The 57,075-nt window shown below is 67.1% G+C and carries 49 protein-coding genes and 2 pseudogenes (2 of these 51 running past the window's edge); 31 read left to right on the top strand and 20 right to left on the bottom strand.

All coding sequences use genetic code 11. The annotated features are described in order from the left end of the window. The 7 genes from C1926_RS15835 to C1926_RS15805 all read left to right on the top strand — a co-directional run. On the top strand, positions 1 to 576 hold the 3' portion of the coding sequence (locus tag C1926_RS15835) for a hypothetical protein (protein WP_159095127.1). 426 nt of this gene lie to the left of the window's left edge; the window shows 576 of its 1,002 coding nt (coding positions 427–1,002); its start codon lies beyond the left edge, outside the window; the stop codon is at positions 574 to 576. A 192-nt stretch (positions 577 to 768) separates the two neighbouring features. Further along, on the top strand, positions 769 to 3,531 hold the full coding sequence (locus C1926_RS15830; RefSeq protein WP_108760732.1) for a PAS domain-containing sensor histidine kinase: 2,763 nt from the start codon (positions 769 to 771) through the stop codon (positions 3,529 to 3,531). Between the two features lie 94 nt (positions 3,532 to 3,625). Beyond that, complete coding sequence (paoA, locus tag C1926_RS15825; protein WP_108759854.1) at positions 3,626 to 4,273, top strand: aldehyde dehydrogenase iron-sulfur subunit PaoA; 648 nt, start codon at positions 3,626 to 3,628, stop codon at positions 4,271 to 4,273. Next, positions 4,270 to 5,226 (top strand): xanthine dehydrogenase family protein subunit M, encoded by a 957-nt coding sequence (locus C1926_RS15820; protein WP_108759853.1) that lies wholly within the window; start codon positions 4,270 to 4,272, stop codon positions 5,224 to 5,226. Before paoA ends, C1926_RS15820 begins: the two co-directional genes overlap by 4 nt. Then, on the top strand, positions 5,223 to 7,424 hold the full coding sequence (paoC, locus tag C1926_RS15815) for an aldehyde oxidoreductase molybdenum-binding subunit PaoC (RefSeq protein ID WP_108759852.1): 2,202 nt from the start codon (positions 5,223 to 5,225) through the stop codon (positions 7,422 to 7,424). The genes C1926_RS15820 and paoC overlap by 4 nt, the downstream gene beginning before the upstream one ends. Next, positions 7,421 to 8,410, top strand: a complete 990-nt coding sequence (locus C1926_RS15810; RefSeq protein ID WP_108759851.1) for an XdhC/CoxI family protein — start codon at positions 7,421 to 7,423, stop codon at positions 8,408 to 8,410. The genes paoC and C1926_RS15810 overlap by 4 nt, the downstream gene beginning before the upstream one ends. Then, complete coding sequence (locus C1926_RS15805; protein ID WP_108759850.1) at positions 8,407 to 9,003, top strand: NTP transferase domain-containing protein; 597 nt, start codon at positions 8,407 to 8,409, stop codon at positions 9,001 to 9,003. The genes C1926_RS15810 and C1926_RS15805 overlap by 4 nt, the downstream gene beginning before the upstream one ends. A 444-nt stretch (positions 9,004 to 9,447) precedes the next feature. Here the strand turns inward: C1926_RS15805 and C1926_RS15800 are convergent, their stop codons facing one another. Then, entirely contained in the window at positions 9,448 to 10,221 is a 774-nt protein-coding gene (locus C1926_RS15800; RefSeq protein ID WP_108759849.1) for a CHAD domain-containing protein, read from the bottom strand. Between the two features lie 211 nt (positions 10,222 to 10,432). Between C1926_RS15800 and C1926_RS15795 the strand changes: the two genes are divergently transcribed. The 4 genes from C1926_RS15795 to C1926_RS21565 all read left to right on the top strand — a co-directional run bounded on the left by C1926_RS15795 (position 10,433) and on the right by C1926_RS21565 (position 14,338). Beyond that, positions 10,433 to 11,092, top strand: a complete 660-nt coding sequence (locus tag C1926_RS15795) for an AprI/Inh family metalloprotease inhibitor (protein WP_108759848.1) — start codon at positions 10,433 to 10,435, stop codon at positions 11,090 to 11,092. A gap of 69 nt (positions 11,093 to 11,161) precedes the next feature. Further along, the gene (locus C1926_RS15790) at positions 11,162 to 12,112 is read left to right on the top strand and encodes a cation diffusion facilitator family transporter (protein ID WP_108759847.1); all 951 of its coding nucleotides are present in this window, start codon (positions 11,162 to 11,164) and stop codon (positions 12,110 to 12,112) included. Between the two features lie 113 nt (positions 12,113 to 12,225). Next, positions 12,226 to 13,971, top strand: a complete 1,746-nt coding sequence (locus C1926_RS15785) for a PAS domain S-box protein (RefSeq protein WP_108759846.1) — start codon at positions 12,226 to 12,228, stop codon at positions 13,969 to 13,971. Between the two features lie 67 nt (positions 13,972 to 14,038). Further along, positions 14,039 to 14,338, top strand: coding sequence for a hypothetical protein (locus C1926_RS21565; RefSeq protein ID WP_159095126.1), 300 nt, complete (start codon positions 14,039 to 14,041; stop codon positions 14,336 to 14,338). 15 nt (positions 14,339 to 14,353) lie between these two features. On the opposite strand, the gene C1926_RS15780 is transcribed toward C1926_RS21565, so the two are convergent. Next, positions 14,354 to 15,463 carry a crosslink repair DNA glycosylase YcaQ family protein gene (locus C1926_RS15780; RefSeq protein ID WP_108759845.1) on the bottom strand — a complete coding sequence of 370 codons (1,110 nt, stop codon included), beginning with the start codon at positions 15,461 to 15,463 and terminating at the stop codon, positions 14,354 to 14,356. 81 nt (positions 15,464 to 15,544) lie between these two features. Between C1926_RS15780 and pip the strand changes: the two genes are divergently transcribed. The 7 genes from pip to bla all read left to right on the top strand — a co-directional run bounded on the left by pip (position 15,545) and on the right by bla (position 23,474). Continuing rightward, positions 15,545 to 16,495, top strand: coding sequence for a prolyl aminopeptidase (gene pip / locus C1926_RS15775; protein WP_108759844.1), 951 nt, complete (start codon positions 15,545 to 15,547; stop codon positions 16,493 to 16,495). Between the two features lie 289 nt (positions 16,496 to 16,784). Beyond that, the gene (locus C1926_RS15770) at positions 16,785 to 17,084 is read left to right on the top strand and encodes a hypothetical protein (protein ID WP_108759843.1); all 300 of its coding nucleotides are present in this window, start codon (positions 16,785 to 16,787) and stop codon (positions 17,082 to 17,084) included. A 55-nt stretch (positions 17,085 to 17,139) separates the two neighbouring features. Further along, entirely contained in the window at positions 17,140 to 19,899 is a 2,760-nt protein-coding gene (gene mgtA, locus C1926_RS15765) for a magnesium-translocating P-type ATPase (protein ID WP_108759842.1), read from the top strand. 2 nt (positions 19,900 to 19,901) lie between these two features. Next, positions 19,902 to 20,639, top strand: a complete 738-nt coding sequence (locus tag C1926_RS15760; protein WP_174214130.1) for an MgtC/SapB family protein — start codon at positions 19,902 to 19,904, stop codon at positions 20,637 to 20,639. Positions 20,640 to 20,770: 131 nt separating this feature from the next. Further along, positions 20,771 to 21,829, top strand: a complete 1,059-nt coding sequence (locus tag C1926_RS15755) for an ATP-binding protein (RefSeq protein ID WP_108759840.1) — start codon at positions 20,771 to 20,773, stop codon at positions 21,827 to 21,829. Continuing rightward, entirely contained in the window at positions 21,822 to 22,463 is a 642-nt protein-coding gene (locus C1926_RS15750; protein ID WP_108759839.1) for a response regulator transcription factor, read from the top strand. The genes C1926_RS15755 and C1926_RS15750 overlap by 8 nt, the downstream gene beginning before the upstream one ends. A gap of 159 nt (positions 22,464 to 22,622) precedes the next feature. After that, positions 22,623 to 23,474: a subclass B3 metallo-beta-lactamase gene (gene bla / locus C1926_RS15745; protein WP_108759838.1), complete on the top strand. Its 852-nt coding sequence runs from the start codon at positions 22,623 to 22,625 to the stop codon at positions 23,472 to 23,474. Between the two features lie 66 nt (positions 23,475 to 23,540). Here the strand turns inward: bla and C1926_RS15740 are convergent, their stop codons facing one another. After that, positions 23,541 to 25,823 (bottom strand): FdhF/YdeP family oxidoreductase, encoded by a 2,283-nt coding sequence (locus C1926_RS15740; RefSeq protein ID WP_108759837.1) that lies wholly within the window; start codon positions 25,821 to 25,823, stop codon positions 23,541 to 23,543. Positions 25,824 to 26,006: 183 nt separating this feature from the next. Here C1926_RS15740 and fdhD point away from each other — a divergent pair, with 183 nt between their 5' ends. Next, on the top strand, positions 26,007 to 26,840 hold the full coding sequence (fdhD, locus tag C1926_RS15735) for a formate dehydrogenase accessory sulfurtransferase FdhD (protein ID WP_108759836.1): 834 nt from the start codon (positions 26,007 to 26,009) through the stop codon (positions 26,838 to 26,840). A 116-nt stretch (positions 26,841 to 26,956) separates the two neighbouring features. On the opposite strand, the pseudogene C1926_RS15730 reads toward fdhD, so the two are convergent. Then, positions 26,957 to 27,439: pseudogene (locus C1926_RS15730) on the bottom strand (carboxymuconolactone decarboxylase family protein). Positions 27,440 to 27,443: 4 nt separating this feature from the next. Between C1926_RS15730 and C1926_RS15725 the strand changes: the two are divergent. Further along, a pseudogene (locus C1926_RS15725) lies at positions 27,444 to 27,605 on the top strand (helix-turn-helix domain-containing protein); the annotation flags it as partial. Between the two features lie 125 nt (positions 27,606 to 27,730). On the opposite strand, the gene C1926_RS15720 reads toward C1926_RS15725, so the two are convergent. The 8 genes from C1926_RS15720 to C1926_RS15685 form a co-directional block, all read right to left on the bottom strand. Next, positions 27,731 to 28,279: a TetR/AcrR family transcriptional regulator gene (locus C1926_RS15720; RefSeq protein WP_108759835.1), complete on the bottom strand. Its 549-nt coding sequence runs from the start codon at positions 28,277 to 28,279 to the stop codon at positions 27,731 to 27,733. Between the two features lie 5 nt (positions 28,280 to 28,284). After that, entirely contained in the window at positions 28,285 to 29,817 is a 1,533-nt protein-coding gene (locus C1926_RS15715) for an MFS transporter (protein ID WP_108759834.1), read from the bottom strand. A 195-nt stretch (positions 29,818 to 30,012) separates the two neighbouring features. Further along, positions 30,013 to 30,759 (bottom strand): hypothetical protein, encoded by a 747-nt coding sequence (locus C1926_RS15710; protein WP_254057291.1) that lies wholly within the window; start codon positions 30,757 to 30,759, stop codon positions 30,013 to 30,015. Beyond that, positions 30,759 to 31,418 carry a DUF3299 domain-containing protein gene (locus C1926_RS15705; protein WP_108759833.1) on the bottom strand — a complete coding sequence of 220 codons (660 nt, stop codon included), beginning with the start codon at positions 31,416 to 31,418 and terminating at the stop codon, positions 30,759 to 30,761. Before C1926_RS15705 ends, C1926_RS15710 begins: the two co-directional genes overlap by 1 nt. Beyond that, complete coding sequence (locus tag C1926_RS15700) at positions 31,408 to 31,959, bottom strand: DUF3299 domain-containing protein (RefSeq protein WP_108759832.1); 552 nt, start codon at positions 31,957 to 31,959, stop codon at positions 31,408 to 31,410. The genes C1926_RS15705 and C1926_RS15700 overlap by 11 nt, the downstream gene beginning before the upstream one ends. A 3-nt stretch (positions 31,960 to 31,962) precedes the next feature. Continuing rightward, complete coding sequence (locus C1926_RS15695) at positions 31,963 to 33,216, bottom strand: ABC transporter permease (RefSeq protein WP_108759831.1); 1,254 nt, start codon at positions 33,214 to 33,216, stop codon at positions 31,963 to 31,965. Continuing rightward, a complete protein-coding gene (locus tag C1926_RS15690; RefSeq protein ID WP_108746778.1) occupies positions 33,209 to 33,904 on the bottom strand; it encodes an ABC transporter ATP-binding protein in 696 nt (231 codons plus the stop codon). The genes C1926_RS15695 and C1926_RS15690 overlap by 8 nt, the downstream gene beginning before the upstream one ends. Next, on the bottom strand, positions 33,901 to 34,440 hold the full coding sequence (locus C1926_RS15685) for a DUF2796 domain-containing protein (protein ID WP_108759830.1): 540 nt from the start codon (positions 34,438 to 34,440) through the stop codon (positions 33,901 to 33,903). The genes C1926_RS15690 and C1926_RS15685 overlap by 4 nt, the downstream gene beginning before the upstream one ends. Before the next feature lie 32 nt (positions 34,441 to 34,472). Between C1926_RS15685 and C1926_RS15680 the strand changes: the two genes are divergently transcribed. Continuing rightward, complete coding sequence (locus tag C1926_RS15680; RefSeq protein WP_108759829.1) at positions 34,473 to 34,949, top strand: MerC domain-containing protein; 477 nt, start codon at positions 34,473 to 34,475, stop codon at positions 34,947 to 34,949. A gap of 187 nt (positions 34,950 to 35,136) precedes the next feature. On the opposite strand, the gene C1926_RS15675 is transcribed toward C1926_RS15680, so the two are convergent. Then, complete coding sequence (locus C1926_RS15675; protein ID WP_108759828.1) at positions 35,137 to 36,051, bottom strand: LysR family transcriptional regulator; 915 nt, start codon at positions 36,049 to 36,051, stop codon at positions 35,137 to 35,139. Between the two features lie 117 nt (positions 36,052 to 36,168). On the opposite strand from C1926_RS15675, the gene C1926_RS15670 reads away from it, so the two are divergent. After that, positions 36,169 to 37,587 (top strand): aldehyde dehydrogenase family protein, encoded by a 1,419-nt coding sequence (locus C1926_RS15670; RefSeq protein ID WP_108759827.1) that lies wholly within the window; start codon positions 36,169 to 36,171, stop codon positions 37,585 to 37,587. A gap of 13 nt (positions 37,588 to 37,600) precedes the next feature. Here C1926_RS15670 and C1926_RS15665 read toward each other — a convergent pair whose 3' ends face one another. Continuing rightward, positions 37,601 to 38,503, bottom strand: a complete 903-nt coding sequence (locus C1926_RS15665) for a LysR family transcriptional regulator (protein WP_108759826.1) — start codon at positions 38,501 to 38,503, stop codon at positions 37,601 to 37,603. 114 nt (positions 38,504 to 38,617) lie between these two features. Between C1926_RS15665 and dkgB the strand changes: the two genes are divergently transcribed. Both dkgB and C1926_RS15655 read left to right on the top strand, forming a co-directional pair. Continuing rightward, the gene (gene dkgB / locus C1926_RS15660) at positions 38,618 to 39,421 is read left to right on the top strand and encodes a 2,5-didehydrogluconate reductase DkgB (RefSeq protein ID WP_108759825.1); all 804 of its coding nucleotides are present in this window, start codon (positions 38,618 to 38,620) and stop codon (positions 39,419 to 39,421) included. Positions 39,422 to 39,432: 11 nt separating this feature from the next. Continuing rightward, positions 39,433 to 40,377: a TIGR03571 family LLM class oxidoreductase gene (locus C1926_RS15655; protein ID WP_108759824.1), complete on the top strand. Its 945-nt coding sequence runs from the start codon at positions 39,433 to 39,435 to the stop codon at positions 40,375 to 40,377. Positions 40,378 to 40,470: 93 nt separating this feature from the next. Here C1926_RS15655 and C1926_RS15650 read toward each other — a convergent pair whose 3' ends face one another. Beyond that, a complete protein-coding gene (locus C1926_RS15650) occupies positions 40,471 to 41,364 on the bottom strand; it encodes a LysR family transcriptional regulator (protein ID WP_108759823.1) in 894 nt (297 codons plus the stop codon). 106 nt (positions 41,365 to 41,470) lie between these two features. On the opposite strand from C1926_RS15650, the gene C1926_RS15645 reads away from it, so the two are divergent. After that, positions 41,471 to 42,214, top strand: coding sequence for an SDR family oxidoreductase (locus C1926_RS15645; RefSeq protein WP_079225234.1), 744 nt, complete (start codon positions 41,471 to 41,473; stop codon positions 42,212 to 42,214). Positions 42,215 to 42,300: 86 nt separating this feature from the next. On the opposite strand, the gene C1926_RS15640 is transcribed toward C1926_RS15645, so the two are convergent. From C1926_RS15640 to C1926_RS15630, 3 genes are read right to left on the bottom strand one after another with little or no spacing between them, the layout of a single operon-like run. After that, positions 42,301 to 45,375: a CusA/CzcA family heavy metal efflux RND transporter gene (locus C1926_RS15640; RefSeq protein WP_108759822.1), complete on the bottom strand. Its 3,075-nt coding sequence runs from the start codon at positions 45,373 to 45,375 to the stop codon at positions 42,301 to 42,303. Then, positions 45,372 to 46,544 carry an efflux RND transporter periplasmic adaptor subunit gene (locus tag C1926_RS15635; protein WP_108759821.1) on the bottom strand — a complete coding sequence of 391 codons (1,173 nt, stop codon included), beginning with the start codon at positions 46,542 to 46,544 and terminating at the stop codon, positions 45,372 to 45,374. Before C1926_RS15635 ends, C1926_RS15640 begins: the two co-directional genes overlap by 4 nt. After that, complete coding sequence (locus C1926_RS15630) at positions 46,541 to 47,788, bottom strand: TolC family protein (RefSeq protein WP_108760730.1); 1,248 nt, start codon at positions 47,786 to 47,788, stop codon at positions 46,541 to 46,543. Before C1926_RS15630 ends, C1926_RS15635 begins: the two co-directional genes overlap by 4 nt. Positions 47,789 to 47,850: 62 nt before the next feature. On the opposite strand from C1926_RS15630, the gene C1926_RS15625 reads away from it, so the two are divergent. From C1926_RS15625 to C1926_RS15610, 5 genes are all read left to right on the top strand, one after another. Then, positions 47,851 to 48,525, top strand: coding sequence for a response regulator (locus C1926_RS15625; RefSeq protein ID WP_108759820.1), 675 nt, complete (start codon positions 47,851 to 47,853; stop codon positions 48,523 to 48,525). Then, complete coding sequence (locus C1926_RS15620) at positions 48,518 to 49,891, top strand: sensor histidine kinase (RefSeq protein WP_108759819.1); 1,374 nt, start codon at positions 48,518 to 48,520, stop codon at positions 49,889 to 49,891. The genes C1926_RS15625 and C1926_RS15620 overlap by 8 nt, the downstream gene beginning before the upstream one ends. Positions 49,892 to 50,122: 231 nt before the next feature. Continuing rightward, a complete protein-coding gene (locus tag C1926_RS15615; protein ID WP_254057290.1) occupies positions 50,123 to 50,764 on the top strand; it encodes an SUMF1/EgtB/PvdO family nonheme iron enzyme in 642 nt (213 codons plus the stop codon). Beyond that, entirely contained in the window at positions 50,752 to 51,054 is a 303-nt protein-coding gene (locus tag C1926_RS21835) for a hypothetical protein (protein ID WP_254057289.1), read from the top strand. Before C1926_RS15615 ends, C1926_RS21835 begins: the two co-directional genes overlap by 13 nt. A gap of 102 nt (positions 51,055 to 51,156) precedes the next feature. Beyond that, on the top strand, positions 51,157 to 52,089 hold the full coding sequence (locus C1926_RS15610; protein ID WP_254057288.1) for an SUMF1/EgtB/PvdO family nonheme iron enzyme: 933 nt from the start codon (positions 51,157 to 51,159) through the stop codon (positions 52,087 to 52,089). Between the two features lie 51 nt (positions 52,090 to 52,140). Here C1926_RS15610 and C1926_RS15605 read toward each other — a convergent pair whose 3' ends face one another. Then, the gene (locus C1926_RS15605; protein ID WP_108759817.1) at positions 52,141 to 54,198 is read right to left on the bottom strand and encodes a hypothetical protein; all 2,058 of its coding nucleotides are present in this window, start codon (positions 54,196 to 54,198) and stop codon (positions 52,141 to 52,143) included. 213 nt (positions 54,199 to 54,411) lie between these two features. Here C1926_RS15605 and C1926_RS15600 point away from each other — a divergent pair, with 213 nt between their 5' ends. After that, positions 54,412 to 55,347 (top strand): SUMF1/EgtB/PvdO family nonheme iron enzyme, encoded by a 936-nt coding sequence (locus C1926_RS15600; RefSeq protein WP_254057287.1) that lies wholly within the window; start codon positions 54,412 to 54,414, stop codon positions 55,345 to 55,347. A 58-nt stretch (positions 55,348 to 55,405) separates the two neighbouring features. Here the strand turns inward: C1926_RS15600 and C1926_RS15595 are convergent, their stop codons facing one another. Next, positions 55,406 to 57,075, bottom strand: partial view of a DNA repair protein gene (locus C1926_RS15595; RefSeq protein WP_108759815.1) — the 3' portion only. It continues 1,420 nt past the right edge of the window; 1,670 of the gene's 3,090 nt are visible here — the last part of the coding sequence; its start codon lies off the right edge, out of view — the gene reads right to left on this strand; the stop codon is at positions 55,406 to 55,408.

The following is a 57,075-nucleotide window of genomic DNA, read 5'->3' as shown; positions in this document are numbered from 1 at the left end:
TACTGCCAGCAGGCGTTTGCATTCACCCTCCAGGAAAGCAAGGATGGCAGCGGCTTCCGCCCACCGCTGGACCATTTTTACGCAAAAGCAATCTACCCCTACCTTGGACTGTCTCTTTACAACCTGGTTCCGAGCTGCCAGACCTGCAACAGTTCACTAAAAGGTAACATTGACTTTCATGAGGACAAACACCTAAACCCATTTGAAGACGCCGAAGAAATCAAGTTCGAAGTTAATGCAAGAACCCATCACGCGCGGAAGAAGGATGGCCGTGGCCTCATTGCAGTGCAGGTCGCGCCAGTAATGAGCCCGGAGGCGAACCGTTCATGCGAGACATTCAGGCTCAAGGAGCGCTACGACTTCAACGATTACGAAATCACTCGATGGGTTGACGCCTTACAGCAACTAAGCTCCAAGGATTTTTCGGAGTTCATTGCAAAGTATGGCGCCTCGAGAGATGCCTGGGAAGCAGCGCTGCTCCAGTTCAATCCAGCTGACTATCACAACGAGATGCTGGGAAGAATCAAGCTTGACATTATGAATTCCTACAAAGGCGCAGGAGGGAAGTGGCCATAGGATATGTAAGCTCATCAACTTCCTGCATCCAAACCGGCACCACGCGGCCATGACGCGCTGTTGATCTAGACTGGCGGCCCTTGATCTGCCTGCCGCTGACTGCGGCAGGCAGTGTCCCGTCGCTCGAGATCGTCCGTGAACCAGCCTCCCGCTTCCTTGCCCCAAGCCGCCCATGCCACCGAGAGCGTGAACATGGCGCTGGCTGCAGGCGCCATCGTCGGCACTTGGTTCTGGGATGTTCCGCGCGACCAGCTGACCGTGGACGAAGCGCTGGCGCGTGCGTTCGGCCTGGACCCGGCGCTGGCCCAGCGCAAGCTGCAGCTGCACGACGTGCTGGGTGCGGTCCATCCCGATGACCTGCCCGGCCTCGTGGCCGCCATCGAGCACGCGGTGCGCCACGGTGGCCGCTTCGCCCACCAGTACCGCACGCAGGGGCCCGATGGCCGATACCACTGGCTGGAAAGCATCGGCCGCGTCGATCTGGACGAGCACGGGCGGGCGAAAAGCTTTCCCGGCGTCCTGATCGATATCGATGAGCGCCTGCGGGTGCAGGCCGAGCGCGACCAGGCCCAGGCCCTGCTGCGTTCCTTCGTGGAGGCCGCGCCAGGCGTGATGTACGCCAAGGACCGCCAGGGCCGCCTGCTGATCGGCAACAGCGGCACCACTGAACTGATCGGGCGTACCCCAGCGGAGTATGTCGGGCGCACCGATGCCGAGCTGCTGGCCGACCCGGCGCAGGCCGCGGCGGTCATGGCGACCGACGAGCGCGTGATGGCCAGTGGCCGCAGCGAGCAGCTGGAGGAAGAAGTCAGCTTTCCAGACGGGCGCCGCGCGTGGTGGCTGTCCACCAAGGCGCCGCTGCGCAACGGCAATGGCGAGGTCATCGGCCTGGTCGGCACCTCGCTGGACATCACCGACCGCAAGTCCGCCGAGGCCGACCGCCTCGACCTCGAGGAACGCTACCGCCTGGCGGCACAGGCCACCAACGATGCGGTGTGGGACTGGCGCATGGTCGACGGCCACGTGGTCTGGAACGAAGCACTGTCCAGCCTGTTCGGGCACCCGGTGATGGCGACCAGCGCGCAGTGGTGGCTGGACCACATCCACCCCGAAGACCGCGATCGCATCGACCGCAACATCCATGCCGTCATCGACGGCGATGGCACGACCTGGAACGGCGAATACCGCTTCCGCCGCGCCGACGGCAGCTATGCCGCCGTGCTCGACCGTGGCGCGGTGCTGCGCGATGCCGATGGGCGGCCGCTGCGGATGATCGGTGCCATGCTCGACCTGTCCGGGCGCAAGGCCGCCGAAGCGGCACTGGCCGAAGGCGAGGAACGCCTGCGCCTTGCCACCGAAGCGGGCGAACTGGGCCTCTGGGATCTCGACCTGGTGCAGAACATCCTGCTCTGGCCCGCGCGCACGAAGGCGATGTTCGGCATTTCCTCCGATGCGGAGGTGACCTTCGATGACTTCCGCACCGGGCTGCACCCCGATGACCGTGCGGCAACGCTGGCGGCGCTCGAGGCCTCCGCTGATCCACAGCGGCGCGCCAGCTACGACGTGGAGTACCGCACGGTCGGCAAGGAAGATGGGATCGTGCGCTGGGTCGCGGCCAAGGGCCGGGGCATCTTCGAGGCCGGGCGCTGCGTGCGCATGCTGGGCGTGGCCATCGACATCACCGCGCGCAAGGCCGCCGACGCGCGCCTGCGCGAGCTCAACGAGCAGCTCGAAGCGCGGGTGCGTGCCGAAGTGGCCGAGCGCATGCGGGTTGAAGACGCGCTGCGGCAGAGCCGCAAGATGGAAGCCGTCGGCCAGCTCAGCGGCGGCATCGCGCATGATTTCAACAACATGCTGGCCACGGTGATCGGCCCGCTGGACCTGCTGGCCCTGCGCATCGGCGACAGCGATGCCCGCGCAGTGCGCTACATCGAAATGGCCCTGGATGGCGCCCAGCGCGCCGCCCAGCTGACCCAGCGGCTGCTCGCCTTCTCCCGGCAGCAGCCGCTGCAGCCGGTTGCCCTGGACGTGAATCACCTGGTGGCCGGCATGACCGACCTGCTGGTCCACTCGCTCGGCAGCAGCGTCATCCTGGAAACCGTGCTGGGCGGCGGCCAGTGGTGGACGCACGCCGATGCCAACCAGCTTGAGAACGTCATCCTCAACCTGGCCGTGAACGCGCGTGATGCCATGCCGGGCGGCGGCCGCCTGCAGCTGCAGACCAGCAACTGCCAGATCGACCTGGCAGCCGTGGCCGAGCACGGTGGCATTCCCACTGGCGACTATGTGCGCATCGCGGTGACCGACACCGGCAGTGGCATGCCGGCGGACGTGATGGCGCGCGCGTTCGATCCGTTCTTCACCACCAAGCCCGTCGGCCAAGGTACCGGCCTGGGGCTGTCGCAGGTCTACGGCTTCGTGCAGCAGTCCAACGGCCACGTCCGCCTGCAGTCCACGCCGGGCGCGGGCACCACCGTGGTCATCTACCTGCCGCGCCTGCTGGCCGAAGTGGACGCACTGCCACCGGCCGCAACCGTTGCAGCCCCGCTGTCGGGCGGTGGCGCGGAGCAGATCCTGGTCGTGGACGACGACGCGGCGGTGCGCGCGTTCTCGGTCGATGCGCTGTCCGAACTGGGCTACCAGGTGCTGTCGGCCGATGGCGCCACCAGTGCCCTGCCCCTGCTGCAGGCGCATCCCAACATCGCCCTGCTGTTCACCGACGTGGTGATGCCCGGGGTCAACGGGCGGCAGCTGGCCGACCAGGCACTGGCGCGGCATCCGCACCTGAAGGTGCTGTTCGCCACCGGCAACAGCCGCAATGCGCTCGTTGACGATGGCGTGCTCGACGCGAACGTGCAGTTGATCGGCAAGCCCTTCACCATCGGTGAACTGGCCACGCGGGTGCGCGCGGTGCTGTCATCATCGGACCATCCGGCATCACAGCAAGCAAGATGAACGGGTAACAGGGCGAAGCTTCACCACCTGCCTACCGCAGCACAGCCATGCTGACACGCAATCCCGTCAGCCGACTGCAGCCAGCGGAGTCACGATGAATCCCCCTTCCAAGCTTCCGCTCACGCGGCGCGACATGCTCAAGCTCAGTGCGGGCTCGGCCACGACCATGGCCATGCCGGCCGCTGTTGCTGCCGCCGCCGAGCCCGATCGTTCCGCGGCACGTGCCCCGGTCACCTCGCAGGTAACGTTCAAGGTGAACGGTGCGAACCGATCACTGCTGCTCGATACCCGCGTCACCCTGCTGGATGCGCTGCGTGAGCACCTGCAGCTGACGGGCACGAAGAAAGGCTGCGACCACGGGCAGTGCGGTGCTTGCACGGTGCTGGTGGACGGCCGCCGCATCAATGCATGCCTGACTCTGGCCGTGATGCATGAGGGCGCCAGCATCACCACCATCGAGGGCATGGGATCACCCGGCAACCTCAGCGACATGCAGGCCGCCTTCGTCAAGCATGATGGGTTCCAGTGCGGGTACTGCACGCCGGGCCAGATCTGCTCGGCCGTTGCGGTGCTGGACGAAATCGAGCGCGGTGTCCCCAGCCACGTCACTGCACGCCTGGACGAGCCTGCGGCACTGACACCTGAAGAGATCCGCGAGCGGATGAGCGGCAATATCTGCCGCTGCGGCGCGTACTCCAACATCATCGACGCGATCCAGGATGCGGCAGGGAAGCGATCATGAGGGCCTTCACCTATGAACGGCCCACCAGCGCTGCCGACGCCATTGCCGCCGCCGCGCGCGCACCGGGCGCACGATTCATCGCAGGGGGCACCAACCTGCTCGACCTGATGAAGCTGGAGGTGGAAACACCGACGCATCTGATCGATGTGAACGGGCTGGGCATGGACGGCATCGAAGCGACGGCGGATGGCGGCCTTAGGATCGGTGCACTCGTGCGCAATACCGACCTGGCCGCAGACGCACGCGTCCGCCGCGATTACGCGTTGCTGACCCGGGCGCTGGTGTCGGGTGCCTCGGGGCAGCTGCGCAACAAGGCAACCACGGCAGGCAATCTGCTGCAGCGCACGCGCTGCCCCTACTTCTATGATACGGCCCAGGCCTGCAACAAGCGCCTGCCGGGCAGCGGCTGTGCCGCAGTGGAAGGCGCAAGCCGGCAGCTGGCGATCATCGGTGGCAGCGCAGACTGCATCGCCACGCATCCCAGCGACATGGCCGTGGCGATGATGGCATTGGGCGCGTCGGTGGAAACACTGCGTGCCGACGGCACCCGTCGGCTCATTGCGCTGGATGCCCTGTACCGCCCACCGGGAGCAACGCCGCACCTGGAGACAACGCTGCTGCGAGGCGAGCTGATCCAGGCGGTGATCCTGCCACCCCCGGCGGGTGGCACCCATGTCTATCGGAAAGTGCGTGACCGCGCCTCCTACGCGTTCGCGCTTGTTTCGGTTGCTGCCATCGTGCAGGCCGATGGCAGCGGACGGGTCGCGCTGGGCGGCGTGGCCTACAAGCCATGGCGCAGCGACGCCGCCGACGCCGCACTGCCGCAGGGAGCCTCGGCCGTCATGTCGTCGCTGTTGCTGGGTGCGGCACCGACCGGCCAGAACCACTTCAAGGCGGTACTGGCAGAACGCACGCTGGCATCCATCCTGCAGGACCTGAGGGCGCGCGCATGAAGTTCAATACGCCTGCTGGCACCAATCCCATCGATGCGAAGAAGATCGTCGGGCAACCGCACCCGCGCATCGACGGTCCATTGAAGGTCTCCGGAAAGGCGACCTACGCTTACGAATGGCATGACGCACTGCCCGAAACGCCGGCCTACGGTGTGGTGGTCGGTGCAGGAATCGCCGCCGGAGCCGTCGCGTCGCTGGACCTCGAGCCCGCCCACCGCTCGCCGGGCGTGCTGGCCATCGTCACCGCCGACAATGCCGGGCCGCTGCAGCGCGTGAAGCGCAACGCCGCGCCGCTGCTTGGCGGCCCAACGATCAGCCACTACCACCAGGCGCTGGCGGTGGTGGTTGCCGAGACCTTCGAGCAGGCACGCGCGGCGGCCGCCAAAGTCCGCGTGCGCTACGCACCGCGGCACGGTTCATTCGACCTGGCTGCGGCCCGCAAGGATGAGTCGTCATTGAAGACTCCCGAGCCCGATGCCCGGGTAGGCGACTTCGAAAAGGCGTTCCAGCAGGCCGACATCACCCTGGATGCGACGTATCACACCCCTGACCAGTCACACGCCATGATGGAGCCGCATGCAACGCTGGCGGCGTGGGACGGTGACCACCTGACCGTGTGGACGTCCAACCAGATGATCGACTGGGGCCGTACGGACCTGGCCAGGACCTTGGGCATCCCCAAGGACAACGTCCGCCTGGTATCGCCGTACATCGGCGGAGGCTTTGGCGGAAAGCTGTTCCTGCGCTCCGATGCCCTGCTCGCGGCGCTCGCGGCACGCGCGGCGAAGCGTCCGGTCAAGGTGGCGCTGCAACGCCCGCTGGTCGCCAACAACACCACCCATCGCCCGGCCACCATCCAGCGCATCCGGCTGGGCGCGTCCCCGAACGGAACGTTGACCGCCATCGGACACGAATCGTGGTCAGGCAACCTGGCGGGGGGCTCGCCCGAGGAAGCCGTGCAGCAGACCCGCTTCCTGTACGCCGGCGCGCACCGGCTGGCCGCCATGCGATTGGCCGCACTGGATCTGCCCGAAGGCAACGCGATGCGCGCGCCCGGCGAGACGCCCGGACTGATGGCCCTGGAAATCGCCATGGATGAGATGGCAGAGAAGGTCGGGCTGGATCCGATCGAGTTCCGCATCCGCAACGACACCCAGGTCGACCCCAGCGATCCGTCACGGCCATTTTCGCAGCGCCAGCTGGTGCAGTGCCTGCAATCCGGTGCCTCACGCTTCGGCTGGGAGCGTCGCAACGCTGCCCCTGCCAGCAGCCGCGATGGACGCTGGCTGGTCGGCATGGGTGTGGCGGCCGGCTTCCGCAACAACCTGGTGATGAAGTCCGGCGCGCGCGTGCGCCTGTCCACTGATGGCCGCGTGACCGTCGAGACCGACATGACCGATATCGGTACAGGCAGTTACACCATCATCGGCCAGACCGCCGCCGAAATGCTGGGCGTGCCCCTGGACCAGGTCACGGTGAAGCTGGGCGACTCGCGCTTTCCGGTTGCCGCCGGCTCTGGCGGCCAATGGGGTGCGAACAGTTCTACTGCCGGTGTCTACGCGGCCTGCATGGCATTGCGGACCAAGGTTGCCAGCGCGCTGGAAATGGATCCGTCCGTGGCACGGTTCGAGGATGGTCACGTCATCGATGGGCGACGACGGGCTGCCTTGACGGAGGCGACCCGCAGCGGCGAACTGGTTGCCGAGGACAGCATCGAATTTGACACCCTGCAGGAGAAATTCCAGCAATCCACCTTCGCTGCGCATTTCGTCGAGGTCGGCGTTGATGTCGCGACGGGCGAAACGCGCATCCGGCGGATGCTGGCCGTCTGCGCTGCAGGACGCATCCTGAATCCCACGACGGCACGCAGCCAGGTCATCGGCGCGATGACGATGGGCATCGGCGCTGCGCTGTCGGAGGAACTGATCGTCGACCCGCGCCTGGGCTTCTTCGTCAACCATGACCTTGCAGGCTACGAGGTTCCCGTGCATGCCGATGTGCCGCACCAGGAGGTCGTGTTCCTGGACGAGGCAGATGCGGTGTCATCCCCGATGAAAGCCAAGGGCGTCGGCGAGCTGGGTCTGTGTGGTGTCAGTGCCGCCATCGCCAACGCCGTCTACAACGCAACCGGTGTAAGGGTCAGGAACTACCCACTGACGCTGGACAAGCTGCTGGCAGGCCTGCCGGACCTCGCATGACAACGGCGCTTTTTCCCGCACCCCTGGACCTTGAAACGGGCAATGCACGGCCCGTGCTGCGTGCTGCTGCCGATGCCGCACGCATACGCTCTCCGGCGGTGCTGGCCATCGTGGTGCAGACCGAGGGCTCGACCTACAGCCGTGCGGGGACCTGCGTGTTGTTTGCCGACGATAAACAGATCGGCTGGCTCAGTGGCGGCTGCCTCGAGCCGGAACTCGCACGTGCGGCCTGCAGGGTTGCAGCGGAAGGACGCGTCACCTGGGTGAAGATTGATACCCGCGATGATGGGGCGCTGTTCTCCGGCAACGCCGTGGGCTGTCGCGGCTGCCAGTGGATCGCACTGCTGCCGTTGCACCGGTTGCCCGGCCTGGCAGGCTGCCTGGATGTCTGGCTGCAGGGCCGTGACAGCCTGCACCTGTCCCTGGCAACCGCGGGTCGTATCGACGGTCGCTGTGCTGGATCTTCGTTCAGCATCCAACTGCCGGTGCTCGAGAGCGACGAGGCCATCGACACCCGCGCATGGCGCCTGCAGTGGCACCGGCCACCGCTGGTACAGCTGCATGGCGCCGGACCTGAGGCCGCGACGCTGGTGCCAATGCTGGAAGACCAGGGCTGGCTGATACAGATCGTGGAGCCCCGCAGTGCGTGGCAGGCGCGCCTGCCATCGCTGCAGCAGAAGAACGAGGCACAAGCAGATCACCCGGTGGATGCAGCGCTGGTCATGCACCACAACTTCGAGCTGGACCTGGATGCGTTGCGATTGCTTTCCCGATCAAGAATCCCTTTCATCGGATTGCTGGGCCCTCACCAGCGCAGGGAGGATCTGTTCAAGGTGCTGGACGCAGATACGCGCGCCGCACTGCACTCCCGTCTGCGCTCACCCATCGGCCTGGCACTGGGCGGACGGGGGCCTGAAGCAATCGCCCTGAGCATCACCGCCCAGCTGCAGGCATGGCGTCATGGCAGCGCACTGGGTAATACGTGAGCGGCCATGCGGCCGTGGTGCTCGCCGCCGGGCTGAGCAGTCGCCTGGGCCGGCCCAAGCAGTGGTTGCAGGTCGATGGCGAATCATTGCTGCGGCGTGCGGCGCGGCTGGCCTCTGAAACCAATCCGGATGTCCTGATCGTCGTGACGCCGCAGGGCTCCGCTTTCGGTTCGGAACTGCGCGGACTGCGCGCCGTCCAGGTGGAGAATCCCTTGCCCGCGCTGGGCATCGGCAGCAGTCTCCGGCTGGCAGCGCCGCACCTCGGCACCGCCCGCCACGTGCTGGTCCTGGTCTGTGACCAGCCCCGCCTCCATGCAGCACATCTTCGCGCCCTGCTCGCGGCTGCGGCCAGCACGCCGTGCCACTGCGCTGCCACGCTGGAAGGCGGCGTGCCGGGCTCGCCGGCTGTTGTCCCGGCCGCATGGTTCAGGGGCCTGCCGGAAAGCGGTGGTGACCGCGGTTTCGGTCGCCGCCTGCGGCAGACCCCGGGCGTCGCCCTCTGCATCAGCGACGCGTCCCTCCGTGACATCGACGACGCGGACGATCTGCGCGCCGCGCTCGCCGCAGGATGGATCGACACGCCGCCGCAATGACGACCGGTAGCGCCGGGCCACGCCCGGCGAGCGCAGCGGCCCCCGGAGGCCTTCGCCAGGCATGGCCTGGCGCTACCACGGCTTCGTCGATCCCTTGGCCACCGCCGCAATGATGATCGGTAGCGCCGGGCCATGCCCGGCGAGCGCAGCGGCACCTGATGGCATCCGCTAGGCATGGCCTGGCGCTACCAAGGCTCAAGGCTGCGTCGATCCCTTCACTACCGGCGCAATGACGACCGGTAGCGCCGGGCCATGCCCGGCGAGCGCAGCGGCCCCTGATGGCATCCGCCAGGCATGGCCTGGCGCTACCAAGGCTGCGTGGATCTCCTTGCTACTGACGCAAGGACGACCCGTAGCGCCAGGCCACGCCCGGCGAACGCAGCGGCCCCTGATGGCATCCGCCAGGCATGGCCTGGCGCTACCTCGGCTGCGTGGATCCCTCCATTACCCTGCCTGCTGCGCGTTGCGCAGCTGCTCGAGCACCCGCGCCTTGCCATGAGCGGCCGGCATCGCCCTGACCAGATTGTGCAGCAGCTGCAGGTCCTGCTGCTGCCCCAGTGCATCACTGAGCCGGTGCAGGGCCTTCGCATCGCCAGCGGACCCTTGCCGTTTCCCCGCGCGCAGATGCAATACGTGGGCAACGTCCAGCTGCATGCGCAGGCGGCGGACCTTACGCCGCCAGCGATGAATCGCATCGGCTCCGCCATCGTCGCTCGCACGCTGCGCGGCCTTTTCGGCCCGCCGTTGGCTGCGCTCCAGGTTGCTGCGCAGCGCCGATCGCCGCAGCTTCGCCCAAGGCTGCGCCGCAAGCTGCTCCTGCACGATCCCCACGCGACGCAACCGCCGCTTGAAGCCGGGATCGCGCTGCAGGCTCTGCTGCAGCAGCCGGTCGCGGCGCTGGGTGAGCCGGGCGATGATGGCCCGCCACGCGTCTGCGGCATGGCTGTCCTGCAGGTAGACCGCAGCCTGCACCACCACCTGGGCATCGCGCAGGTCCGACAGGCTGTCGCCGAGGCGCTGCAGGCGGCGGTCCGCGTCCTCCAGGTCCAGCGCCGGATGCTGCACCAGGCCAAGCAGCGCCCGCAGGCGGCGGATCGCCTTGCGCGCCGCGTGGATCGAGGCGTGCGGATCATCCATGGACGACAGGGCCGCGGTGATCGACCGGCACTCCTGCAGTGCCCGTTGCCGCACGGCCTGGCCTGGTTCTGCTGCGGACATCGGGGCCTGCCCCGCTGGGGTGGGCATGCAGTGTATCCCCCGCCACGGGCAGCCCTGTTCACGATGCGCTGGCCGCCGCCCCGCCAGGACTGCATCTGCACACGGCCCTCACGCCGCCCCAGTCAGGCCGGCGCTATGCTCCGCCGGCGCGGCAGGCTGCCGCCCCACACGCAGATCAGCGGTTCCAGCGTTCTCCAACGAGGATTCGACGATGGCCAAGCTCTTCCCGCACTACGGGCTGCTGGCGCTGTGCAGCCTTGCCCTCCCCGCCTCCGCCATGGCCCAGGACGCATCGTTCGGCTTTGGCCAGGACACGACCAGCACGCAGACCACCAGCAGCTCGCAGACCACGACGACCACCCAGTCGAACAACGGCACGGGCCAGGACGACAGCGGCGACCCGACCCAGTCCAATACGGACTTCGGCAACATGGGCTCGATGACCACCGAGACCACGACGACCGGAAACTCGCACTCGGAGTCGCGCAGCCGCAGTTCCGGCGGCGAGGTGGACATCGGCTACCACGACGACAACCACGACGACTGGGGCAGCGATCGCCACCATGGCGGCTGGTCGGTGCGTGACAGCGATCTGTTTGGTGACTGGACCCTGGGCCAGGAAAACGGCTCCAGCTGCACCATCACGCTGAAGGACAGCCAATGGTTCGGCGGCTATGGCGCGTGGGTGCCGGCCGGCTGCCCCGATGGCTTCTTCTCGGTCAACCGCTGGCTGCTGTCCGGCAACCAGTTGCTGCTGACCGACACCAACAACCAGGTCATCGCGCGCTTCCGTCCCAGCGGTGGCGGACGCTGGTCGGGCCGCCGCGAATCGGATGGAACCCGCATCTACCTCAACCCGAGGCAGCGCTGAGCGAGCCGTATACGCGGCACGGACACCCCGCATCGCACCATGGGGTGTCCGTTCCCTCTGCCCCCTCACATGGCCGCTCCCACGGGCTCACGCCTGGTCGTCTACGCCGCGCTGTTCGGCAACCTCGCCATCGCCATCGCCAAGTTCATCGCTGCCGGCATTTCCGGCAGCTCGGCCATGCTGAGCGAAGGCGTCCATTCCCTGGTCGACACGCTGAACGAAGTCCTGCTGCTGTACGGCCTGCACCGTGCAGAGAAGTCTCCCGACACGCTGCACCCCTTCGGTTACGGGCGTGAGCTGTATTTCTGGAGCTTCATCGTCGCCCTGCTGGTGTTTGCCGCCGGTGCGGGCGTATCGGCGTACGAAGGGATCCAGCACATCCGCCACCCGCAGCCGGCCACGAACCATGGCCTCAGCTACACGGTACTGGGCGTATCGCTGCTGTTCGAGGGCACGTCGTGGTACATCGCCCTGCGCGAGTTCCGCCGCAGCAAGGGGCGCATGGGCTACTTCGAAGCCTTCCGGCGCAGCAAGGATCCCTCCACGTTCACCGTGCTGCTGGAAGACAGCGCCGCGCTGCTGGGCCTGGGTTTCGCCCTGGCCGGCCTGCTGGCCGCGCAGCTGCTGGAGATGCCCGTGCTCGATGGCGTGGCCTCCCTGTGCATCGCGGCCGTGCTCGCCGTGACCGCTTTCCTGCTGGCGCGGGAAACCAAGGGCCTGCTGGTAGGCGAGCCGGCCCACCCGGCGGTGGCGCAGCGGATCATGGCCGTGGCGGTCACCGATCCTGACCTGCTGCGTGCCAACGGCGTGACCACCATGCAGATGGGTCCCGAGCAGGTGGTGGCGATGCTCAGCGCGGAGTTCGAGGACGACCGGCGTACGCCACAGATCGAAGCCTGCATCACCCGTATCGAGACGGCGGTCAAGGACGAATTTCCCGAACTGGTGGCACTGTTCGTCAAGCCGCAGACCCCGGAAGTCTTTGCTGCACGCCAGGCCGCGCTGAAGCAGAACAACTGAGACAGCGGCAGCCGGCATCACGCAGGCATCACCCGGGAACGCACGATGCTAACCCTTGCCCCGGTAGCGCGGGGCCTGCCCCGCCCTTCCCGACAGAAGCCAGCGCGCCAGTTATGGATGAAGCTTTCAGACTCTGTGAGATCGACCGCCTGGGCCTGCTCGACACGCCCTCCGAACCCGTCTTTGATGCCATCGTCGCGGCCGCCCAAGCTGCGACCGGCATGCCGATGGGGCTGATTTCCATCGTTGCCGAGCACCGGCAATGGTTCAAGGCCAACATCGGCCTGCCCGGCACCAGCGAAACCCCGCGCGACATTTCGTTCTGCACGCATGCCATCGAGCGCGACGCGCTGATGGAGATTCCTGATGCGCGCCAGGACCCGCTGTTCGCGGCCAATCCGCTGGTCACCGGCGGCCCACGCATACGTCACTACGCGGGCATCCCGCTGGGCACCGCGCATGGCGCCCGCATCGGCACCCTGTGCCTGCTCGATACGATGCCCGGCGTGCTCTCGCCCTCGCAGCGCGAACTGATGGTGCACCTGGGCCGGGTGACCACCCAGGTGCTGGAACAGCGCGCCGCGCTGCTGCAGAAGGTCGACCAGGCCCAGCACCTGCACAGCGACCTCAAGCGCAGCGAGGATTTCCTCGAACGCACCAACACCGCCGCCAGGGTGGGCGGCTGGGAACTGGACCTGACCAGCAACGAGGTGCGCTGGACCCGCGAGACCAAGCAGATCCACGGCGTGCGCTCCAGCTACCAGCCAACCCTGGACAGCGCCCTGTCCTTCTACCGCGATGACAGCCGCGCCATCATCGAGGCGTCGGTCAAGCGCTGCGTCGAGGCCGGCACGCCCTGGGAAGTGCAGTTGCCGATGACCACCGCCGATGGCCGTGCGATCTGGACCCGCGTGGTCGGCAGCCGCCAGCAGGTGGAGGGACGGCCACGCCTGGTCGGCGCCATCCAGGACATCACCGAGGAACGCGCGGTGCTGGATGCGCTGGAAGCCAGCGAAGTGCGCTACCGGCGCCTGTTCCACTACAGCCTGGGCCTGATCTGCACGCACACGCTGGACGGTACGGTCACCTCGGTAAATCCAGCGGCGGTGCAGTCGCTGGGCTTCCCCGAAAGCCAGATGGTCGGCCGCAGCCTGTGCGATCTGATGCCACCGGAGAAGCGCGATGCCTTCAAGGCCTACCTCGCGCGGATCGAAAGCAACCATACCGATGCCGGTGTCATCGAGCTGATCGCGGCCGATGGCAGCCGCCGCTACTGGGCCTACAACAACGTGCTGGACAGCGAGGCGCATCCACCGTTCGTGCTCGGCCACGCGCAGGACGTCACCGCGCTGCGGCAGCAGGAAGAGCGCCTGCGCGAACTGTCCCAGCGCGACCCGCTGACCCTGTGCCACAACCGCCGCTACCTGCACCGGCTGGAACAGCTGGAAACCGAATCCTGGGCCTGCGTGGTGTTCGACCTGGACCATTTCAAGCAGGTCAACGACACCCAGGGCCATCGCCGCGGCGACGCCATCCTGGTGGAGTTCGCTGCGTTCCTGCGCTCGCCGCTGGGGGCAGGCGAAAGTGAGGTCCGGCTCGGCGGCGACGAGTTCATGGTGGTGTTGATCCAGCCGGGTCGCGAGCGCCTGCAGGCCTTGCTTGACTGGTATGAGGTCAATGCCGGGCTTGCCCCGATCGCGTTCTCGATGGGCGCGGCCACGCATGCCCTCGGCGAGGTGGTGGCCGATACCATCCATCGCGCCGACAACACCCTTTACAGCACCCGAAAGCGGGTGCGTCGGCGCAAGCGGGAGGATGATCCCGTGATGCCTGCGGGATCCACGTCCACATCCGATTGAGCCTCCCGTCACGCTCTGCAGCCAGCATTGCGATCACTCTGTCAGCACGTTCTACGGAGATGCTGCCATGCCCAATACCGGTCGATTTTTCGTATTGGCCCTCGATGCAGACAGGGATACGGCAGGCGCCATCGCGCAGATCCGTTCGATGGCGCTGCGCTGCGAAGCCTGCGGTGAAGTCACCCGCACCGAGGGCACGCAGATCGCGCGCCTGAGCGGGGGCACCGTGCTTGCCTGTGCCCACTGCGGAGCCACGCAGGCCGTGGCCAATGCGCGGCTGGAAGAATGTGATCACGTAGTGACAGTCGCATCACCTGCCACTGCCACGGCCAGCCCTCGCCCCCTGCCCGGCCGAGGGCGCGGCTGACGCCCGCGGCGCCGCTCAGGCCGCGCAGCTGGGCCCGAGCAGGAAGTCACCCATGCGCTGCAGTTCGTCATCCAGCGCATTGCGGAATGCGACCTCGCGCGGCGCCTTGCCGCTGGCGTAGCCAAACGTCGGCTGCAGGCCGCCGTCGCGCACGCTGATGTTGGCCCAGCCGATCACCTGGTCGCGCCACAGCAACGGCAATGCGTAGTAGCCGAAGCGGCGCTTTGGCGCAGGCGTATAGGCCTCGAACTTGTACACCCACCCCCACAGCAGCTCGAAGCGCCGGCGATCCCAGGTCACCGGATCGAAGGGCGCGAGCAGGCGCACCTGCTCATCCACCTGGAAGCGCCGCGAACGCGGGTTTTCTTCGACCGGCCAGTACCAGGTGGTGCCATCGACAACGGCACTGGCCAGTGCCTGCCGGGCATCACGCAATGCCTGCTGCAGCGGCGCAGCCAAGTGTGGCGCGCCATAACCGAGCAGCCGCACGAGATAGGTCAGGCTGGCGGCTGGCAATGGCGCGTAGGTGCGCACCACCAGGTCGATGAGCGCGGCTGCCCGTAGCGCCTGCGCAGCGGCCCCGGCATCCGCCAGCGGGTGGTCGGCGATGCTGTAGATGCGGGTACCACTGTCACGCCGCTGCACGCGCAACATGCCGCGGTAGTGCATGCCATCGAGCAGGTGCGTGCTGGCATTGCTGGTGCCGCCCCAATAGTTGGTCACCCGCCCATGGGCAAAGGCCTGGTCCACCTCGCGCGGGTGGACACTGCCACGCGCCTGCACGAATTCCAGCACTTCGGCCGCCCGGCGCCGGGTGGCGGTGTCCCATACCCGCTTGGACACCCGCGGGTGCATCAACGCCAGGTGCTCGCGCGGCAGGAACCCATAATTGACCAGGCAGTCTTCTTCCACCGGCAGCCGCGCATAGCGCCGCTCCAGGTCACCGGCCCGGTAGCCCTTCACCCGGTGGCGCAGGATCAGATCCTGGGCGCGGGCCGGTGCCCGTATGGGATCCGCCTGCACGAACCCGAGGCGACGGATCGCCGCCAGCAGGGTGGTCGGCGTGAACAGCGTGCGCGCCACTGCATGGCGGCGCAGTTCATCAAGGCTGGGCATGGCAGGCATAGCGCATTGTAGGGTCGCGCGCGCTCGACTGGCATTGAAAAAGCCAACTATGCTTGCCATTCCCGCAAGTGAGGCAACGCCATGCGCACGCTCTATCCCTCGGTCACGCCCTACCGCGAGCACCGCCTCGCCGTGGATGCGCTGCACACGCTGCATCTCGAGGAGTGTGGCAATCCCGATGGCATCCCCGTCGTATTCCTGCATGGCGGACCCGGAGCGGGCGTCTCGCCTACGCATCGACGCTTCTTCGACCCGGCGCGCTATCGCATCGTGCTGATCGACCAGCGCGGCTGCGGACGCTCCACTCCCTTCGGCGAGCTGCGCGACAACACCACCGCGCACCTGGTGCAGGACATCGAGCGTGTGCGCGTGAACCTGGGCATCGAGCGCTGGCTGGTGTTCGGCGGCTCCTGGGGGTCCACCCTGGCGCTGGCCTATGCGCAGGCCCATCCCGAGCGCGCGAGCGGCGTGATCGTGCGCGGCGTATACCTGGGCCGCGCCGAAGAGAACGCGTGGTTCAACCAGGCCGACGGCGGTGCGCGCTGGATCTTCCCCGAGCGCTGGGCGCGCTACGAGGCGCATATTCCTGAAGAAGAGCGTGGCGACCTGATTGCTGCGTACTGGAAGCGGCTGGACAGCCCTGACCCACAGACGCAGATCGCCGCCGCCCTGGCCTGGCTGGGCTGGGAGGACAACGCCGCCACCCTGGTGCATGACGTCGAAGCGGTCTCCGACGCCGATCCGCTCGACACGCTGGCCAAGGCACGCATCGAGGCCCATTACTTCCGCCACAACGCGTTTCTCGAACATGGGCAACTGCTGCGTGGCGTCGATCGCATCCGCCACCTGCCCGGGGTGATCGTGCAGGGGCGCTACGACATCATCTGCCCGGCGCGCAGCGCCTGGGACCTCGCCTGCGCCTGGCCGGAAGCCCGGCTGGAGATGGTGTTGTCCGGGCACAGCGCCACCGAAACGGCCACGACCGATGCACTGGTGCGCGCGACGGACGCATTCGCGGATCGTTCCGCGTAGTTGTAGATCCACGCCACGCGTGGATGCCATTCATCGCACATCGCGCGTGTTGCCTATACCAACGTATAGCCGCGCTTACCCACGGGCATCTAGGCCCGGCGCAGCCCTGCGCGGACAATAGCGGCACTGGGCCACGACGGCCTTGCCCACGGAGACGCTGATGGACCCCGACCCTGCCGGGCGCGCCGCGCCCTGGATCAGTAACCCCCCTTCCCTGCTGGCGCCCATCGCCGGTCCCCGTCCGCACGCGTGATGGGGGCCCCGGGCGTCGCCTGCCCGGAGTATCCCCATGTCCTGCACGATCCTCTACATCACCCTGCGCCGCCTGATCGCTGAGCGCGACCGCGCAGGCCTGCGCAGCCGCCTGCTGCAGCACGGCCCCGTCCTGTTCGCCCATGCGCTGGCGCTCGGTTCGCCGCGCGTCGTCGCCGATGCGTTGTCGCTGCTGCCGATCAGCGAGCGCATGACGGCGCTGCGCCACCTGCCCCAACCCCTGCGCGATGCCATGAAGCCGCTGTGCATCGGCGGCAGCCAGCGCCTGCACCTGCAGCCGTGGTCACCCCCGGTGCCCACCCTGCGCCGCGCCTGACCCACGCCACTCCACGACCCGGCGCACCCGGGTCGGCACCTCCGAGGATGACCCCATGAGCCTGCTCAACGCCTGGTTCAATGCCTTCCTGCGCAGCCGTCGCGCGGGCAGCCTGTTCCGCCGCCGCGCCCTGCCCGAGTCCGGCTTCGGCCGCGGCGCAGCGGAAGCGGCGCCTTCCACGCTTACCGAGGGCCTGCTCCGCCTGGCCCAGCTCGACGATGCCCGCCTGCTGGCCGCACTAGATTCGCACGCCGATGGCCTCAGCCCGCAGGAGGCCAGCGAGCGCTTTGCCCGGCTCGGCCCCAATGAAGTCGATCACGAAAAGCCGCTGCCGTGGTGGCGCCACCTGTGGCAGTGCTACCGCAATCCGTTCAACCTGCTGCTGAGCGTGCTGGCCGCTGTTTCCTGGCTGACCGAGGACGCCAAGGCCACGGTGGTGATCGGTGCGATGGTCCTGCTGTCCACCCTCATCCGCTTCGTGCAGGAAGGACGCTCCAACCGCGCCGCCGAGCGGCTGAAGGCGCTGGTCGGCAACACCTCGCGGGTACTGCGGCGCAGCGCGGGCACCGAGGCCGCGGAGCTGGCCGGCCAGTACTTCGGCGCGCACCTGCACAGCCGCCGTCCGGCGCGCCTGCTCGACCTGCCGATCCGCGAGCTGGTGCCGGGCGACCACATCGTGCTCTCCGCCGGCGACATGATCCCGGCCGACTGCCGCGTGCTGACCGCGAAGGATCTGTTCGTCGCGCAGGCGGCGATGACCGGCGAGTCGCTGCCGGTGGAGAAGTTCACCAGCCCGGGTGCCGCTGACGCCGGCCTGATGGAACAGGCCAACCTGCTGTTCATGGGCACGAACGTGGTGTCCGGCACGGCGACGGCGGTGGTGCTGGCCACCGGCAACCGCACCTACTTCGGCACCTTGGCCCAGCGAAGCACCGCTACCGAGCGCGCGCCGACCGCGTTCCAGGCCGGGGTCAACAGTGTCAGCTGGCTGCTGATCCGCTTCGCCCTGGTCATGGTGCCGTTCGTGCTGCTCATCAACGGCTGGACCAAGGGCGACTGGACCGAAGCCTTCCTGTTTGCACTGTCGGTGGCGGTGGGCCTTACCCCGGAAATGCTGCCCATGATCGTCACCTCAACCCTCGCCAAGGGCGCCGTGCTGCTGTCGCGCAAGCGGGTGATCGTCAAGCGCCTGGATGCCATCCAGAATTTCGGCGCGATGGAGGTGCTGTGCACCGACAAGACCGGCACCCTCACCCAGGACCGCATCGCCCTGGAGCGCCACACCGATGTATTCGGGCAGGACTCGGAGGACGTGCTGAAGTTCGCCTACCTCAACAGCCATTTCCAGACCGGGCTGATCAACCTGCTCGATCGCGCCGTATTGGAGCACGTCGAGCTGCAGAGCTCGCTGCGCCTGTCGCAGGATTACCGCAAGGTCGACGAGATTCCGTTCGACTTCCAGCGCCGCCGCATGTCGGTGGTAGTGGCCGAGCGCGATGACCACCACGAGTTGATCTGCAAGGGTGCGGTGGAGGAAATGCTGGCGGTGTGCAGCACCGTGCGCGAGGGCGGGCACGACCAGCCGCTGGACGCGGCGCGGCTGGCGCGGGTGCGGCAGACCACCGAGGAACTGAACGAACAGGGGCTGCGCGTGGTGGCCGTGGCGATGAAGGAAACTGCGGCCAGCCAGTCGGTGTACTCGCAGGCCGACGAGTGCGGGCTGACCCTGCTCGGCTACGTGGCCTTCCTCGACCCGCCCAAGGAGTCGGCCGCTCAAGCCCTGCAGGCACTGGCCGCGCATGGCGTGGAGGTCAAGGTCTTCACCGGCGACAACGAGCTGGTGACCGCGCGTGTCTGCGCCCAGGTCGGGCTGGACGTCGATGCCATTCTGACCGGCCCTCAGATCGAACGCATGGAGGATGCCGCGCTCTCGCAGGCACTGCAGCAGCACCGCGTCTTCGCCCGCCTCACGCCGCTGCACAAGGAACGCCTGGTGCGCGGCCTGCGCGCACAGGGCAAGGTGGTGGGCTTCCTGGGCGACGGCATCAACGACGCACCGGCCCTGCGCGCGGCCGACATCGGCATCAGCGTGGACAGCGCGGTGGACATCGCCAAGGAGGCCGCCGACATCATCCTGCTGGAAAAGAGCCTGATGGTGCTGGAGGACGGCGTCGTGCAGGGCCGCCGCACGTTCTGCAACATGCTCAAGTACATCCGCATGACCGCCAGCTCCAATTTCGGCAACGTGTTCTCGGTACTGGTCGCTTCGGCCTTCCTTCCCTTCCTGCCGATGCTGCCGCTGCAGCTGCTGGTGCAGAACCTGCTGTATGACATCTCGCAGATCGCCATTCCATTCGACAACGTCGACGAGGAACTGGTGCGGCAGCCGCTGAAGTGGAATCCGGCGGACATCGGCCGCTTCATGGTGTTCTTCGGGCCGATCAGTTCGATCTTCGACCTGTGCTGCTTCGCGCTGATGTGGCATGTGTTCGATGCGCGCACGGCCGCCGACCAGAGCCTGTTCCAGTCCGGCTGGTTCGTCGTCGGCCTGCTGACCCAGACCCTGATCGTGCACATGATCCGCACGCCCAAGGTGCCGTTCCTGCAGAGCATCGCCGCACCGGCGCTGCTGCTGATGACCGGCGCGATCATGGCCATCGGCGTGCTGCTGCCGATGAGCCCGCTGGCCGGTTACTTCAAGCTGCAGGCCCTGCCGCTGGGTTACTGGCCGTTCCTGGTGGCGATCCTGTTCGGCTATGCGGTGCTGACCACGGCAATGAAGCAGCTCTACATCCGCCGCTACGGGTGGCAGTGATGATCGCGTTGCAGGTGAACCTGCCGCCGTTCGACGCAGGCGCGACGCTCGGCTCGCTGCTCAGCCTGACCGTTGCGTTCGTGCTGGGTGCGGCCATCGGCCTGGAACGGCAGCTGCGGCAACGCACGGCCGGGCTGCGCACCAACACGCTGGTGGCGGTCGGCGCCGCCGTCTTCGTCGATCTGGCGGTGCGCTTCCATGATCTGTACGGCGGCCCGCCCTCGCCGCTGCACGTGGTGGCCTACGTCATCTCCGGCGTCGGCTTCCTCGGCGCCGGCGCGATCATGAAGGATGGTGCGCAGGTTTCGGGCCTGAACACCGCCGCGACCCTGTGGGGTTCGGCCGCGGTCGGGGCCTGTGCCGGCGTCAAGCTGCTGCCGGAAGCGATGATGGCAGCCGTGTTCGTGCTGGCCGCCAACACCCTGCTGCGGCCAGTGGTGAACCGCATCCAGCGGCAACCGCTGGCAGAGGGCTTCGGCGAGGCGACCTATGCGATCAACGTCGTCTGCCAGCGCGAGCAGCAGGCCGAAGTGCTGGACCGCCTGTTGTTGCTGCTGGAACAGGCGCAATACCCAGTACGGGCGGTGGACCAGCGGCCGTTCGGCGAACGCGACGTGGAGATCGAGGCGGTGCTGTATGCCACCTCGGTCGATGCAGCCGAACTGGATGCGGTGCTGGAGAACCTGGCCGGTACACCCGGTGTGCTGCAGGGATTCTGGAACGCCAGCCTGGAAGAGTGACACCCGCCCCGGTAGCGCCGGGCCATGCCCGGCGAGCGCGCAGCGCGGCCGACCGCCGGGCCCACCGTGCATGACCCAGCGTCACCCAGCCGCTTATCATCCCCCCACCACCCGCCAGGGAGCCCCACCCGATGCCGTCGCTGTCGCCCCGCCGCCCGCTGGCGCTGTTCGCCCTGATCGTGGTGATGGGGGCGATCTTCCTGCTGGACACCCTCACCGACTACGCGGTGGCCGCTGCCTGCTTCTACGCGGCCGTCATCCTCGCCGCGTCGCGGCTGATGTCGGCGCGCGGCCTGCTCTTCCTGGCGGCGGCCTGCATCGCCCTGACGGGCCTCAGCTTCTTCCTGACCCGCTTCGGCACCTATCGCATCGGCCTGGTCAACTCGACTATCGGCATGCTGGTCATCGGCATCACCACCTGGCTGGTGCTGAAGATGGAAGCTGCCAAGGCCGCCGTGCAGGAAGCACAGGCGCGCCTGCTGCGGGTCGCGCGGGCCTCCACGGTGGGTGAGCTGACGACGTCGATCGCCCACGAAGTGAACCAGCCGCTGGCGGCCATTGCCAGCAGTGCCGAGGCCGGCCAGCGCTGGTTGGCGCAATCGCCCCCCAACGTTGACAAGGCGCTGCAGGCCATAGCCCGCATCCTGTCCGATGCACATCGTGCCAGTGACGTGATTGCCCGTATCCGTGGCCTGACCCAGGGCGCGGCACCGGAACGCCGCGCCTTCGATCTGAACCAGGCCGTACAGGACATGCTCGCGCTGTCGCGCAGCGAACTCGACCAGCACCACGTAGACGTGTCACTGCTGCTGGATACCGAGCTGCCGCCGGTCTTCGCCGACCCGGTGCAGGTACAGCAGGTGATCGGCAACCTGCTGCTGAACGCGGTCGATGCGATGGCCCGGCTGCCCCCGGGCGAGCGCCGCGTGGCCCTGGTGACAGCACGCGATGGCCGCGGCCAGGCCAGCCTGAGCGTGCGTGACCGCGGCATCGGCCTGCCCACGGATCAGCCGGACCGCGTCTTTGATGCCTTCTGGACCACCAAGGCCCATGGCCTCGGCCTGGGCCTCAGCCTGAGCCGTTCGATGATCGAGGCCAATGGTGGCCGCATCCGCGCCGAACGACCGGCCGGGGGTGGCGCCTGTTTCGTGTTCGAACTGCCCACCGCGGGCAAGGATGATCATGCGTAAGCCGTTGACACCTCCGGCCGACGCGGCCCCCATCGTCTATGTGATCGATGACGATGCATCCGTGCGCGCCGCGCTGGAAGACCTGCTGGCGTCGATGGGCCTGCAGGTGCGGGCATTCGCCTCCACCCAGGCCTTCCTCGATCATCCCCGCGACGATGCGCCGGCCTGCCTGGTGCTGGACGTGCGCATGCCCGGACAGAGTGGCCTGGACTTCCACCGCAGCATGGCGGATCTGGGCCTGCAGGTGCCGGTGGTGTTCATCACCGGCCACGGCGACATCGCCATGGGCGTCAATGCGATCAAGGCCGGCGCCATCGAATTCCTGACCAAGCCCTTCCGCGACCAGGAACTGCTGGACGCCATCCACAAGGGCATCGCCCTGGACCGCGAGCGGCGCCGCGAGGGCGAGGCGCTGGGCGAGCTGCAGGCACGCTGGCAGACCCTCAGCGCCGGTGAGCGCGAGGTGGTGGACGGCGTGGTGCGCGGCCGCCTCAACAAGCAGATCGCCGCCGACCTCGGCGTCAGCGAGATCACGGTGAAAGTGCGGCGCGCGCAGGTGATGCGCAAGATGGAAGCGCGCACCCTGGTTGACCTCGTGCGCATGTACGACCGCCTGCAGGCTGCTGCGCCATGAAGCCTCACCTGTAGCGCCGAGCCGTGCTCGACTGCTCACGCCTTTGTAGAGTCGAGCCATGCTCGACTGCTTTTCTTATAGGAGCCATGAAGAATTCGCGCAACGCGGCAAAAACCGGCCGTGATAGCGTCTTCGCACCTTCCCGACCGATCCCTCCGAATGCGCATCCTGCCCCTTGCCTTCGCCTTGGCCACCGCCCTGCCGCTGGCGGCCCACGCTGCCGGACCGGCGCTGCCGCAACTGCGCGCGTACACCGTCGATGCGTCGTGGCTGCAGCCCATCGCGCCGCTGCAGATCGCCGACCACACCTGGCAGATCGGCACCGCGGACCTCACCGCCCTGCTGGTGCAGACCCCGCAGGGCGCGGTGCTGCTGGACGGCGGCATGCCGCAGATGGCCGACCACCTGCTGCACAACCTGCAGCTGCGTGGCGTGGCCCCGGCTGACCTGCGGGTGATCCTGCTCAGCCACGCCCACGCCGACCATGCCGGCCCGGTGGCCGAACTCAAGCGCCGCACGGGCGCGCGCGTGCTGGCCAATGCCGAATCGGCGGTACTGCTGGCCCGCGGCGGCACCGACGACCTGCACTTCGGCGACCGGTTCACCTTTGCGCCGGCACAGGTGGATCGCATCATCATGGACGGCGAGACGGTGGACGTCGGCGGCATGCGTTTCACCGCCCACTTCACGCCCGGCCACACACCCGGCAGCACCGCGTGGACCTGGACCGACACCCGCAACGGCACGCCGGTGCGCATCGCGTATGCGGACAGCCTGAGTGCGCCGGGTTACACGCTGAAGGACAACCCGCGCTATCCGCACCTGGTCGAGGACTTCCGCCGCAGTTTCGCCACCGTGCGCGCCCTGCCCTGCGACGTGCTGTTGACCCCGCATCCGGGTGCCAGTGGCTGGGACTACGCGGCCGGCAGCAAGGCCGGTGACAAGGCCATGACCTGCGGCGCGTATGCCGATGCCGCCGAACAGAAGCTCGACGCAGCCCTGACCCGGTAGAGTCGAGCTTGCTCGACTGCTCTGGAGCAGCCGAGCATGGCTCGGCTCTACAGAATGCACGGGCCGCTACGGCGCCTCGACCAGCGCGCGCACCCGCACCGGGATCGACTTCGCTGCGGGCGTGCCGCTGATGCGATCGTAGTAGTCCAGCGGCAACAGCGGATTCAGTTCCGGGTAGTAGCCGGCCAGCGCGCCGCGCGGCATCGGGTAGTCCAGCACGGTCAGGCCATCGATGCGCCGCACGACGCCATCGTCGGCGATCGTTTCCAGGCTTACCCGCGCTTCCTTGCCCAGCCCGCGTGCCAGCCGGTCCTCGATGTTCATGAACACCACGTTGCGGTCGTTGTACACGCCCCGGTAGCGATCGCTGTAGCTGTAGATGGTGGTGTTGTACTGGTCGTGCGAACGCACCGTGGCCAGGCGCAGCATCTCCGGGTCGTCCACCACGTCGTTCACCTCCAGGCCGGGCATCACCAGGATGTTGGCCTTGCCGGTGTCGGTCGGCCACACCCGGCGGCGCGGCGGGATGTCCAGGTGGAAGCCATGCGGTTGCTGGATGCGCTCGTTGAAGCCGGCATAGATCTCCGGGTAGACGGCTGCGATCAGCTCGCGGATCGGCGCGTAATCGTGCATGCAGGCCGCCCAGTCCACACGGCTGTCCGGCAGCGTGGCCATCGCCATGCGGCAGACGATCTCGACCTCCGGCAGCACGTGCTCGCTGACCGGCTCGAGCACGCCGCGCGAGGCGCTGACATTGGACATCGCATCTTCGATGGTCACGAACTGCTCGCCGGTCGGCGTGCGGATCCACTCCGAGCGCGCCACCACCGGCAGGATCAGTGCATCACGGCCATGCACCAGGTGGCCGCGGTTGAGCTTGGTGGCGATGCCCACGGTCAGCTCCAGCCGCTGCATCGCCTCGTAGGCGCGCGGCGTATCGGGCACGGCATGGATGAAGTTGCCGCCCAGGCCGATGAACACCCGGGCCTGTCCATCAAGCATCGCCTGGATCGACTCGACCACATGATGGCCATGCGCGCGCGGCGGCTCGAAGCCGAACACCTCGCGCACCCGGTCCAGGTAGGCCGGCTTGGGCTTCTCGTCGATGCCCACGGTGCGGTCGCCCTGCACGTTGGAGTGTCCGCGGATGGGGCCGATCCCCGCGCCGCGCTTGCCGAAGTTGCCACGCAGCAACAGCAGGTTCGCGACCTGCTGCAGCAGGCGTGAACCGTACTGGTGCTGGGTCAGGCCCATGCCGTAGCAGATCACCGTGGCCTGCGAACGGATGTAGATATCCGCGCATCGCCGGATCTGCACCTCGGCGATGCCGGACACCCGCACGATCTCGTCCCACTCCTGCGCCAGCGCGTCCTCGCGCAGGGCATCCACGCCCAGGGTGTGCTCGGCCAGGAAGGCGTGGTCGAGCACCGCCTCGCCCTGCGCTTCGCGCTCGAACATCACCTTCATGATGCCCTTGAGGAAGGCCAGGTCACCGCCGATGCGGATGTGCACGAACTCGCTGGTGATCTCGGTCGATCCCAGCGTGGCCATCTGCACGATGTCCTGCGGCTCGGTGAAACGGATCAGCGCGCGCTCGGGCATCGGGTTCACCGCCACGATGGGGATGCCGCGTTTGCGCGCCTCCACCAGGTTGGTCATCATCCGCGGCGAATTGGTGCCGGTGTTCTGGCCCATCACGAAGATGGCCTCGGCGTGTTCGAAATCGTCCAGCACGATGGTGCCCTTGCCCACCCCGATCACCGGCGGCAGGCCGCGGCTGGTGGGCTCGTGGCACATGTTGGAACAATCCGGGAAATTGTTGGTGCCGAACTCACGCACGAAGATCGAGTACAGGAACGCCGCTTCGTTCGGCGTGCGCCCGGAGGTGTAGAACTCGGCCTGGTCGGGGTGGTCCAGGGCGCGCAGATGTTCGCCGATCAAGGCAAACGCCTCGTCCCAGGCGCAGGGCATGTAGTGGTCGCTGGCCGCGTCGTAGCGCATCGGCTCGGTCAACCGGCCCTGCATCTCCAGCCAGTAGTCACTCTGTTCCATCAGCTCGCTGACGCTGTGGGCGGCGAAGAATTCGCGGGTGACGCGGTGCTCGGTCGCTTCCCAGGCCAGGGCCTTGGCGCCGTTCTCGCAGAACTCGAACTTGCGCCGGTGGTCCGCGTCCGGGAAGGCGCAGCTGGGGCACTTGAAGCCACCCGGCTGGTTCATCGCCAGCAGTGCCTTCGAGCCCTTGCCGACCACGCTCTGCTGCAGCAGCACCTTGGCCGTTGCCCCGGCAGCACCCCAGCCACCGGCCGGCTGGTTGTAGGACGTGTATCGCGGCGGTTTCTGTTCGGACATGGCTCGGCAACCTGGTGGCGCGCAAGGGACCGGGTCCAGTCAAGCACGACCGCGGCCGTCGTGCCATTACCCGGAGGAGGGGTGCCAGCCTGCCACGGCAACGGTTACAACGGCGTCTTCCCGTGATCGCTGCGCTATCCTGCGGCGGTAGATGGCCTTCGTGCTCCACCCAGGACGTACTGCATGCCCGCACCGACACCGCTTTCCCCACCGCCGGCCGGTACCGCGCTGCGCACCTTGCAGCGCTGGCGGGAAACGGAGCAGGACGAACGGGTCGACCTCATCGCCGAAGAAGTACCGGTGGCGATGCGCTACAACGGCACCGCCTTCGCGGTGATGATGGCCACGCCCTGCGACCTGGAGGATTTCGCCCTGGGCTTCTCGCTCAGCGAAGGCCTGGTCACGCGGCCGCAGCAGGTGCTGTCGATCGACGTGCAGCCGCAGCTGGAAGGCATCGAGCTGAAGATGACCGTGGCCGAGGACGCGCCCGGTGCAGCGCTGGACCCGGCCAACGGGCGCCTGCTGCCGGGCCGGGGCGGCTGCGGTTTGTGCGGCACGCGGCAGTTGGAGGACGTCCTGCGGCCCCTGCCACCGATACGTGATCGCCGCAGCTATTCGCCCGTGGCGCTGCAGCGCGCACTGGCTGCGCTGGCGCAGCACCAGCCGATGAATGTTGCCAGCGGTTCCACCCATGCCGCCGCCTGGGCCGATGCCCGTGGTCGCATCGGCTGGGTGCGTGAGGATGTCGGCCGCCACAACGCCCTGGACAAGCTGATCGGGGCACTGCACCACAACGAGCATGGCAGCGAGGGTGGCCTGCTGGTGATTTCCAGCCGGGCAAGTTACGAAATGGTCAGCAAGGCGGCGCGCGCCGGCGCGAGCGTGCTGGCGGCGGTGTCGGCGCCCACGGCACTCGCCATCGACCTGGCCCGCAGCGCCGGCCTCTGCCTGGTGGGATTCGCGCGCGAGGGTGGATTCAATGTGTATACCCACCCCGAGCGGTTGCAGGCAGGGTAGAGTCGACTGTCAGTCGACTGCTCTTCCACGGACCGCCCGAAAACCCCGCGCTTCGCGCGATAGTCGACTGACAGTCGACTCTACCCGTCGGTCTTGCCTGGTTGCCCGCGCAGGCCTCAGCGCAGCGCGATCTTCGGGAAATCAACCGGCACGTCGAACGCCACGTTGACGTAGTTGGTGAACAGGTTGAGGGCGACGTGGGCGAGGATCTCGACGATCAGCTCATCATCGAAACCGGCATCACGTAGTGCCTGCACATCGGCGTCGCTGATCTGCGCCCGGTTCTCCACCACCTTCAGGACGAATGTAAGCGCGGCGGCCGTGGCCGGGTCGCTGGACTGGCCAACCTGGGCGGCGGCCATCTGCTCGCCGCTGGCACCGGCCTTGCGGCCCAGCACGGTGTGCGCGGCCAGGCAGTACTCGCAGGCATTGCGGTTGGCGATGGCGACAGCGATCTGCTCACCCAGCAGCGGCGACAGGCGGCCGCCGCCAAGGGCGCCGAACGAGCCCCACATGCTGGCCAGCGCCGCCGGCTAGTTGGCAACGGCGCGGAACATGGCCGGAGTGGCGCCGAAGGCGGCGTGTACCTGGCCCAGCAGGGCCTGGCGGTTGAGCCTGGCCTGCGCGCAGCTGCGGGCGGGCGCGCCGGTGAAGCAGGTCGCGGTGGACGTCGGCTTTGCCGATACCGCCTCGCTGTCCAAGGCCTTCCGCAAGCGGATGGGCGTCTCGCCGCGGGCGTGGCTGGCGCAGGCCGCGGCCCCGTAGCGTCGAGCTTGCTCGACGACCGCTTATGTAGAGTCGAGCCATGCTCGACTGTTTCGGCAAAAGGCAGTCGAGCATGGCTCGACTCTACAAGAGCCAGTCGAGCATGGCTCGACTCTACAACGGCGTTACGCCTTGCCGGCCGACAACAACCCGGCAATCCGCTCGGTCAGCTGCGTACGCACCTCGGCATCCAGCTGGCCTTCGTACATCGCCTCGTAGATCCACAGACCATCGGCGGCCAGCCGTGCCACGAAATCATCCAGCGCCGCCGGGTCCGCCACCGCCCTGGCCGGCGGCGATGGCGCCCAGCGCTTCACCACCGGGCCCCAGGGGCGTTCGCCGGCGTCCGGGTCCATCGATTCGAGCATGAACATCAACTCGGCACGGGTGGCGCTCTGTGCCGACACCCGCACGAAGGTCTGGTACCGCTCCAGCGCCGTCGCGTCGTCGGCGCGCTTGCCGAGCAACGCCTCCATCGACGCCTCCCAGGCCTTTACCAGGTGTTCGTCGATGCCGCGCAGCAGCGCTTCGCGCGAGGGGAAGTGGTACAGCAGGCCGCCGCGGGTCAGCTGCGCTTCGGCCGCCACCGATTCAAAGGTGACCGCGCCGAGACCGTCACGGTTGATGACGCTCACGGCGGCGTCGAGGATGCGGTCGCGCTTGCTGGTTCTCATCGCCGTTACTTTACGCGATCGCCTGCGCCGTCGCGGCCACCGACGCGCCCGCGCAGCAGGCGCGCCAGCACCGCGGCACCTGCGGCGAGCACCGCCATGATGACCAGCAGCACGATCTGGTAGCCGCGGTCATAGGCGGCCACCGCCTGCGCGAACCACGCCCCCTGCCGGCCTTCGCGCGCCAGGTGCAGTGCCTGGGTGAAGCCTTCGCGCGCCGCCGCGGGCATGTCCGCCGCATCGGGCAGGAACGCGCCATACATCGCCGCCCCCAGGCTGCCCAGCAGCGCCACTGCCAGCAGGCCGCCGAATTCATAGGAGACTTCTTCCACCGACGACGCCATGCCGGCGCGGTGTGCCGGCACGTTGTTGAGGATGGCGGTGGACGCCACCGAGATCGCCGCGCCCATGCCCACGCCGGTCAGCGCCATGCCCGCCACCACCCAGCCCACGCCATGCGGGAAACCGAACGCCACCACGGCGACACCCACCGCGCCGGTCGCCAGGCCGCCACAGATCAGCGGACGCAGGCCGACACGGTGCAGGATGCTGCCACCCAGGAGCGCACTGGGCAGGCTGCCCAACGCCGCGACCGAAACCAGCAGGCCGGCCTGCAGCGGGCTGAAGCCGGCCACCAGCTGGAAGCGCTGCGTGGTGACCAGCTGCAGGCCCGCCAGCGCGAACAGGGTGAACACCGCCGACAGCGTGCCGGCGAGAAAGGCGGGATTGCGGAAGATGGCGAAATCCAGCAGCGGATAGGCAAGGCGCTGCTGGCGACGCGCGAACGCAGCGCCGCTGACACCCGCCAGCAGCAGTGCACCCGCACCCAGGGCATACGAGGGCGGTGTGGCGATCAGCGACTTGATGGCCAGTACCAGCCCGGACAGTGCCGCCAGCGCCAGCAGCGAGGACGGCATGTCCCAGGGGCGCGAGGTGTCGCGCTGGCCTTCCGGCGCCAGCAGCAGGGTCGCAATGAACGCCACCACCACCACCGGCACGTTGATCAGGAACACCGAACCCCACCAGAAATGCTGCAGCAGCAGGCCGCCGATGATCGGGCCGAGCGCTGCGCCAACGATGGCCACCGAACCCCAGAGGGCGATGGCGATGTTGCGTTCGCGCTCCTCGTGGAAGCTGAGGCCGATCAGGGCCAGGGTGGCCGGCATCATGGCCGCCGCACCGACGGCCAGGAAGGCACGCGCCGCGATCAACTGCGCGGGCGTGGCCGAGAACGCGGCCGCCAGCGAGGCGATACCGAACACGACCAGGCCGATCAGGAACATCCGGCGGTGGCCCAACCGGTCACCCAGGGTACCTGCGCCCAGCAGCAGGCCGGCCATCACCAGCGGGTAGGCGTTGATGATCCACAGCGCCTGCCCGGCGCTGGCGGACAGCTCCTCGGTCAGGGTGGGCAGCGCGGTGTACAGCACCGAGTTGTCCAGCGTGACCAGCAGCAGGCCGGCAGCCACGGTGAACAGCAGCGCCCAGCGACGGGCACGGGACAGGGCCGGAGCACCGGCCAGGGGCTGGGAAAGCGCCATGGAACAGACCTGCAGGAACGGGTTGAGGTTCGTAACTATACAGGACGTCCTGTATAGTTATCAGCGCGAACGATGGCGTGGTTCAGCTTTCGACTCTGTAGAGTCGAGCCATGCTCGACTGTTCTGGAGCAGCCGAGCATGGCCCGGCTCTACTGACGCGACGGCAGTCGAGCAAGCTCGCCTCTACAAACCCGGTCACCGGCAGCCTTCCGGCAACGCGGCGATGGTCGCCACCACCGCGCCCTGCATGCCCTGCCCCACGGCCATGTCGAGTTCGCCGCCGGTGCTGCCATGCTGCCGCTGCAGTTCGCCTTCGCAGAGTTCGCGCACATGGCGGCGCGCCGTGGCACGCAGCATGCTGCAGCGCCAGTCGCCCGGCCCCAGTGGCAGCACTGAATACACCACGCTGTTGCAGGCATCGCCGGCGCGCTCGACCAGGCTGTGGCCGGCGAAGTCGCGCGGCGGGCTGCTGTGCGTGGGATCGTAGTAACTGTCGGGGAAGCTGCGCGCGTACTGCTCGACATCCACCTGCAGGCGCTCTGGGCCTGCGTCCGGCAGCTGCAGCGGCTCGCCGCAGGCCGTGCTGTCGGCGCGATGCTGGATGTACTGGTAGATCGGCCGGTCGAGCCGGCGGTCCTGCGCGGTCACCGCACTGATCGCACCCAGCACCGGCAGCGCCGCGCGGTTGGCCATGCGCGCCAGCACGCCCGCCTCGGCCGGTACACACCGGTCACGCACGGTGGCCACCAGCAGGAACACCACGTCATCACGAAAGGCGCGATCCTCGAGCAGGTGCCGTTCGATGTCGGCCTGCAGCGCGGGAATGGGCGCAGGGAACGCCACTGGCGGCGGCCGCACCTGCGGCGTCCACCGCTGCCAGACCAGCAGCGCAGCGCCAAGCAGCAGGGCTGCGCCGATGCACAGCCAGCGCGCACGCGGCATCAACGGTCGATCGCCGTCAGCGTGGCCGCGTCCGCGTCATAGGACGCACTTGCGATGTCGGCCTCGAAACGCTTGATGCGCAGGTGGCCCGACAGCCGATAGGCATCCCACAGGTTGCCCAGTGCGATGGGCCGTTCCAGGGTCACGTGGATGATCTGGTTCGGCGGCGGTGGCGGCACATGGATGCAGGCACCGTAGAACGGCACGAACAGCAGTTCGTTCACGGCACCGGCATCGTCCATGGCCAGCGGCACCACGTAGCCATCCAGGTCGACCGCGCGACCGTCCACGCCATCGACCACGGCGGCCGAGCCGAACTGCTGGGCGCGGTCGGGGCTGGAATGGTCGATGGCCGCGCCCGGCGGCGTGCCCGAACCCGTGTCATCGATCAGCCCACCGATGCCGGACATCGCCCCCATGCCACCGCTGCGGTCGATGCCGATCTGCGGCGGCGGGCGCAGGAAGGCGTCGTCCTCGGGCATCAGGTCGCTCCACGCGGTGATCGCGGCATCGCTGGGCGCGGCCGTGTCCGCCGTGGCTGCTGCCTCCGGCCGCGTCGTGGCCACAGGAGTTTCTGCCGCCGCGGCAGGCACATCCCCACCGGGCCGGCTGCAGGCAGCCAGCAGCATCACCACCAGCACGCAGGCATTACGGTTCATAGGGCCTCAACTGCGGGTCAACCATGGTGTAGGCCGAACCGGCCAGATCATCGTCCACGCGTTCGCCGCGCAGGGTGCCGGCCAGGAAGAACGGCGAATACATGTCCGGCATGTCGATCGGGCGCGACAGCCGCACGTGCACGATCTGGTTCGGTGGCGGCGGCGGCACGTGGATGCAGGCGCCGTAGTACGGCACGAACAGGAACTCGGACAGGCGTCCGTCGGCGGCATTGGCCAGCGGCACCACGTAGCCGGGCAGGCGCACGACGCGGTCCAGCACCGCATCCACCGTGCGGAAGGTGCCGAACTGGGCCATGCGCCGGTTACCGCTGTGCTTCACCTCCGGGCCATCGCCACGCTCCAGCGCGGCCAGCTCATCGGCAGGCATCATCTGCAGCCAGTCCAGTTCCTGCTCGGCGACGGCAGCGGTCGCCGTGCCCTCCTGCACCGGCGCAGGTGGCAGGGCCTGCACACCGGTATCCACCGGCCGCTCGCAGCCGGCCAGCACCAGCATCAACGCAAGGGCGATCCAGGTGCGCATGGTTCAGCCCCCCGCCGAGAGGCCGTCGGCCACGGTGCGGCGGTAGGCCAGCAGCGCCGGCACCAGACCGGCCAATGTACTCAGCAGCAGCACCCCACCCACCCAGGCCAGCTCGCGCAGATCCGGCCAGACATGGGTGATCGACAGCCCGAAATTCGCCAGCGCCCAGCCACGCCCGGCCAGGCTGGCGCTGACCAGCACGGCCAGCGCCAGCACGCAGGCCATGCCACTGGTCGCCACCGCTTCCAGCACCAGCAGGCTGGCGATGTAGCGCGGCCGTGCACCGGTGGCGCGCAGCACGGCCATTTCGCGGCGGCGCTCCTGCAGGGTCGACACCAGCAGCGCCACCAGCGAGACCAGGCCCAGCAGCACCACCATCGCGCTGATCAGCTGCAGCGCCCGCTCGGCGGTCCCGAGCGACTGCCACAACTGCTGCAGGGTGACACCGGGCAGGATCGCCAGCAGGGCCTCATCGGGATAGTCATTGATGGCGCGCTGTACCGAGAACGTGGCAATGCGCGAGTTGAGGCCGAGCATGAAGGCGGTGATGCTGGTCGGCGTCAGGTCCAGGTGCCGTGCCTCCTCGGCGCTCACCGCGTGCCCGCGCAGCTGCACGCCCGAGCGCCAGTCCACGTGGATGGCCTCGATCGCCGGCAACGACACCAGCACCGAAGAATCCACCGGCGTGCCGGTACGCTGCAGCACGCCGCGGATGCGGAACGGCTTGTCGGCATGCCTGGCCAGGGTCACCGCGGCAGTGCCATGTGCCAGGATCATTTCATCGCCCACCCGTACGCCCTGCGCGCGGGCGACGTCGGCGCCGATGACCGCATCATAGAGATCATCGAACGGCGTGCCTTCGGCGAAGGCGAGCGGGTGCCCGGCCCCGTAGCGGTAATGCTGGAAGTAGCCGGCGGTCGTGCCGATGACCCGGTAGCCACGCCAGGAATCACCCAGCGACAGCGGCACCGCCCACTTCACCTGCGGCAGCGTGGACAGTTCCTGGTAGGACTGCCAGGACACGTTGTTGGTCGGGTCGCCGATGTGGAACACCGAATACAGCAGCAGGTTCACCGGCCCCGAGCGCGCGCCGACAATCAGATCGGTGCCGGAAACGGTGCTGGCAAACCCCTCGTGGGCCTGCACGCGGACGCGCTCCACGCCCAGCAGCAGCGTCACGCTGAGGGTGATGACCAGGACGGTAAGGGCCACGCTCAGCGCACGGCTGCGCAGGCTGGCCCAGGCAAGTTCAAGCATGGACGGCTCCGGCGTGGTTGATGTCCTGCAGTTGCACCACGCGGTCGAACAGCGGCTGCAGGCTGTCGTCATGGCTGACCACTACCGCCGTGGTGCCGGCGGCTGCACATTGCGCCGCCATGAGTTGCAGGAAGGCGGTGGCGGCGCCACGGTCGAGGGCCGAGGTCGGCTCATCGGCCAGCAGCACCGCAGGGCGGCCGATCAGCGCACGCGCGGCGGCCACCCGCTGCTGCTGGCCCACGCTGAGCGTGCCGGCCCGGCGCAGCAGCAGGTCCGGCGGCAGCTGCAGGGCCTGCAGCAGGCGCTTGATCTCATCATCGACCGGCCGGCCCACCCGCCCGCTGCGCAGCGGCGAGAAGCGCAGCCCCAGCGCGATGTTGTCGCGCACGCTGAGGAACGGCAGCAGGTTGAACTGCTGAAAGATCACGCCCAGCTGATCGGCACGGAAACGGTCGCGGGCCGACGGCCTGAGTGCGTGCAGCGGCGTACCGGCGACCCTCACCTCGCCCTGCTCCGGCGTCAGCACGCCCGCCAGCAGGCCCAGCAGTGTGCTCTTGCCCGAACCGCTGGCACCCCGCAGCAGCACACTGCTGCCCGGGGCAATCTGCAGCTGCGGAATATCCAGCACGGCGCGCCCGCCGTAGCTGAAACGCACCTGGTCCAGTGCGATCACCGCGGCGGACGTCATGGCGCCAGCACCACGCGCAGGTTGTCGGCGCTCAGCACGGTGCGGCCCTGGCCGGCCGGGGTGGCCGTGTTGACGATGACCTCGTGCAGGTTCGGGAAGGCCTTGGGCAGCGACAGCACCAGCACGCGCAATGCAGCGGGGTTGGCGCACTGGTAGCTCAGCTCGGCAGTGAAGCCTGCGTGCGCATGCTTGCCCGCTGCTGTGGCCGGCGTCGCTGCTGCGGCAGCGAATCCGTCGGCGTGCGCGTCACGGTGCAGCGGCGTGCACTGCGCTGCGCTGGGCAGGGTCAGCCAGTCGGCGCGCTTCAACGCAGCCAGTGCCGAGTCCAGCGCGGCCTGTTCGCCCGCGTTGGCCGGCGGCCGTTCGAAATCGAGGATGCCGATGCCCGGTGCCTGCAGGGCGAGCTCAAGCCTGCCCTGGTCCAGGGCGAGGTCGACGGTGGCCTGGCCATGCACGTGAGCACCGAGCTGGCGAACGTCATGGGCATGCACGGCGGGGGCGGCAAACAACAGGAACAGCAAAACAGAACGCTTCATGGGGGAGCCTCACTTTGTTACTATGTAACATTATGGACCACATCCCCACACCGCCCGCAAGGGCACTGCCCCAGCCGCCTGTTTCGGCACGCTGGCACCCCCGTCTCGATCTGGCCGGCGCCTGGCTGTCCCTGGCCTGCGCCGCGCACTGCGTCACCCTGCCCCTGCTGTTGGCCTTCGTGCCTGCGGCGATGATGGCGCTGCGTTCGTTCCAGCACCCGGCCCACGGCGCGATGACCGCGCTGCTGGTGATGTCACGCTGGGAATGGGTGTTCGCCCTGGTGGCATCCAGCGTGGCAGCCGCGAGCACCGCCTCCGGCTGGCGCCGGCATGGCCGGACCGGTCCGCCGCGCCTGGCCGCGTGCGGTGCGTTCGCGCTGCTGTCGTCCTCGCTGTACCTGCCACTGAAGGAATCGCTGGTGTGGCATGGCGTGGCGACCGCCTGTGGCGGCGTGCTGCTGGCCGCCGCGCATATCCGCAACCGCCGGGCGCTGCACCGCCCCCGGTAGGCGTCCACCTTGGTGGACGTTCCCAACGTGCCAACCAAGGTTGGCCTCTACATGGCGTCGGGGGCCAATCCCTGCGCATCGCGTTCGCGCAGCAGGTCGGCGAAGGCCTTCAACGCGGGGCGCTGCACCGCCCCCGGTAGGCGTCCACCTTGGTGGACGTTCCCAACGGGCCAACCAAGGTTGGCCTCTACACGGCGTCGGGGGCCAATCCCTGCGCATCGCGTTCGCGCAGCAGGTCGGCGAAGGCCTTCAACGGCGGCGGCAGGTGCCGGTGGCCTGGGAAGTACAGGTACAGGCCGGGGAACGGCGGGCACCAGGCATCCAGCACCGGCACCAGCGCGCCGCTGTCCAGGTCATCGCGGATATGCCATTCGGACAGGAAGGCCAGGCCAACCCCGGCCAGCGCCGCCGCCCGAGCCGCCTGCAGTTCACCCACCACCAGGCGCGCCGGTGGATCAACCTGCAGCACCTGGCCGCGGTGCTCCAGTTCCCAGCGATACACGCCGCCGTGCGACAGGCGCATGCGGATCGCGCCGTGCCCGGCCAGCGCATCGGGCGTATCCGGCGTACCGTGCGCGGCCAGGTACGCAGGCGACGCGACCACGCGCATGCGCTGCTGCCGATAAAGCGGCAAGGCCACCATGTCCTGTGGCACCTGCTCATGCAGGCGCACGCCGGCATCGAAGCCATCGGCGACGATGTCCACCAGCCGGGCCTCGGCGGACAGCTCCAGCCGCACCTGCGGGTAGCGCTGCACGAAGGCCGCCACCAACCCGGCCAGCATGCGCGTGCTTTCCGGCGGCACGCTGATGCGCAACGCGCCACTGGGGTGCTGCGCATCGCCGTGCAGTTCTTCGGCCGCCGCCTGGATCTCGGCCAGCGCAGGGCCGATGCGCGCGACGTAGCGTGCGCCGGCTTCGGTCAGGGCCACGCTGCGCGTGGTGCGGTGGAACAGACGAACCTGCAGGCGAGCCTCCAGGTTCGCCACGGCATGGCTCAGCGCCGAGGTGGACATGCCCAGTTCGCGCGCAGCCGCACGGAAGCTGCCGCGGCGGGCCACGGCCAGCACGGCATCAAGTTCAACCAGGCCGGAACGATGCATGGCACGCCTCCAATCATCCCGAAACTCGGGACACGCTATCCACGATAGACCGGATTCCCCGCACGGTCGAGCAGCGCCAGACTCTGCCCACACCCTCTCACTCCCCAGGAACCGGCCATGCAACGCATCGACCAGCATTTCATCAACGGCGCTTTCGTGGCGTCCCACGGCCAGCACGACGCCAACCTGCACAACCCCGCCACCGAAGCAGTCATCGGCACGGTACGGCTGGGCGACGCGGTCGATGCCGAACGTGCAGTGGCCGCGGCCAAGGCGGCCCTTCCCGCACAGGCCGCACGCAGCGTGGCCGAGCGCCTGGCCATGCTCGGCCGCTTCCGCGATGCGATGGCCGAGCGCCAGGATGCCCTGCACGCGGCGGTGCTGGCCGAGTACGGTGCGCCCTCAGCACGTTCGCGCTGGATGGTCGAGCACCCCGTGCAGGTGATCGACGAGGCGATGCGCGTGCTGGCCGATTTCCCGTTCCAGCGCAGCGTCGGCCAGGCCCAGGTGCATCTGCTGCCCGTGGGCGTGGCCGGCCTGATCACGCCCTGGAACAGCAATGCGTCCTTCATCTGCGGCAAGCTTGCGACCGCGCTGGCGGCCGGCTGTACCTCCGTGGTCAAGCCCAGCGAGATGTCCGCGCTGCAGACCCAGGTGGTGATGGAGGCGCTGCACGCGGCGCAGCTGCCGGCCGGCGTTGCCAACATCGTCAACGGCCTGGGCCAGGACGTCGGCGCCGTGCTCAGCGCATCGCCCGACGTGGCCAAGATCTCCTTCACCGGGTCCACCGCCACCGGCCGCGCGATCCTGCGCTCCAGTGCGGACACCTTCAAGCGTGTCACCCTCGAGCTGGGCGGCAAGTCGCCCACGGTGATCCTCGACGATGCCGACCCGCAGGCGGCCGCAGCGCTGGCCGTGCAGGCCGGTTTCATCAACAGTGGCCAGGCCTGCATTGCGGGAACCCGCATCCTGGTGCCCGAATCGCGCCGTTCGGCGTTCGAGGATGCCCTCGCGGCTGCCGTACGGGCCGTGCGCAGTGGCGACCCGCGCGATGCCGCGACCACGGTTGGGCCGATGGTCAGCGAACGGCAGTGGCAGCGCGTGCAGGGCTACATCACGACCGGCATCGCAGAAGGCGCGCGGCTGCTGGCCGGTGGCGAAGGGCGCCCCGAGGGGCTGCAGAAGGGCTGGTTCGTGCGCCCTACCCTTTTCACCGGCGTGCGCAACGACATGACCATTGCGCGCGAGGAAATCTTCGGGCCGGTGCTGTGCGTGATCGGCTACCGCGACGAGGAAGAGGCGGTCGCCATCGCCAACGACACCGCCTACGGATTGAGTGCGCTGGTGATCGGCAGCGATGAAGCGCGGGCGACGGCGGTGGCGCGGCAGATCCAGTCCGGCCGCGTGCTGGTGAATACCCTGCGGCATGAGCCGATGGCCCCCTTCGGCGGCATGAAGCAGTCGGGCATCGGCCGCGAGAGTGGCGCGTGGGGGCTGGAAGCGTTCCTGGAGGCACAGACGCTGGTGGTTGGCTGACCCACGCACGCCATCACTCGTCGAACGGCCGTTGCCCCAGCGTCTGCGTCACATGGTCCACGAAACAGGTGATGCGTGCCGCCAGGGCGGTGTTGCGGTAGTAGACCGCGTTGATCGGCTGCAGCACGTCCTGGGTCTGCCGCGCGAACAGCTGCACCAGCCGCCCTGCGCGGCGATCCTCACGGGTGAGGAAGTCGGATAGGCAGGCAATGCCCAGCCCGGCCACCGCCATCTGCCGCAGCGTTTCACCACTGGACGACGCGATGGCCGGCTGGATGACGAACGGGCCGCCGTCGGCGTCACGCAGCGGCCATTCGTTGAGCGAGCTGGGCTGGGTGAAGCCCAGCAGATCATGGTCGCGCAACTGGGCGATGCGGCTGGGCGTGCCCCGCCGCTGCAGGTAGTCCGGGCTGGCCACCACGCGGATGCGGCTGTGGCCGATCGGCCGCGCGTGCAGGGTGGAATCACGCAGCACGCCGATGCGGAACGCCACATCGGTGCGCTTTTCGATCAGGTCGGTGATGCCCTCGTTGGAGTTCAGTTCCAGCTCGACCTGCGGGTAGCGTTCGCGAAAGCCCGCTAGCAACGGCACGATCACGTGCAGCATGAAGGGCGTGGCGGCATCCACGCGCAGGCGTCCCACCGGCTGCAGGCGGCGGGCGGCCATCTGTTCCTCGGCCTCGTCCACCGTGGCCAGGATGGTACGCGCGTACTCGAGGAAGGCCGCGCCTTCTTCGGTCAGTTCAAGGCGCCGGGTGGTCCGCCGCAGCAGCGTGGTCTGCAGCTTGTCCTCCAGCCGCGCCAGCGTACGGCTGGTAGCCGAGATGGTCAGCTCCAGTGCCTCGGCCGCTGCGGTGATCGAGCCGCTGTCGACCACCGCCACGAAGGCCTTCATCTCATCCAGGGTGGTCTTCATTCTTTACTCCGGCGCAAAAGCGTTTCCCGTATACACGGCTTAATCGGCAAATGTAAAGCCGCCAGACTGGCCCCCGTCGGAGCACTCCGCTCCCCTTCCAGCCTGGAGCCATCCATGAGCATTCCTTCCTTTGGCGTCGGCACCTTCCGCCTGACCGGCCAGACCGTCATCGACTCGGTGCGCAACGCGCTCGACGTCGGCTACCGCGCCATCGACACCGCGCAGATCTACGGCAACGAGGCCGAGGTCGGCCAGGCCATCGCTGAATCCGGCGTGCCGCGCGAGCAGCTGTTCCTGACCACCAAGATCTGGGTCGACAACCATGCCGCCGACGCGCTGATCCCCAGCCTGCGCGACAGCCTGGCCAAGCTGCGCACCGACCATGTCGACCTGCTGCTGATCCACTGGCCCGCCCCCGGCAGCGCCGTCGAGCTGCGCGAATACATGACCGCGCTGGCTGAAGCGAAGACGCTGGGCCTGGCCCGGCAGATCGGTGTCTCCAACTTCAACATCGAGCTGACCCGCCAGGCCATCGAGGTCGTCGGCGCCGGCCAGATCGCCACCAACCAGATCGAACTGAGCCCGTACCTGCAGAGCCCGGCGCTGACCGCGTACCTGAAGGACCAGGGCATCACCGTGACCTCGTACATGACGCTGGCCTACGGCAAGGTGCTGAAAGACCCGGTGCTGGCCCGCATCGCCGACAAGCACCAGGCCACGGTGGCCCAGGTTGCGCTGGCCTGGGCGCTGCAGCTGGGCTACGCCGTCATCCCCTCGTCGACCAAGCGCGAGAACCTGGCCAGCAACCTGCTCGCCCAGGACCTGCATCTGGAGGCCGAGGACATGGCCGCGATCGCCGCGCTGGAACGCAACGGCCGCGAGGTCGACCCGCCGGGCCTGGCCCCGGCCTGGGACTGAGGCGCATCGACATGGGCAGTGCGTTGACGCGGCTGCGTGCCGGTGGCTTCAGCATCGGCATCGAAGCCCCCCTGGACAATGACTGGACGCCGCTGGGCGAACAGGTGCGCCGCGCCGCGCGGCGCCTGCCCGGCGAACCCGACCTGCAGCGGCATGCCGAACTCGCGCGGCTGGCCGACCGCCTCGGCTTCCGCGCGCTGTGGGTGCGCGACGTGCCTGTGTACGACCCCGCCTTCGGCGATGCCGCGCAGGTGTTCGAGGTGTTCACCTACCTGGGCTACCTGGCCGGCATCACCGACAACATCCTGCTGGGTACCGGCGCGGTGGTCCTGCCGATCCGCGAGCCGCTGCTGACCCTGAAGTCGGCGCGCAGCGTGCAGCAGCTCAGCGGTGACCGCCTGCTGCTGGGCGTGGCCAGCGGCGACCGGCCCGTGGAGTACCCGCTGTTCGGTCGTGACTTCGACACCCGGGGCAGCCGCTTCCGCGACCAGGTCGCGCTGCTGCGCGAGGGCGGCGCCGCGCATCTGCCGCAGGGATTGGACGTACTGCCCGCGGGCGGGCCGGCGCTGCCGCTGTTCGTGGCCGGCCTGGCCCAGCAGCAGCCGGCGTGGATCGGCCAGCACATGGACGGTTGCCTGGCCTACCCCGGCACGCCGCAGGACCATGCGCAGCGTGTGGCGGCGTGGCGTGCGGTCGCGGGTGACAAGCCCTATGCCAGCTTCATCCACCTGGACCTGCTGGCCCAGGCGGACGCGCCGTTGCAACGCTGGCGCTTCGGCCTGCGTGGCGGCCGCAACGCCCTGCTGGCCGAACTGCAGGCCATGCAAGCCGCTGGCGTGGACCACATCGGGCTGCAGTTCCGGCGCAACGAACGGCCCTTGGCCGAAACCCTCCACGAGATCGCCGAGCATGTGCTGCCGCACTTCGCGGCGCACGCTCCTGCGATGGCTGTCTGAGCCAGACGCCGGCCAGTGATGCCAGGTAGTGCCGGCCGCTGGCCGGCAACTGCGTTGCGCCCGCGTGGCAGAGGTGCCGGCCAGCGGCCGGCACTACCCGTCCTGGTCGAATACCCCGGCCACCCAGTCGATGAACACCCGCAGGCGGGGTGACGGCGTGCGGTTGCGCGGGTAGACCACGCTGAGCGGACTGGGCGTGGGCGGCGCCTCCGGCAGCAGCTCGACCAGCTGCCCGCGCGCAATGTACGGATCCATGCGGTAGCGAGGCGCCTGGATGATGCCCAGCCCCGCCAGCGCGGCGCCAAGAAACGCATCCGCGCCGGACACGCGCACCCGTGCCGGCAGCGGCAGGTAGCGGACCTGCCCACCGAGCTGGAATTCCAGCGGAATCAGCTGCCCGGTGGCGCTGGATCGATAGCCGACCATTTCGTGGCCGTCCTGCAGGGCATCGATGCTGCCCGGCACGCCCCGGGCCTGCAGGTAGCCAGGCGAGGCCACCGTGACTTCGCGCAGCAAGGCCAGCCTTCGCGCGGCCAGATCGCTGTCGGCCAGGCTGCCGACCCGCAGCGCCGCGTCCACGCCTTCCCGCAGCAGGTCCACGTAGCGGTCGCCTTCGCTGACATCCAGTTCAATCTCCGGGTAGCGCTGCAGGAAGTCCGGCAGGTGCGGAAACAACAGGTGGCGGCCCAGCGTGCCGTGTACCTCGATGCGCAGCGGGCCGCGTGGCGGCGCGTCACGGAAGGCGGCCTCGGCATCGTCCATGTCAGCGATCAGGCGCAGGCAGCGGCCGTAGAACGCCTCGCCTTCCAGGGTCGGCACCACCAGCCGCGTGGTCCGGTGCAGCAGGCGCACGCCCAGGCGCTGTTCCAGCGCCTTGATCGCATCGGTCACCGTGGCCCGTGGCAGACCCAGGTCTTCAGACGCGCGGGTGAAGCTGCGGCGTTCGACGATGCGGACGAAGGCACGCATGGCGGTGAAGCGATCCATTGTTCGGTGTGCCGGATGATGTTGGCGGATCATGCCAGATTATCCGGATGCGCGACTGCGCGAAGATGACCCTGCGCCGATCGGGCGTGTCCTGCTGGAACCGAACATGACCGTTGCCTCCTCCCCTTCCGTCGCCCTGGTCACGGGCGGCTCGCGCGGTATCGGCGCGGCCATCTCGCGTCGCCTGGCTGCCGATGGCCATGCCGTGGCCATCAACTACGCCGGGCGACGCGATGACGCTGAAGCGCTGGCGGCCGAACTGACCGCCGCCGGGGGCCAGGCCATCGCACTGCAGGCCGACGTCGCCGACCCACAGGCCGTCCGCCAGCTGTTCGATGCCATCGAGGCGCGCTTCGGTGGCGTCGACGTGGTGGTCAACAGTGCCGGCGTCCTGCAGCTGGCCGCGCTGGCCGACAGCGACGACGCACTGTTTGAGCGGGTGATGGGCATCAACCTGAAGGGCGCGTTCAACGTTCTGCGCGAAAGCGCGCGACGGGTCCGCGACGGCGGCCGCATCGTCACCCTGTCCACCAGCGTGGTCGGCATCAAGCTGGAGAACTACAGCGTCTATGCGGCCAGCAAGGCAGCGGTGGAGACGCTCGGTGCGATCCTCAGCAAAGAGCTGCGCGGGCGCGGCATCACGGTCAATGCGGTGGCACCGGGCCCGACCGCCACCGATCTGTTCCTGGATGGCAAGTCGCCGGAACTGATTGATCGCCTTGCGAAGATGAATCCGCTCGAGCGACTGGGTACGCCGGAAGACATCGCAGGCGCGGTGGCGTTCCTGGCTGGCGCAGATGGCGGATGGATCAACGGCCAGGTACTGCGCGCCAACGGCGGGATGGTGTAACCGGTAGCGCCGGGCCATGCCTGGCGGCGGCACCGGTAGTCGTCCACCGTAGTGGACGGTCCCAACGTGCCAACCAAGGTTGGCACCTACCGGGCCGCCTCCCGCCGGCGGTGCACCCAGTAGTACAACGTCGGCAGCACCAGCAGCGTCAGCAGCATCGCCGACAGCAGGCCGCCGATCACCACCACCGCCAGCGGCTTCTGCGTCTCCGCACCGATGGCATGCGAGGTGGCCATCGGCAGCAGGCCGAACATCGCCAGCAACGCGGTCATCAGCACCGTGCGCAGGCGCTGCAGCGAGCCCTGCACCACCGACTGCAGCAGATCCATGCCCTGCTCGCGCAGCTGAGCGAAGCGGCTGAGCATCACCACGCCGTTCAGCACCGCCTGGCCGAACAATGCAATGAAGCCGATCGCGGCCGACACCGAGAGCGGAATGCCGGTCACCCACAGGGCCAGGATGCCGCCGATCATCGCCAGCGGCACGTTGGCCAGGATCAGTGCCGCACTGCTGATGTCCTTGAACGCATCGAACAGCAGCACGAAGATGATCAGCACCGACAGCGGGATCACCCAGCCCAGCCGCTTCATCGCGCGCTGCTGGTTCTCGAACTCGCCCGACCATTCCAGACGGTAGCCGTCGGGCAGTGCCACACTGGCATCCACCCGCGAGCGCATGTCGGCCACCACGCTGCCCATGTCGCGGCCGGCGATGAAGATGCTCACGGCCTTCACCCGCTGCGCGTTTTCGCGGGAAATGTTGATCGCACCGCTGGCCATGCGGAAATCGGCCACATCGGACAACGTCACCGTATGCCCATCGCCGATCCCCACCGGCACCATGCGCAGGCGCTGCAGGTCACGGTCGGCATCGTCCAGGCGCAGGGTGATCGGGAACCTGCGGTCGCCTTCCCACAGCTCGCCCATTTCGCGGCCCCCCAGGGCCGTCTCGATCACTTCGTCGATGTCGCGCACATTCAGCCCGTAGCGCGCGGCACGGTCGCGGTCGATCTCGATCTGCAGCTGCGGCAGCGAACCATCGCGGTCGATGAAGGCGCTCTCCACCCCGTCCACGCCACGCACCTGACCGAGGATGGCCTGGGCCTGCCGATTCAGCACGTCCAGGTCGGCACCGCTGACCTTGATGACGACCTGGCCCTTGATCTGCGAGATGCTCTCCAGGATGTTGTCGCGCACCGGCTGCGAGATCGAGAACTCCGGCCCGGGAATGCGCTGTTCGAGCGTGCGCTGCAGATCGGCGATCAGCTGCCGCTTGTCCACGCCCTTGGGCCATTCCTTCTCCGGCTTCAGCGCCACAAGCGCTTCGATCTGGTTCGCGCCCTTGGCATCGGAGCCGTCTTCGGGCCGCCCAAGCTTGGCCACCACCGTCGACACCTGCGGATAGGTGTTCACCAGTTCGCGGATGCGCCGCGACTGCTGCTGCGCTTCGGCCAGGCTGGTGCTGGGGTCGAGGGTGGCGGTGAGCCAGATCGACCCCTCATCCAGCTCGGGCAGGAACTCCGAACCCAGCCGCGTGCCCAGCGCCAAGGTGCCGACCAGCAGCGCCACGGCGGTCAGCACCACTGCCCGCGGCCGGGCCAGGGCGCGTTCCAGCACCGGCTGGTACCAGCCGGTCAGCCGGTCCATCAGCGGGTTTTCGCCGCGCATGCGGTCGCGGCGCAGCCACCAGTAGCAGAACAGCGGCACCACGGTGAGCGCCAGGATCAGTGCGCCGATCAATGCCGAGGTCACCGAGTAGGCCATCGGTGCGAACATCCGGCCTTCCTGCCGCTGCAGGGTGAAGATCGGAATATGCGCGGCGATGATGATGAGCATCGAGAAGAACGTCGGCCGCCCGACCTCCGAGGCCGCCGAAAGTACGGTAGAGAACCGTGTCTTCCGGTCCGCCGTACGCGGCAGCGCGGACAGGCGCGAGACGATGTGCTCGGTGACGATCACCGCACCGTCGATGATGATGCCGAAGTCCATCGCCCCCAGCGACAGCAGGTTGGCTGGCACGCCCCACAGGTGCAGGCCGAGGAAGGTGGACAGCAGCGCCAGCGGCATCATCGCCGCCACGATCAGCGCCGCGCGGGCGTTGTACAGGAACAGCCAGAGCACCAGGAACACCAGCACCGCACCTTCCAGCAGGTTGCGGAACACCGTCTTCAACGTGGTCGACACCAGCCAGGAGCGGTCATAGAACGGCTCGATGCTGACCCCGGCCGGCAGCTGGCCGGCCTCGATCTCGGCCACGCGCGCATGCAGGGCATCAAGCACATCGGACGGATTTTCGCCCTTGCGCATCAGCACCATGCCGAACACCGCGTCATCGTTGTCGTCCTGGCCGACCAGGCCCTGCCGTGGCAGGCCGGTGTCGACGATGCTGGCCAGGTCACGCACCAGCACAGGCGTGCCGCCCTTCTGCGCCACCACCACGCTGCCGATGTCGGCGGGCGAGCGCATCAGGCCGACGCCGCGGATCAGGAACTGCTGCTGGCCGCGTTCGACATAGCCACCGCCGGCATTGGAGCTGCCCTTCTCCAGCGCTTCGGAGAACTCCCCCAGGCTGATGCCACGGTCGCGCAGCTTGTCCAGGTCCGGCTTGACCTGGAAGGTACGCGCGTAGCCGCCAAAGCTGATCACATCGGCCACGCCGGGCACGGTGCGCAGGCCACGCTCCATCACCCATTCCTGCACCGTGCGCAGCTCGGTGGGGCTCATGTGCGGTGCCTTCAGCACGTAGCGGTAGATCTCGCCCACCGCCGAGCTCATCGCTTCCAGCTCCGGGGTCACGCCTTCGGGCAGGTCCACGCCCTGCAGGCGCTCCAGCACCTGTTGCCGGGCGAAGTAGTCATCGGCCTTGTCATCGAAGGTCAGGATGATCATCGACAGGCCGAACTGCGTGTGCGAGAACACCCGCACCGAGTGCGGAATGCCCGACAACGCCACTTCCAGTGGCATGGTCACCTCGCGCTCGACCTCCTCGGCCGCGCGGCCCGGGTGCAGCGACACCACCGTTACCTGGGTGTCGGACACATCGGGGAAGGCCTCGACCGGCAGCACGCGGAACGCCGCAACGCCGCCGCCGATGAACAGCAGCAGCGCCAGCATCACCATCAGCGGCTGGCGCAGGCAGTACGCAATCAAACGGTCGATCATGGTGCGGCGCGCCCCGTGCCGGAGGTGGACGTGGCCGGCGCGGTATCCACCAGCTGCTGCAGCAGCAGGCCACCTTCAACCACCACGCGGCTGCCGACGGGCAGGCCCTCGCGTACCCACAGGCGGCCATCGCCCAGCTCTTCGGCCTGCACGGCACGGCGGGCGTAGTGCCCCTTGCCTTCCTCCACGAACACGACCTGCTTGCCGTCGATCAGCAGCACCGCCGCATCCGGCAGCGATACGCCGCCCTGCCCCGGCAGCGCGACCTGGGCCCGTACGTACTGCCCCGCCTTGAGGCTGCGGCTGCGGTTGTCCAGCTCGGCGCGGGCCTGCACCACGCGGCGCTCGCTGTCGACGAAGTCATCAACGTGCTGCAGCGTGGCCTGCAGCGTGCCGCCATCGGCGGCCGGCACACGTACCTGCATGCCGGGCTGCAGGCGACCAGCCAGGCTTTCCGGGATGTCCAGCAGCAACCACAGGCGATCCGGATCGCCGATGACCGCCAGCGGCTGCTCGCTGTCCGGGCCGACGTTCATGCCGGGGCTCATGCGCCGTTCCACCAGCACGCCGTCGATGGGCGCGCGCAGCGGCAATCGCTGGTCAACGCGGTTGCCATTGCCGTAGGCGGTAGCAAAGGCGGCGGCGCGGGCATGGTCGGCCTGGCTGCCGGCAAAATGCGCTTCCGCCTCGTCCAGCTCGCGGCCCGAGGCCACGCCGGCGGCATGCAGCTCCCGGGTACGCTCCAGCTCACGCCGGGCCTGCTGCAGTTCAGCCTGCCCACGCACACCCTCCGCCTGCGCCTGGCCGAACTCCGGCGAGGTGATCCAGGCGATGACCTGCCCGGCCTTGACCCTCTGCCCCGGCTGCGCCTCGATGCGCGACACCTGCCCCGGCATCGGGGACCGCAGGGCGCTGGAGCGGGTTTCGTCCCACACGATGCGGCCAGGCAGCCGCAGCGATGCGCTGGCCCCCTCGCCCACGGCTTCGCTGCGCAATACCTCCAGCTGGCGGCTGTCGGCCGGGAACTGGATCTGGCCGGCACTGACGGCCGGCGCAGGATCGTCATGGGTCGCCGGCTCACGCCCGCAGCCGGACAGCAGGGCCAGCGCGACCAGCGCAGGCAGCAATGCGCGGCGCGCACGCGGTTGGGTGACGTCACGCGGCATCATGGGGTATCTCCTTGGGCTACAGACGTGGCCGCGTTCCAACGCGCCAACGCAACGGCATGGTCGGCACGCGCCTGGATCAGTGCGGCCTCGAAGTCGCGCCAGCTGCGGCGCGCATCCAGCAGGTCGGTCAGGCTGGCCGCACCGCGTCGGTAGGCCAGCTCGATGCCTTCAACGGCCTTGCGCGCGCTGTCGGCCTGCAGGCCTTCGTACGCCTGCCGGCGCTGCGCGGCGCTTGCGGCGCTGGCCTGCAACTGGTCCAGCTCGGCCCAGGCCTGGCGCTGCAGCGCATGAAGTTCAAGCGCGGCGGTATCGCGGTCAGCCTCGGCACGCTGGATGCCGCCATGCGCACGTGAGGGCGCACCCAGCGGAATCGTCACCGAAACGCCCCAGGTAACGCCGTTGATATCGGTCGGCTCGCGCTCGGCTTCCACGCCCCACTGGATGTCGCGGCGGCGCTCGCTGCGCGCCAGCGACACGCCCGCATCGGCGGCGGCCAGCCGCGAACGGGCGGCGCGAAGGTCGACACGCTGCTGCGGATCGGCAGCGCTGCTTGCGGGTTCGAGGGTGGCATCCGGCCAGTCATCGTCGGCACTGAGCGACGCGCTTTCATCCATGCCCAGCAGCAGGGCCAGCCCATGCCGCGCATCGCGCAGATCAAGCGCCGCGTCACGCGCCGCGTCGGCCACCGCCAGGTCATCCACCGCAAGGCGCGCACGATCCACCGGCGCCATCGCCCCGGACGCGACCTGGCGCTCGGCCGCCGCCATCTGCTCGGTGGAGCTGCGCCGGTTCGCCTCGGCAACATCAAAGTTGTCCTGCGCGGCCTTCAAGCCGAAGTACGCCTCGTGCAGCGCCAACTGCTGGCGACGCTTGGCATCCAGCATGTCCAGTCCGGCGGCCTCCACCAATGCATCGGCCTGGCGCATGCGCAGGCTGCGCTTGCCACCGCGCTCCCAGGTCCAGCCAAGGCCAACGGTGCTGTCCACGCGCTTGTCCTGCCAGCGGCCGCTGCCGACGCCGTGCTTTGGGCTGATCTTGCTGCTGCCCAGCGACAGTTCCGGCGCCGGCCGCAGTGCGGCAGTGAGTGCATCACCCTGTGCCCCACGCAGTTCCAGTGCCGCCGCGCGAAGGTCGGGGTTGTGTGCATCCATGGCGCGTTGTGCGTCCTGCAGGCTGATCGCCCACGCCGCCGGTGCGCACGCCAGTGCGGCCAGCAGGGCCGCCGAACGAGGGAGGAAATTCATGCGCGCCACGGTAAGGTGGCGCACTTGCGCCAAACTTTCCCGAACCTTGCGCGAAGCTTGCAATGCGAATCCTGTTGATCGAAGACGACGCGGCCCTGGCCGACGGCCTGGTGCGCGCCCTGCTGGGCGCCGGCCATTTGTGTGACCACCTTGCGCAGGGTCTGCTGGCACCCGCGGCACTGGCCGCCGCACCCTATGACGTGATGGTGCTGGACCTGTCGCTGCCCGATGTGGATGGTCTGGAACTGCTCTCGCGCCTGCGCGACCAGAGCATCACGCTGCCCGTACTGATCCTCACCGCGCGCGACGGTGTTGAGGATCGCATCCTCGGCCTGGACCGCGGTGGCGATGATTACCTGGCCAAACCCTTTGCACTGGGCGAGCTGGAGGCACGCCTGCGCGCCCTGTCGCGTCGCCGCAGCGATGCCCCGGCACAGAAGCGGCTGGGCCGGCTGTGCCTGGACAGCATCCGCCAGGAAGTACAGGTGGACGGCCAGCGCATCGAATTGACCGCGCGCGAACTCGCCCTGGTGGATGCACTGATGCAGCAACCCGGGCGCACGGTCACCAAACAGCGGCTGTTCGACACGCTGTACAGCTGGGACCACGACGCCAACCTGTCGGTGATCGAGGTGCATGTCAGCCGCCTGCGCCGCAAGTTCGAGCAGGCCGGCGCGGGCGTTGGCATCCGCATGCTGCGCGGTCTCGGCTACCGGCTGGAGGCCATCGATGGTTGAGCGCGTGCACAGCCTGCGCGGGCTGCTGCTGCGGCGCCTGTGGCTGCCGCTGCTGGTCCTGCTGCTGTGCAGTGCGGTGGGATCCTTCGCACTGGCGCGCTACTTTGCCGGCCAGGTCTACGACCGCTGGCTGCTGGATTCAGCGATGTCGCTGTCCGAGCTGGTGAAGGACCAGGGCGGACGCGCCGTGATGGACGTGACGCCGGCGATGTCGCGCATGTTCACCTGGGACACCGTGGACGAGGTGCATGGCGAGGTGGTCGACGCCGCCGGTGCACGTCTCTACGGCGATCTGCCCGAAGCGCTGCCGCGTCCCGCGCAGGCCGCGGACGACGATGCGACCTATTACGATGCGCGGCTGCGCGGGCAACCCGTGCGCATGGTGGACGTGGTGGTGCCTGTGGCAGGCGGCCACGACGTGCGCTTGCGCGTGGCCGAGACCCTGCGCAAGCGGCACCGGCTGGAGCGCAAGCTGCTGATGACCAGCGTGCCCTTCCAGGCCGCGATTCTCGCGCTGGCCGCATGGCTGGCCTGGTCCGGTACCGGCGCCGCAGCGCGGCATGCCAACCAGGTCGCACGGCGCCTGGCCAGCCCGCGCCCGGACCCCTTGGCGCCGTTGGACCCCGCGCAGGAAGCACCGCGTGAACTATGGCCGGCGGTAGAGGCCTACAACGCGTTGCTGCAGCGGCTGGATGCGATGCAGGCGGCACAGCGGCGCTTTGTCAGCAACGCTGCACACCAGTTGCGCACGCCCTTGGCCGCGATGCAGGTGGAGTTGGAAAGTTCGTTGCGGCAGCGGGATCCACAGGCACAGCAACTGGCGTTGTCCGGCACGCTGGCCGGCTTGTCGCGGCTGCAGCATCTGGTCAACCAGCTATTGCTGCTCAGCCGTTCGGAGGATGCACAGGGCAGTGCCCTGCCGTTGCAGACGCTGGACGTCGCCGTGCTGGCACGTGGCGTGGTCGAGCGCTACGCCGACCGTGCGCTGGCGGCGGGCGTGGACCTGGGTTACGAAGGGCCGGATGACGGGGTGCCGGTTGAAGGCGATGCGCCGTTGCTGCGTGAAGCACTGGGCAACCTGCTGGACAACGCGCTGCGGTACGGCGCCGAGCAAGGGGTGATCACGCTGGCAGTGCAGCGCCGGGATGACGGCGTGCAGCTGTGGGTGGATGATGATGGTGCCGGCATCGACGCGACTGAGCGCGGTCGCGTCACGGAACGCTTCTATCGCGCCAGCAGCCAAGGCGATGGCTGTGGCCTGGGCTTGGCCATCGTGGCCGAGATCGCGCAGCGGCATGGCGCCGCGTTGGAGATCGGCAGCGCCCCGATGGGCGGCGCGCGGGTGGGATTGCGGTTTTCTACCTGACCGTAGAGTCGAGCTTGCTCGACTGCAGGTGGACTCTGTAGAGCCGAGCCCATGCTCGGCTGCTTCTTGCGCGGTGTCTGAGCCGAGCATGGGTTACGCCCTGCAGATCCGGCAGCGGACAGCCTCAGCCGCCACGTGCCATGCCCCCACATTGCTACGCTGATTCAGTCCCTCCAGAACTGATCGGTGCTTTCAATGCCGCCTCTTCGATCCTCGCTTCTGAAATGCCTTGTGCCAACAGCGTTTCTACTGACCGCCTGCCAAGGTCCCGCGCCGAAAAAGCCCCAAACGCTCTCTCCTGAGCTCACCGCGCGCATCGAAGCATTGTCGCAAAAGACCAAAAAAGACCTGGTTGAGGTGGAGGGCGGCACCTTCATCATGGGTGACTTCGGCCCCATCGATCCGCGCGCAAAGATGCCGTACAGCAGTGACCGCAACGATGACGTGCTGCGCGAGGTAACGCTGAGCAGCTACGCAATTGGTGCGAAGAAGATCACCTATGCCGACTTCGACGTCTACACCGACGCCACGGGGCAGCCACGAACGGCGCAGTACCCGATGGATCTGGAGTACAGAAACCTGCCAGACGACCTGCCGGTCGGCGTGAGCTGGGAGGCTGCACAGCAGTACTGTGGATGGGTTGGAAAACTGATCGGGCGGAAGATGGAGCTGCCGACAGAGGCGCAGTGGGAGTATGCGGCGCGTAACCGGGGCCAGTTCGTCATATGGCCAACCGATGATGGCACAGTCGACAACGGCCGGAATGTCGGTGATTACAAGACGGTTCGAGCGTATGCCTCCAAGCATGGGTACACAATAGGCCCAACTCCGCTGGGTCACTACCCGCCCCCCCGCTGGGTATGTACGACATGATCGACCATGGGTTTGAGTGGGTCTTCGACTGGTATCGAGACCCTTACGATGTTTCCAACACACACGATCCCCGCGGACCCACACATGGCAATGAAAAAGTCCAGCGAAGCCACAGCAACCAGGGTGGAAGTTCACTTTTCATCGTATCGATGACGTTCACTCGCTTCAAGCACGAACCAGCCCCTGGTCCCGACCCCCTTCTCTCTGAGGAAGGAAGGCGGCTGTTCAATCCCAACGCCTTCAACCGATTCCGCTGTGCAGGAGCTGCGCTTCCGCCTCCTTTGGCATGAGTGTCCCTCACCTTTAATGCTGTTGCTACGCTGATTCAGTCCCTCCAGAACTGATCGGTGCTTTCAATGCGACCACTTCGATCCGCGCTTCTGAAATCCCTTGTGCCAACAGCGCTTCTACTGACCGGTTGCCAAGGCCCTACGCCGAAAAAGCCCCAAGCGCTCTCTCCTGAGCTCACCGCGCGCGTCGAAGCGTTGTCGCAAAAGACCAAAAAAGACCTGGTAGAAGTTGAAGGCGGCACCTTCATTATGGGTGACTTCGGCCCCATCGATCCGCGCGCAGAGATGCCGTACAGCAGTGACCGCAACGATGACGTGCTGCGCGAGGTAACGTTGAGCAGCTACGCAATTGGTGCAAGGAAGATCACCTACGCCGACTTCGACGTCTATACCGACGCCACGGGGCAACCCCGAACGGCACAGTACCCGATCGACCTGGAGTACAGAAACATACCGGACGACCTCCCGGTCGGCGTGAGCTGGGAGGCCGCGCAACAGTACTGTGGCTGGGTGGGAAAACTGATCGGGCGGAAGATGGAGCTGCCGACAGAGGCGCAGTGGGAGTACGCAGCGCGAAACCGGGGCGAATTTGTTATTTGGCCCACCGATGATGGCAGCGTCGACGATGGAAGGAATGTCGGCGACAACGAGACAATCTCACGCTACGCTTCACAGCACGGGTACACGATCGGTCCAACCCCCCTTGGTCAATACCCGCCCACCCCGCTAGGCCTGTACGACATGATCGACCATGGGTTTGAGTGGATGTTTGACTGGTATCAGGATCCCTACGACAGTTACGACCTACGAGATCCGCGCGGACCTGCGCATGGTGAGGAGAAGGTGCAGCGGAGTCACGATAACCGTGGCGGAGACTCACTTTTCATCGTGTCGATGACTTTCACGCGATACAAGCGAAAACCCGATCCGGGGCCGAATCCACTTCTGGACGATGAAGATAAGCACCTCTTTAACCCCAACAGCCGAAACAGGTTCCGATGTGCATCTCCCTCATCTCCAGATTCGACGAGGTGATCCAACGGCTGCTTACCATCACAGCCTCAGCTAGGAACAGATGCGCTCTGGTTAGGATCGACTTCTGGATATGCTAGTTCTAGTGGCCGTAGCGATGCCTCGTCCTTCCTGATTCAGTGGATTGAGGTAGCTTCCATCGAGGCTCGCGAAGGTAGGGGCGTCCTTCCCGTCAAGCGCTAGAAGTGTATCGACATCCATCATCTGCAGGTCCGCCAGCTCATACCCCTTGGGAAAGCTACCCAGCAGTCTGTTGCGATGGGCAAGGAACTGCTCAAGGTAGCTATTTCCAAGTTGGCCCGAAGGCGCTTCACCCTCCGCATTGATTGGATCAATCACCTGGCCTTTTAGATCATCGGACAACGAAACACCGTAGTTCAAGAATCTAATTACATCGCCCTCAAGCTTGCCTGGCTTTTCATCGCTGGGCTCGCCTTCAGCGGTCATGTGCTGAAACATGGCTTCCCACTCACTAGCAAGAGTGATGCCCTTTATCACATGGATCACTGCCTTCTTGTGTTCAGGAAGGTAGTGCAACTGGGGATCGAGCACTCCATCGATATTGGCTGGATTCTGCGTGTGCGTCATCCAGTTGTGGCGAGTGATCGCGTAGAGAAGCAACCCACGAGTCATAGGAGTCGCATACAGAAGCCATGTCCCGCTACCGTTGGATGGACTCGCTGCGACAGAGTTGATGCGCCGCACCAGCTCAATTCTACTTCTCGCCACGTTAACTCCTTGGGTCATCGCTTTCACTTTTTCATGGGCCTCATCAATGCTCCCGGCCAGATACTCCGCTATCGCGCCATTACGGGAGAAGACCAAGAACACCACTTGCGAGAGATGCTCTAGAACTCCATCTGCAAAGAACAACAGCTCTTTAAACCCAGCATGCGCCAACTGGTAATACACCCACTTGGCGAACTCCAGCATCCCCTCCACGCCCACGACAAAATCCAGCGACCCTCTACAGCCAATGCCCACGCACAACCGCGCACTGACCTTGATCCTGAACCTCCCGTCCGCGTAGTACACATACAGCTGCGCCTTGACACCCGCCCCTGCAGAACCGGCCAGACCCTGGCTCAACTTCGCAAGCGTCACCGGCTTTCCCTGCTGCGGCGGCAGCCACTGCAGCTCCCCCGCAGGCGTCAGCCCCGCTTCAACACCCACAAACGCCTCGGCGTTCACCTGCATGCCATTCAGGCTCTTCGGCGGCTTCTCGCCCACCGCCGCCATCACAAAGCGCCCGGACGGCTTGCCATCCTTGTCCGGCGGATCGCCCATGTCAGCCCGAGGCATGCCCCGCACGATGTCGAAGCTGGGCACGAAACTGTCGTCACGATCGCGTGGCTGCGCCTCGACCTTCACAGCGCCGCGATCAATGGTCACGCCAACAGCACCCATCAAGGCACGCTTCACTCCGGCAAAGCCATGCAACTCCAGTGACATCTGGAATACGATCGCGCCCAGGTCGATATCGCCGTAGCGCTGCATCCACCCCGTGCGCGAAGGAATCGACCACGTATGCACGGCCTTCGCTTCAAACAGCGCCAGTTTGTAATGCGCGCTTGCTTCGACCTTGGCGCTGGCCTTGCGGTGCAGGGGATCCCACTCGGCCTGGGCACTGGCCCCGGCGCCTGCCACAAACCGCAACCACTGCGCAGAGGTCTCCAGCGAATAGGTCTCCGACTCGCGCACAAAGTCGGAGAACTGATTCCCACCCAGCTCGATCAGATCGAACTGGATGTTCGGCGCCTTGACGTTCCGGCCGATCTGGCCCTTGATCGTCATCAGCGACTCCTTGAACTTGCGTGAATCGAAGTTCTCGAAGGCCGAGCCTTTCTGGCGGGCGGCGCTGCCCACGGACATTGTGCTGTCACCCGCCCGCGTCGTCGCGCCCACATCCACGTGAGTGGGCACGCCCATCAACCGGCGGCCTTTGAATTCATCGTATTTGAAACGCGGCAGGTAGTTGCGGCGAAGGCCCACCTCCTGCTCCGGCTCGCCGTCAGCCTTGCGGCTGTAGCTTTCAAACGTGATCACCTCAACAAGATCGGTCTTCCGGGCAAAGTTCCCGTTGAGCATGGCGGCTGCACGGTCCTCGGCCATGCCCAGGTTCTTCTCGGTTTGGGCCAGCGTGGCACCTACAAGCTTCGATGCACTGCATAGCGAATCCCCCGCCCAATCAGCGGCTTTGGCTTACGCCCCTCACACGTCATGAGTGTCGCACCCATACCTGTGGTTGCTAGGCTGATTCAGTCCTTCCAGAACTGATCGGTGCTATCTATGCGACCACTTCGATCCGCGCTTCTGAAATCCCTTGTGCCAACAGCGTTTCTACTTGCCGCGTGCCAAGGCCCCGCGCCGAAAAAGCCCCAGACGTTCTCTCCTGAACTCACCGCGCGCATCCAAGCGCTGTCGCAAAAGACCCAAAAAGACCTCGTGGAGGTGGAAGGCGGCACCTTCATCATGGGCGACTTCGGTCCCATCGATCCCCGCGCAAAGATGCCGTACAGCAGTGACCGCAACGACGACGTGCTGCGCGAGGTAACGCTGAGCAGCTACGCAATTGGTGCCAAGAAGATCACCTACGCCGACTTCGACGCCTACACCGATGCCACAGGACAGCCCCGCACCGCGCAGTATCCGATGGATCTGGAGTACAGGAACATACCGGACGACCTACCGGTCGGCGTGAGCTGGGAGGCTGCACAGCAATACTGCGGATGGGTGGGGAAATTGATCGGCAGGAAGATGGAGCTGCCAACAGAGGCGCAGTGGGAATACGCAGCGCGTAACCGAGGTCAGTTTGTTATCTGGCCCACCGATGATGGAAGCGTCGATGATGGAAGGAACGTCGGGGACTTCGAGACAATCGGTCGCTATGCATCACAGCATGGCTACACAATCGGCCCAACCCCGTTGGGTCAGTACCCACCCACCCCGCTGGGTCTGTACGACATGATCGACCATGGATTTGAGTGGGTCTACGACTGGTATCAAGATCCCTATAATGCTTCCGACATACAGGATCCTCGCGGACCTCCAAATGGCAATGAGAAGGTCCAGCGCAGTCACAGCAACCGTGGTGGAGATTCGCTATTCATCGTGTCGATGACGTTCACTCGTTTCAAAAGCGAACCTGCCCCTGGCCCCGACCCCCTTCTGTCGGAGGAAGGAAGGAAGCTATACAACCCCAACGGCTTCAACCGATTCCGGTGCGCGGGCGCCGCTTCTTCCCGCTCGAAGGATAATTGACGCGCCTCAGCAACGGCATGGCGTCTATGTTCATCACTGGAAACCTAGAGCCTGCAAACTAAGATCCGTTTGCAGGCGAGCTACCGCGACCAAGTATCGCAACTGCCCGTTGCCCCCACTCATGCGAGCGAAAGTAGCTGTCTTCAATACTCGCAAATGTAGGCGCGTCCTTCCCGTCAAGCGCTAAAAGTGCATCGACACCCATCATCTGTAACTGAGCCACTTCATACCCTTTCGGAAAGCTTCCTATTAGTCTGCTGCGATGTGCAAGGAATTGCTCTAAGTAACTGCTTCCGAGCCCCTCTAGAGGCACATCACCTCCAGTATTGACTGGATCAATCACCTTTCCTTTGAGATCACCGGACAATGATCGACCGTAATCAAGGAATCTTACTACATCCCCCTCAAGATCGCCCGGTGGTTGGCTGGCAGGCTCACCTTCTGCAGTCATGTGCCGGAACATGGACTCCCACTCACTTACAAGAGTAACTCCCTTTATCACACGAAGAATGGCCTGCTTATGATCAGGCAGATAGTGCACTTGGGGATCAAGAACCCCCTCGACATCGATTGGATTTTGCATGTGCGTCATCCAGTTGTGCCGGGTAATGGTGTAAAGGAGCATCCCACGAGTCATTGGTGTGGCGTATAAAAGCCATCCGTTACTGAGACCCGCATTTCCGGGAGCAGAGTTGATCCTTCGAACTAGTCCAATACGATTCTGCGCAGTCTGAACTTTGCGGATCTGGTCTTTAACAGCCACCTTCGCGCGATCAATGCTTTGGAAGAGAAGTCGTTCCACAGATCCTTCAGTGGAATTCTCCAAGAATGCGATTTTGGAAAGGTACTCCAAAGCCTCCCCCGCAATGAACAGCAACTTCCTGAACCCAGCATGCGCCAACTGGTAATACACCCACTTGGCGAACTCCAGCATCCCTTCCACCCCCACCACAAAATCCAGCGACCCTCTGCAGCCAATGCCCAGGCACAACCGCGCACTGACCTTGATCCTGAACCTCCCGTCCGCGTAATACACATACAGCTGCGCCTTGACGCCCGCCCCTGCAGAACCGGCCAGACCTTGGCTCAACTTCGCAAGCGTCACCGGCTTTCCCTGCTGCGGCGGCAGCCACTGCAACTCCCCCGCAGGCGTCAGCCCCGCTTCAACACCCACGAACGCCTCGGCGTTCACTTGCATGCCATTCAGGCTCTTTGGCGGCTTCTCGCCCACCGCCGCCATCACAAAGCGCCCCGACGGCTTGCCATCCTTGTCCGGGGGATCGCCCATGTCAGCGCGGGGCATGCCGCGCACAATGTCGAAGCTGGGCACAAAACTGTCGTCACGATCGCGCGGCTGCGCCTCAACCTTTACAGCGCCGCGATCAATGGTCACGCCAACAGCACCCATCAAGGCACGCTTCATTCCGGCAAAGCCATGCAGCTCCAGTGACATCTGGAACACGATCGCACCCAGGTCGATATCGCCGTAGCGCTGCATCCACCCCGTGCGCGAAGGAATCGACCACGTATGCACGGCCTTTGCTTCAAACAGCGCCAGTTTGTAATGCGCGCTCGCTTCGACCTTGGCGCTGGCCTTGCGGTGCAGGGGATCCCACTCCGCTTGGGCACTGGCCCCGGCGCCTGCCACAAACCGCAACCACTGCGCAGAGGTCTCCAGCGAATAGGTCTCCGACTCGCGCACAAGGTCGGAGAACTGATTCCCACCCA

The sequence above is a fragment of the Stenotrophomonas sp. ZAC14A_NAIMI4_1 genome (assembly GCF_003086915.1).
Taxonomy (GTDB): Bacteria; Pseudomonadota; Gammaproteobacteria; order Xanthomonadales; family Xanthomonadaceae; genus Stenotrophomonas.
The sequence above is the reverse complement of the archived record's forward strand: the minus strand, read 5'-3'. Positions and strand labels throughout refer to the sequence as shown.

Bases quoted from the DNA above. Each gene is read 5' to 3' on its own strand.
- C1926_RS15625 (WP_108759820.1), top strand. From the start codon at position 47,851: ATGCGAATCCTGTTGATCGAAGACGACGCGGCCCTGGCCGACGGCCTG.
- C1926_RS15680 (WP_108759829.1), top strand. From the start codon at position 34,473: ATGGACCACATCCCCACACCGCCCGCAAGGGCACTGCCCCAGCCGCCT.
- C1926_RS15695 (WP_108759831.1), bottom strand. From the start codon at position 33,216: ATGCTTGAACTTGCCTGGGCCAGCCTGCGCAGCCGTGCGCTGAGCGTG.
- C1926_RS15665 (WP_108759826.1), bottom strand. From the start codon at position 38,503: ATGAAGACCACCCTGGATGAGATGAAGGCCTTCGTGGCGGTGGTCGAC.
- C1926_RS15755 (WP_108759840.1), top strand. From the start codon at position 20,771: ATGCCGTCGCTGTCGCCCCGCCGCCCGCTGGCGCTGTTCGCCCTGATC.
- C1926_RS15620 (WP_108759819.1), top strand. From the start codon at position 48,518: ATGGTTGAGCGCGTGCACAGCCTGCGCGGGCTGCTGCTGCGGCGCCTG.
- C1926_RS15715 (WP_108759834.1), bottom strand. From the start codon at position 29,817: ATGGCGCTTTCCCAGCCCCTGGCCGGTGCTCCGGCCCTGTCCCGTGCC.
- C1926_RS15630 (WP_108760730.1), bottom strand. From the start codon at position 47,788: ATGAATTTCCTCCCTCGTTCGGCGGCCCTGCTGGCCGCACTGGCGTGC.
- C1926_RS15700 (WP_108759832.1), bottom strand. From the start codon at position 31,959: ATGCGCACCTGGATCGCCCTTGCGTTGATGCTGGTGCTGGCCGGCTGC.
- C1926_RS15650 (WP_108759823.1), bottom strand. From the start codon at position 41,364: ATGGATCGCTTCACCGCCATGCGTGCCTTCGTCCGCATCGTCGAACGC.
- C1926_RS15705 (WP_108759833.1), bottom strand. From the start codon at position 31,418: ATGAACCGTAATGCCTGCGTGCTGGTGGTGATGCTGCTGGCTGCCTGC.
- fdhD (WP_108759836.1), top strand. From the start codon at position 26,007: ATGCCCGCACCGACACCGCTTTCCCCACCGCCGGCCGGTACCGCGCTG.
- C1926_RS15675 (WP_108759828.1), bottom strand. From the start codon at position 36,051: ATGCATCGTTCCGGCCTGGTTGAACTTGATGCCGTGCTGGCCGTGGCC.
- C1926_RS15830 (WP_108760732.1), top strand. From the start codon at position 769: ATGGCGCTGGCTGCAGGCGCCATCGTCGGCACTTGGTTCTGGGATGTT.
- C1926_RS15710 (WP_254057291.1), bottom strand. From the start codon at position 30,759: ATGCCGCGTGCGCGCTGGCTGTGCATCGGCGCAGCCCTGCTGCTTGGC.
- paoC (WP_108759852.1), top strand. From the start codon at position 5,223: ATGAAGTTCAATACGCCTGCTGGCACCAATCCCATCGATGCGAAGAAG.
- C1926_RS15690 (WP_108746778.1), bottom strand. From the start codon at position 33,904: ATGACGTCCGCCGCGGTGATCGCACTGGACCAGGTGCGTTTCAGCTAC.
- C1926_RS15605 (WP_108759817.1), bottom strand. From the start codon at position 54,198: ATGGCCGAGGACCGTGCAGCCGCCATGCTCAACGGGAACTTTGCCCGG.
- C1926_RS15720 (WP_108759835.1), bottom strand. From the start codon at position 28,279: ATGAGAACCAGCAAGCGCGACCGCATCCTCGACGCCGCCGTGAGCGTC.
- C1926_RS15820 (WP_108759853.1), top strand. From the start codon at position 4,270: ATGAGGGCCTTCACCTATGAACGGCCCACCAGCGCTGCCGACGCCATT.
- C1926_RS15740 (WP_108759837.1), bottom strand. From the start codon at position 25,823: ATGTCCGAACAGAAACCGCCGCGATACACGTCCTACAACCAGCCGGCC.
- C1926_RS15655 (WP_108759824.1), top strand. From the start codon at position 39,433: ATGGGCAGTGCGTTGACGCGGCTGCGTGCCGGTGGCTTCAGCATCGGC.
- mgtA (WP_108759842.1), top strand. From the start codon at position 17,140: ATGAGCCTGCTCAACGCCTGGTTCAATGCCTTCCTGCGCAGCCGTCGC.
- C1926_RS15635 (WP_108759821.1), bottom strand. From the start codon at position 46,544: ATGATGCCGCGTGACGTCACCCAACCGCGTGCGCGCCGCGCATTGCTG.
- C1926_RS21835 (WP_254057289.1), top strand. From the start codon at position 50,752: ATGTACGACATGATCGACCATGGGTTTGAGTGGGTCTTCGACTGGTAT.
- paoA (WP_108759854.1), top strand. From the start codon at position 3,626: ATGAATCCCCCTTCCAAGCTTCCGCTCACGCGGCGCGACATGCTCAAG.
- C1926_RS15685 (WP_108759830.1), bottom strand. From the start codon at position 34,440: ATGAAGCGTTCTGTTTTGCTGTTCCTGTTGTTTGCCGCCCCCGCCGTG.
- pip (WP_108759844.1), top strand. From the start codon at position 15,545: ATGCGCACGCTCTATCCCTCGGTCACGCCCTACCGCGAGCACCGCCTC.
- C1926_RS15640 (WP_108759822.1), bottom strand. From the start codon at position 45,375: ATGATCGACCGTTTGATTGCGTACTGCCTGCGCCAGCCGCTGATGGTG.
- C1926_RS15670 (WP_108759827.1), top strand. From the start codon at position 36,169: ATGCAACGCATCGACCAGCATTTCATCAACGGCGCTTTCGTGGCGTCC.
- C1926_RS15790 (WP_108759847.1), top strand. From the start codon at position 11,162: ATGGCCGCTCCCACGGGCTCACGCCTGGTCGTCTACGCCGCGCTGTTC.
- C1926_RS15810 (WP_108759851.1), top strand. From the start codon at position 7,421: ATGACAACGGCGCTTTTTCCCGCACCCCTGGACCTTGAAACGGGCAAT.
- bla (WP_108759838.1), top strand. From the start codon at position 22,623: ATGCGCATCCTGCCCCTTGCCTTCGCCTTGGCCACCGCCCTGCCGCTG.
- C1926_RS15795 (WP_108759848.1), top strand. From the start codon at position 10,433: ATGGCCAAGCTCTTCCCGCACTACGGGCTGCTGGCGCTGTGCAGCCTT.
- dkgB (WP_108759825.1), top strand. From the start codon at position 38,618: ATGAGCATTCCTTCCTTTGGCGTCGGCACCTTCCGCCTGACCGGCCAG.
- C1926_RS15780 (WP_108759845.1), bottom strand. From the start codon at position 15,463: ATGCCTGCCATGCCCAGCCTTGATGAACTGCGCCGCCATGCAGTGGCG.
- C1926_RS15800 (WP_108759849.1), bottom strand. From the start codon at position 10,221: ATGTCCGCAGCAGAACCAGGCCAGGCCGTGCGGCAACGGGCACTGCAG.
- C1926_RS15785 (WP_108759846.1), top strand. From the start codon at position 12,226: ATGGATGAAGCTTTCAGACTCTGTGAGATCGACCGCCTGGGCCTGCTC.
- C1926_RS15750 (WP_108759839.1), top strand. From the start codon at position 21,822: ATGCGTAAGCCGTTGACACCTCCGGCCGACGCGGCCCCCATCGTCTAT.
- C1926_RS15645 (WP_079225234.1), top strand. From the start codon at position 41,471: ATGACCGTTGCCTCCTCCCCTTCCGTCGCCCTGGTCACGGGCGGCTCG.
- C1926_RS15770 (WP_108759843.1), top strand. From the start codon at position 16,785: ATGTCCTGCACGATCCTCTACATCACCCTGCGCCGCCTGATCGCTGAG.
- C1926_RS21565 (WP_159095126.1), top strand. From the start codon at position 14,039: ATGCCCAATACCGGTCGATTTTTCGTATTGGCCCTCGATGCAGACAGG.